Genomic DNA, 57,671 nt, shown 5'->3' on the forward strand with positions numbered 1-57,671 from the left:
TACCGCTCTACAGACTTAGAATGGCCATCTCGATTTGCCTCACTTTAATGTGGGCTCAAAATTCGGGATGACTCATGTTTGTCGGTTCTGGGGGAGCTTTGGGTGACTGTCGTCGAAGTGTTGCAGAGGTGACTGGTGGTGGTTTAGCTCATGGAGCATAGTACTAAACCTCGATAACCAGCCGCCCTTCCCGTCCGTCCTCAATTGCCATCCCAACGAATTCCGCAACCTGCCGGGGTAATAATATTTCCAAAGGAGGTTCTTCGTTGTCCCAGCTGGAGGTGAGGGTCGCGCCGGGTGCTACCAGTGTTGTTCGAATACCACTACCTTTTAGCTCAGCCTCCCAGCCGAGGAAGAGGCCCCGCAGCGCATATTTGGTTGCCACGTAGGCAGTAAGGTGGGGCGGCCAGTAATCAGTGCCAAGTGATCCAATCACCACCAGGTGCCCTCGTCCCTTTTTGCGTAATTCAGGGAGTATTCTACGCATTAAACGATGATTGGACCGGACGTTAAGTTTCCAAAGCTGCTCGAACTTGTCTTCTCCGCGCAGCAATTCTCCGGGAGCGAAGGTGGCCGCATTCAGTATGATGGCGTCAAAATACTTTTGTGGTACAGCTGCAATCCCTGCCTTTGTCGTCAGGTCCGCTTGTATGATTTGCACTGCCCCTCCAAGCTCCTCTCGTAGTTGCGCGAGTGCAGTAGCTGAGCGTGCTACTCCAGTTACCTCCCAACCCGATCGTACGAAGTATTCAACGCAAGCACGACCAATGCCCCGGGTAGCCCCGGTTATCAGTACGTTCTGCCGGCTCATGCCTTCTCATTGAGGAAGATGGCGCCTTCTTCTACGACAACCTCTCCACGGTAACCACTCTCCGTAACCCCAATCTTGATACCTCCCCATTCGCCCCCACAGTCACTGTGGATGATGGCATCTGGCCCCAGGAGCAATCGTGCACCGGGATCAACGTGGATAACGGCCCGTTCCGGCAAGTGAATACGGTTATTGATGCGCAGGGTATGCCCCCGACGGATAAAAATATCGGTATTGAAATCCCGGGCACCTTCCCAGTTCAGGTCTTTCGTTACCCGTACGGGCTCGTTCGGATTGTACTTGCACCAGTAGGGCAGTACCCATTTTCGCTGCCTGCCGTTGATGTCGCTCATCGCAGCGTGCATTCGCCCGATCTGGCAGGGCGTAAGTGCCTCCTGCCGATTGCTGTAGTCCATTAGGTTATTGCTGGTTTTACCGGGGCCGGTATTCTTTCCCCGCCGACTCCAGTAATCGTTTCGGTGGGTTGGTGTGTCATCACAGCCATCCTGCGTCCAGGCGTGGCCAAGGGTGAGGGCGTGCCCGATTTCGTGCGCGACAATACCTCGAAGTTCCCACGGCGGACGGTTGTTCTCCAGCCATCCGGTCACCTTGATAGCATCGCCCAGGTATATGCCATCAGTGCCCGGCGAACGAAAGGTGCTGCTCGTCAGGCTATCCCGGGGTGGCCCCATGATGAAGATGTTTAATACAGAGTCCTTGTTGACCGCATATTTGTTGATTACACCACGGTCGGCCCGGTTTCGGTGTTTCCCGTTGTGGAGGTAGCCATACAGCTCATCATCGTAATGCTCGTAAATGGCGGGTTCCTCGGTTCCTGGTTTTGTTGCCAGGTTAAACAGCACCCGTTTTGGTAAAGCCGGCACCTCCATATTGTCAGGCTTGAGCCACAGCTCTGGCTGAGCATTCATCAATCCATTGGTGGAATTCAGAACCTCCTTGATGTTCTTAACCGCCGACTCCCCGTACAATGGGTACAAGGTATCGGAACTGTTCATGATGTGGAAGTTCACCAGGAGGTATCGGATGGGGAGGTAACGCTCATTGGTCGTGTCGGGCAGATAATGTGACGGATCCTTCTGACTGTTTTTTGGAAAATTAAACTCCTCTAGCCTTAGTACGCCTTCCGGACGTAATCGCTCGTAGGTAAATGGCTCATCCGGGTCTAAGGAGACCAATTTACTGGCCGGTACTGGCTTTGGCTTGCAGGCCAAAGCCAGCAGGGGGAGAAGAAGTAAGAGAAGGAAACGAAGCATAGGAGAGAGGCATAAGTGGTCAGGAATCAGTAAGTAGGATTTAGTATTCAGGAACCAGGGTTCAGATTTTAGGATTCAGCATTCAGTCGTCAGGTTTCAAAGCTCCGCAGACAACATTCAGGGACAAGACCCAAGGCTAAAGCCTGCCCCATCCGGATGCTGGTTCCTGACCCCAGAATGCTGGTTCCTGAATCCTGCTGCCTGAAAACTGATTACTGGCCCCTGAATACTAAACCCTGATGCCTGAAAACTAAAGATCCAGCACCATCGTCATCGTCTTGCCGTCGAACGCAACGGTTCGGAAGCCCATTCGCTGATACCATTGTGCGGCATGGTTATCTCCATGCACACTCAGGGAAACCTGTTTGTCCCCTCTTTCGCGAAGTGCCTTTAGTAAATGATCGATCAGCTGTTGGCCGATGCCAGCACCACGCAGCCCTTTTTTAATGGCGATGCCCAGTTCCGGGACGTCCTCGGCAACGAAGCCATAACCGGGTTCCGCTTTGGTGAAAAGGCGAGACCAGATGGCGCCGATTTCCTCACCATCTCTTTTAACGATGAAACCAAGGTCGCCCTCCTTTCCCCAGTACTCGTAGTACCGGCGCATCTCGGGGTGCCGGATCGTATCGAACGGTATTGGTGGCGCACCGGGGGGATTGTAAAAAGAGGAGTGGAAAATATCGTGGAAAAAGGCGGTTGTGGTGTTTTCCAACGGATGAAAGCTCAGGTCCATAGTTTGGTTAATTAGCTCAGTAAGGCGGCAGTAAAGTACGGTTATCCACCAGTGCCTGCAAAATGAAGTTCAGTGCTATGATGGTATAAGGTTCAGTAAACTTCGTTTTGTAAGCACTAAAAGTCAAAGTCATTTGGATCGGGGCCAAAGTGTTCTCCCTTCTCTAACTCGTCAATGGCAATCATGTGATCTTCGGAAAGTTCGAAATCGAAGATTTCGCTGTTCTCTTTGATCCGCCCCTGGTTGGTTGACTTTGGAATAATAATGATGTCATTTTGCAGGCACCAACGAAGCACCACCTGGGCCGGTGTTTTACCGTAGGCCGCGCCAATTTCGGCAAAGAGTGGCTCTTTCAAAAAGTTGCCCTGCATCAGCGGACTCCAGGCAGTGATGGCAATATTGTGCATATCGCAATAGCTGATGGCATCTGCCTGTACCAGGTAAGGATGGAATTCGATTTGGTTGACGGCGGGCAGGATCTCCCCCTGTTCGATGATGTCCGTCAGGTGCTCTTCCATGAAATTGCTCAGTCCAATGGCCCGGACTTTACCGGCCGCAAGTGCCTGCTCCAGGGCCATCCAGGCGGCCATATAACCGTCCACCGGCCAGTGGAGCAATAGTAAGTCAACATAATCCGTACCCAGTCGGGCCAGCGCTTCCTCCAGTGCTTCGGTGGTACGCCCGGCACGGATGTCGTCGTTCCATATTTTAGTGGTCAGCCAGATGTCCTCCCGGGGAACGTCGGCAGTACGAATGGCTTCGCCTACAGCCTCTTCATTTTTATAAATACTGGCGGTGTCAATGTGCCGGTAGCCGGCTGCAAGCGCCCAATGGATGGCGTCAATTGCTTCTTGTCCGTTACCGGATTGCCAAACGCCCAGACCTAACTGGGGAATTTTGAGGCCGTTGTTAAGTTTAATGGTTTTCATGCAAGAAGTAACGTCGTTATGGCTCGTGGGGTTTTTCATGGGGGGGAGATTGTCTTTTGGGCGCGGCCGCAGGTGCAGTGGAGGGGCTAAAGAAGCGGGGGCCAGAAGGCAGAAAGACCCTTCCTTCCTGCTTTGCGTATGGCGGAATTACATCAGCCGCCCCAAACCCTGCTTCCTTAATCCCAAAATCGGCACCCGCGCCCGCGCCCCAAAATACTTTAAGGCACTATTTTTTAGCTAAGTACCGCCCAAACCGATCCATTACGACCGCATGCGCCCGGGCCTGGGTAAGCACATACAAGTACCATGGGAGTGCGGGTACGAACTCGTGGATAGCCGAGATGACGTACGCTCCGTCAAGCACCCGCCGGAACTCCAACCAGCCATAGTCTTTGCGGCGAACGAGTCGTCCGCCATTGATGTAGAATAGCTGGCGATTGTCGTCGCTCCGATCAGGGATGAACTGTAATTGTAATAGCGGGACCGACAAAAAGCTAAAGGTGGAAACGTCGCCATCGCTAGTGACATTAATCAGTGTTCGAAAAAAAATCGGCAGCCAGCGTTGATAAATCCTGGCTACATAGGTGGCGGAGTGGGCCCTTGGGTTGGGCAGGCGCTGCACACTTCGTACCGTATTTTTCTCTTTGTCAGCTATTTTTTTCCGCTTTGGTAAGGCAGGTAGTTTTTCCTTGCCAAATAAAGCCCGGCGGGCAGCGGTTCTGAAGTCTTTTCGATCCGGGAAAGCAGCCAATAATTCATTTGGCGTCGCAATCAGGTCGTGCCGCAGGCTTTCCACGAGAGGGGAAACCAGCGCCTGGCTATTGTCGGTAAACAAGCTGACCCAAAAGGTAGAAAAACCAGGGCTGAAAAACCTCACCGGCCGGATGATGCGCTTTTTATCCAGGAGCTCCGCCACGGTGCGAATCATCTCCATATAGGTCGTGGCGTGAGCCCCACCAATGTCGAAGGCCCGGTTGTACATCTCTTCTTTTCCCAAAACCAATTGCATCATGCGCAGGGCGTCATCCAGCTCGATCGGATGCGTGGCAGACTGGCACCAGGCGGGGCAAATAAGAATGGGGAGACGCTCGACCAATTTGCGGATCATAGTGAAGGAAGACCCTTCTGCCCCGACGATGATGCCAGCCCGCAAGGCAGTTACCGGAACCCCGGCCGCCCCAAGTGTTTGTTCCACTTCCCACCTGCTGCGCAGGTGCCTGCTAAGCTGGTCTGTGGTCTCATGCTCGGGGAGTAAACCACCCATGAAAAGAATTTGCTTCAGCCCGTTGGCTTTGGCTGCCCGGCCGAAGTTATCGGCCAACAAGAGGTCTGTATCTTCAAAGCCCCCCTGGTGCAATCGCGTGGTCGGAACCATTGAGTGTACCAGGTAAACGGCGTAATCAGCTCCGGATAGCGCTGCTTCCGTACTACTGAGGGAATACAGCTCTACCTGTCGCCATTCTGCCTTGTCGTAGCCAGGGTCAGGTTGCATTTCCCCTCTGCTGAGGGCAATGATCCGATATTCCTGGTGGAACCGCTCGATGAACCAGCGGCCAATAAATCCGGTGGCACCGGCAATAACTACAGTAGGTCTTGGCATACCGTATAAAGAAGGAAGAGGCGCACAATGTTGTCGGGTTGTCAAGTTATCAAGGTGTCAGTAGAACGACAACCCAATAACTGGACAACCCGACAACTTGATAATCCGACCTAATACCTGAGGTCTTCCACGTGGTAACCGGGGAATTCGTCTTTATTAAAGGTGAAAGTGGCTGCGGCCAGGGCAACGTTGCCTTTAGTTCCCTTCAGTTGAAAGGTGAAATTGGCACCATCGGGGGTGAAGGCTTTGATGGAGACCAGTTCCTTTTTTGCCTTGTCGACCATGAGACGGAGCTTGGTGAATTCGCTGTTATTGCGGTTCGTGGGCTTAAGCTCGATCGCCTGCAGCATACGGCCGTTAACTACCTCCTGGCCCTGAAGCGCGAGGATATAGTTATCGCCTTTGTAAAAGTTGAACAAGGTCTGAGGAGTGAGCATGCCATTTGTTTCCTCCGGATCCGGGAGGTTGTTGATCATGACTTCCTTATTGCCGTGCTGAATGATGTAGGCAGCTTTAGCATTAATGATTCCCTCCTGGTCTCCCAGCTTAAAGCGAACGAGGTCGCCCTGGCGTTTGATTTTGCCTGTTTGGGACTCTATCCGCTGGCCGGGAAAGGCGATGTCAAGCATAAAGTCCGCCTCCATCGTCTTATACGCATCGTACTTGCTGCGTATGCTGTTAATTAGGGCAATCGCTTCAGGATCACTATCCTGGGCGTTCGTGTATTGTTTTTCCTGAGCCAATAAGGAGGTTCCGCAAAGGACAAAGAGGGCTAGAAAAAGTGCGTAAATTTTCATGGGGGTGACTATTTGATACGACTATAACGCAGTAAAGAGAGCAAGGATGTGAACAGAGGCGTTAATGTCCCGTTAAACATATAGGACGTGCACAGGAGGTATATTTGAGCGTATTTTAGGCTTTGTAGCTTAATTTTTGCTTGATGTGAAACATATCTCTTCCCTATGACCTTGAGTAAACAGTAGCGGATTTTTGTCTCGTTACTTTATCTGCCTTGTTTAAAACACCATATAGTATCAATTAGTAAAATTTTTTAATAAAAATTTGATGACTAATAATAATCAATTCGGTAATAATGACCGTGTAAAAAGTGAGATTCAGGAGCTTCGTTATAACCTATTGCAATCTTGTAGTTGGCTAAACAATGGTACCCGTCAATTGCTACAACCTTTTGGTATAACTCCGAAGCAACACAACATCCTGAAAAATCTTGCTCATAGTAGCCCTGAATCAGCTTCGATTCAGGAGGTTCGGGATAGTCTGGCAGATAAAATGTCTGACGCAAGTAGATTGATTGACCGGTTGGTCAAGAAAGGCTATTTGGATAAATTTCCTTCCGACTACGATCGTCGTAGCAACCGGGTCAGGATTTCTGATGCGGGGCTGAGGTTACTGAAAAAAATTGATATGGGTAAAGAACAGTTCGATCAGTTGATCAACGACCGGCTAAGCCCCAATGAGATACTCCAACTCAATTTGCTGTTATCTCAGCTTAAGTAGTAATATTTCATAATTTTTGTCGCTTATGTTGGTGTAGCCAGGGTATCCTGGTCACAGGTTACCTTCCATGCCTTTATGCATTATACCTTTAAGCCATGAATTTACCCGCCAAAATGGCCTGGCGTTACTTGTTTGCCAGCAAGTCAACGAATGCGATTAATATTATCACGTTGATCGCCGCTTTCGGGGTGGCAATCGGCGCAGCGGCGTTATTGCTTCTACTCAGTGTATTCAATGGCTTCGAAGACCTCTTTCTGGGGATGTTCAATAACCTGAACCCAGATGTTCGCATCGTTGCAACGGAAGGAAAAAGCTTTGAGCTGGACGAGGAAACGCTTCAAGGGCTCTACCAGTTGGAGGGCGTTGAAGTGGTTGCTCAAACCCTGGAAGAAACAGCCATTTTTAGCTATGACGACAAGCAAAGTGCCGCGCACATCAAGGGGGTTGACAGCTTTTATCCGAAAATAAATGGAATAGATACCATGGTCCGGGAAGGGAAATATGACCTGGACCTTTCCGATGGCAAAGAATCTGGCGCCATTGTTGGCAACCAACTCTCTATTGTTCTGGGCATTGATCCACTAAATCAGTTTGAGCGCCTAACGGTCTTTATGCTTCGGCCAAAGCCGAAAGGAAGCAGCTTCCTTACTACTGGAAGAAGTAACTATCTGCGACGGGATTTTCAGCCTACCGGGATCATCCGTAGCCAGGAGGCATTTGAGAATCAGGCGGTACTGGTCAGTATTGCCAAGGCAAGAGAATTGCTGAGTGCCAGTGACTCTACGGTGTCTTCATTGGAACTAAGGTTAGCTCCAGGCTTTCAAACCAAAGACACCTATCGACGAATCCAGGCCTACATGGGCCCTGGCTTTCAGGTTAAGAATCGATACGAACAGGAAAACAGTATCCTTAAGTTGATGAAGGTCGAGAAATGGGTTGGTTTTGCCATTGTCAGCCTGATGATGGTTTTGATCAGCTTTAACCTGGTGGGAGCTCTTTGGATGATCGTGCTGGAAAAAAAACGTGACATCTCTATCTTAAGGAGCCTGGGGATGACCAGCGGAAATGTTTCAGGTGTGTTCATCCGGGTTGGCCTTCTGCTTTGTGGCCTCGGCTTAGTTACGGGCTTTGCCCTCGCTTCGGGCTTGTTCCTGTTACAGAAAACGTTTGGCCTCATCAGTCTTCCAGGTATGATGCAGGAAGCCTATCCTATCTCCTTTCGTTGGTATGATTTCCCCGTAGTCGCCGGCACGGTATTGATAATTGGCCTGATCGCTTCCCTGTTGCCCGCGCAGCGCGCGGGGAAGATTGATGCGGTGATCATGGAGGAGTGAGCCAGTGGTGGTGTTATTGAATAACTGAGGATAGATAGGATTCAGGGGCCCCCAGGAGCTGAAAAGCAGCGTCCGGAATGCCTGGGCTAAGCGGAATATCCTAAGTCCAAATGAAACAAAACAACAAAGCCCCCAACACAAATGAATGTGTAGGGGGCTTTACTGTTTTAACGGAATACGGTAGATCAGGCCATGCGCAACTTAGCCTCTGCCCGGTAGAATTCCCGGAAAGTAATCATCCGCTGTTTCTCTTCGTCCCACAGCTTATTGAACATCATTGGCAGGCTTTGAATAAAGCCGACCTTAGTCACATAGCGCTGAAGTACCGGATTTTCCTTCGCACAACGGCGAAGGTTATAATTTGGGATCCGGCTGGAAAGGTGGTGGATGTGGTGGTAGCCGATGTTACCGGTCAGGAAGTGCAGGAAACGGGGCAATTTGTAAAAAGAGGCACCTTTGATGGCAGCGGTAAGGTAGTCCCAGTTCTTGGTCCACTGCATGTAAGTATGCTCGTGCTGGTGTTGTACGTAGAAGAACCAAAAAGCAATAATGCCGAAAAAGAAGATGATAGAACCCTGTACGATCAGGAAAGCTTTCCAGCCAAGCAGGAAGCCAAGGCCAACGTAGACGGCAGCAATCAGGAAATTATTGAGGTGTTGCTTACGGTGAATCGGGCTCCAGCCTTCAAAAGTGATGGAGGGAATACGCAACATCACCCCGAGGTATATAACCGGTACAATGATGAACAGGACGACCGGAGAGCGGAACATCCGGTACTTAAAACGACCCCATTTGTCTAGCTCACGGTATTCTTCTACCGTAAGGAAATCGATGTCACCAATGTCACGATGTTCTAACTGACCGGTGTGTCCGTGGTGAAAACTGTGCACACGGGCCCAGTAAGTATAAGGTATGGAACTGAAGAAAGAACAAACAAAGCCAATGGCGTCGTTTACGCTGCGCTTCTTGAGGAAAGAGTAGTGACCACAATCATGCTGAATGATGAAAATGCGAACCAAAAAGAATGCATTGATTGCACCGAGCCCGATGGTCAGCCAAATGGAATAGTCCACACTGAAATACATTGCAATCCAAAGTGCAACGAAGGGGCCGAAACTGCTGAAGATTTGACCAATTGCTCGTCCGGTATCAGCTTTTTGATACTTGGCAACGATGGCTTTCCAATGCTGCAGTCCCTGATTGATGTCCTCAGGGCTTTTATCGATAGAACTTTGCACGCGCTATGAGTTTTTAATGATGAAATGTCCGGGCTTCTGGTAACCAAGCCACAAGGTAAGAAATCCTTTCGAGCCGTAGAATACTGAAAAGATCTTTTACAAAACACTGACCCCGGCCAAAGGCATATGCTTCAGGCCGGGGACAATTATATAACGTATGTAAGCAAAGAAGTGTTTTAACCTTCCATCAGCAGGAACGCTGCCGCTTTCGGCCACCCGCCTTTACCCCCTGCTATTCCTGACCTTTTCGCGCTATCTTTCCCGTCCGCCTTCCCGGGCTTGTGTCCACGATGCTTCTGCGCGGTGCCTTGTCCTGGCTTTCCGGACCGATTAGATTCAGCCTTTTGAGGAGCATCTTCTGGTAGGTAAGAGCGCATAATCTCTTTTTTCTCTTTTTGCCAGGCTTCCATTTGTGGCTGCAAACGCGCCTGGATGCGCTTCAGATCGGCCTCATACTTAGTCGTAAGAGCTTTAAGCTCGGTGATTTCTGTGCTGTGGGCTTCCCGCCACGCCAGGCGTTCCGCTTTCACGTTTTCCATCTGCTCTGGCGTCGGGCGCTGGGCCCGGCTTCCGGCTTCCTTCTGACCCCGAAGATTTGTCTGGCGCTGAGTTTTAAACACCTCCCGCAGCCGAACGAGTGCTTCTTGGTCTTCAGCGGAGATGAACTGGTTCAACTGTCCCCGGGCAGCCTTTATGACCGGAATAACTTCATTCTCTTGGTGTGCCTTCATCTCCTGCTTCATGGCCGCTTTGTCTACCGATTCCCATGCAGCCTTTCTTTCAGCCCTTACTTTTGCAAGCTTTTCCTTTTGCACGGGGGTTAAGACTGCTTCAATAGCTTGCCGGTTTTCTTCCCGGAGTTGTTTCATGGCTGTCCGGTCCGGCTTGGTTTCCTGTGCCTGCTCTCTGGAGGCTTTGGCCTTGGTCCGGGCCTCCATCTTGATGGTTTTGATTTGCTCTTGCTGCTCGGCCGTGAGATCTAGCTGTGAGTAAAGGTCGGGCTTTTTGGTGCCTTTTTTACCTTGTCCTGGCTGGGCGGCAACGATGGAGACCGCTATTAGCAAAAACAGAGCGGTCATCATTAATTTACGCATGGAATCAATTTTTTATGGTTCGCAAATTAGATGATGAGAAAAAGCCAAGGTTTAATTGAAGCCAAATAATTCTTTCATTTTGTCGAAAATGGCGGTATTCTCGTAAATCCCGGCAAAGGCTTCCGCGCCAGGACCGTAGGCAAAAACAGGGATGAGGTCAGCCGTATGGTAATCTGAAGTAAAGGCACCATCTATTGCTCCCATTTTGGAACCGTTTTGAATGGCGTATCCACCCGTTTCGTGATCCGCAGTTACAATTACTAAAGTCTCCCCGTCGCGTTCCGCAAAATCCAGCACCGCTCCGATGGCATTGTCGAATTCAATCATTTCGGAGATGATGTAATCGCTTTTGTTGGCGTGGCCACCCCAATCGATCTGAGACCCCTCGATCATCAGGAAAAATCCTTTGTTTTTGGTGTCTCTCTTGTTGAGGAAGTTCGTCGCTATCCGCGCTGCGGGTACCAGGTAATCCCGGCCCTGAGAGAAGGGAAGAGGTTCGGCGTCAGCGGTGAAGTAGACGTAGTTCTTAATTGCTGAAGGGCTGATGTCCTGAATATCTTTTTTGACGAAGTTCTCGACCACGTAATTGCGATTTTGAAGCTCAGTACCAAGCTGGCGATCATCCATCGTCCGCCGGTTAAAGAATTTCGCGCCGCCGCCGATGAGGAGGTCGATTTCCGTATTCATGAAATCCTTGGCGATCTCCTCATAATTTTTTCGCAGGCGGTTGTGAGCAATGAAACTTGCCGGAGTAGCGTGTACTACCGAACTGGTGGATACCATGCCAGTAGGTAGGCCTGCAGCCTCGGCAAGCTCCAGGATGGTGACGACAGGAAGAGTGTCTATATCCACACCAATGGCACCGTTATAGCTTTTAACGCCGGCACTGAAGGCGGTGGCACCAGCCGCAGAATCGGTAACCAGGTTATCTCCACTGTAGGACTTGTGGAGGCCGATGAATGGAAACCGCTCCAGGTTCAATTTATTTTCGTTGCTGTACAACCCAGCTGAAATCTGGGTGATGCCCATACCGTCTCCAATCATCAGAATAATGTTTTTCGGACGGCGCACCTTAGCCATTGTTCCGTCAGGCGACTCGATCGCTATCGGGGTAGGTGCCGTGGCGGGAGTGGCAGGCGCATTGACTGTTGTGGTGGTGCCTCCTACCGTATCGGTAGGAACCGGCGGACAACTCATCATCAGGAAGCTAAGACTAAAGCAGGAGAGGGCGACTTTTAAGTTCATCCAGCAAAGATAATATTGCAGCCAGTGGATGTGGTCAATTTTAAGTCAATACAATGAAAGTTAGGCACTTGCCGCTCAGCGTGTCCCGTCAACAATTCAACAGAAAAGTCAAATTTTGACAAATGATAAAATTTATTTGCCAAGACAACATTTGCCGCACTATCTTTATTATACTAATCAAAGCTTAGTCATGACTGCAACTTTCTCCAACTACCAGGATTACGATGCTTACGCTCCTGCGGACTACGCAGTGTGGAAGCAACTTGCCGAACGCCAACTCACCGCGCTGCGCGCGGTTGCCTCTGCTGATTACCTACAATGCCTAGATGAACTCCACCCGGTCCTCAGCCCTAACCATCCACCACGTTTTACTGACTTAAATGAGCGCCTTGCTGCCGCTCACGGGTGGTCCATCAAGGTTGTTCCCGGCTTTTTGCCGGTAAACGAATTTTTTGAGCTCCTGTCTAACCGCAGGTTCTGCTCCAGCACCTGGCTGCGAAGCGAGGATCAAATGGATTACCTCGAAGAGCCTGATATGTTCCACGATATCTTTGGCCACATACCACTCTACCTTAATAAAGACTACGCCGAATTTGCCCAACGTCTTGGCGCTCTCGGCGTCAAATACGCCGACGACGAAGAGCGGGTCACCCAGCTGCAACGCCTTTACTGGTTCACCATCGAATTCGGTGTTCTTCGGCAGGAAGACGGTGAACTGAAAGTCTACGGCGCCGGTATCTGCAGCAGCTACGGAGAGACCAAACACGTCTTTCAGAACCCTGAAGTACAAGTGGTCCCCTTCGACCTCGATACAGTACTCGCACAAGACTTCGTCATTACCGAAGTGCAGATGAAGTATTTTGCCATTCGTGATTTTGCCGAACTCTGGAAAGTCGTTGATGAACTGGAAGCCCGCTGGGCTTAACCTCAGGAGAGAATGGGCGGTGCCCCGGAAAGCGCCAGCCTGCATTAGGAAAACCTCGGGGCACAGTCCACTTGCCTTTCTTAGAGGCATTATGCCCGGACTTTAGCTGTGTGTTCATTGCCTCTCAACCGTATTTTGCACCTGCGGCCGCGCAAACTGAGTTGGCACCATGAATGATGTAGTGAATCGCTACCGCTCTTGTCACTACCTGCGCTACGCTTGCTCGTCCAGGAGAGGGCAGTGAGCGGTACCTATTATATCCCCCCTCCCTTCTCTCCTTCACTTTTATAAAAATCCGCCGGACACCAATAAGCAGTCCCCCGCATGCCTTACCTTGCATGGGTGCGCCTGATTATTCCCATTCTCTTCTTTATTCCCGCTTTCGCCTTGGCCCAACCCTACGGATTCCTCTCCTGGACGGTGGGCGATGGCTTACCTGCATCCGAAGTGAGCGTCCTGGCGGAAGATGCCCTTGGTTATCTCTGGGTCGGAACTGATGGGGGAGGTGTGGCAAGGTTTGACGGTGAAACCTTCACCAACATGAGCCGGGAGATGGGCTGGCCGGGAAATTTCATTAAGGCCATTTCTCTCGATTCTTACGGAGCGGTTATTATACACTCCGACCACGGGATTTTCAATTACCCCATAGATTCAGCAAAATTCACCGGCGTTGAAATGCCCGGCCTAATAACACCTGAGTCAGGTCCTGACCTTGCGCGTGCTGAGGATCGACTGCACGCTACTAATCCTTTCCTGCCAGTGTTCACAGCCTTGGGAGCTGTGGGAAAGAACTTCCTCGCAGGTACCATGGAAGGCTTACTCCTGCTTGACCCACAGGGACAAATTCTGGAGCACTACACCGCACCCAATGATCTGCCGGGTAATCGAATAACGGCCATCATCACCGACCGGCAGGGCCGGAACTGGATCGGTACCGATGGCGGCCTGGCCCGGATGATCCCCACCGGTATCCGCCATTTCGCCCAGGGCGAGGCTGGCCTGGCTGGCAGCCGCATCACCGCCATTGCTGCTGGCGAGGCTGGCCTGCTTTGGCTGGGCCTGGATCGTAACGGCCTGCAATACCTCGACAGTGCAGGCTTCGCCCGCCCACCCGTCGATGATCCCACCCTGAGAACGCAGATCACGGCCATTGCCCGTGACACTGCCGGTTGGATCTATACGGCGACTAATGGCCGCGGCATCACGGTGCTCTGCCCTGACAGCTTACGGGTAGAGCAATTAACCAGTCGCTCCGGCCTGCCGGATGACCGGTTGTTGGCGCTTTTGCCAGACCCCGAAGGCGGGATTTGGGCCATTAGCTATGACCAGGGCGTAGGCTATATCCGCTACGAAGACTCCCTGTTTGCCGTGGCCCGCTACGGTCCAGAGGAAGGACTACCCCTTGCTGAATCCACTTCAGCACTTCGCCTGCCCGACGGAGATTTGTTGCTGGCCAATGCCGGAGGCGGTATCCTGCGCTGGCGGCCAGGCAGGCTGATAGTGGAGTATGGTCCAGGCCATGGGCTGCCGACCGGGGAAATTACGACCATGGCCCTCAGGCGCAATACCCAACTTTGGGTCGCTGTGAACGGTAAGGGATTGTTCTATACGGATCTGCGAATGATCAAACCTGCTTTTGTCGCCCTCCCATCCCGCCTGGGGCCCGCCTCCACCAACATCCGACAAATCTTACTGCCGGATGATCGTTCAGAGGTTTGGCTGGGCACCGATCGAGGCCTGGAGCAGATTTTTCTGGATCGCGATGGTCGGCCCGACTGGCGAAGACGTTACGGCAGGGCCGAAGGGTTTCCCGCAGCCGAAACCATAGCGGGAGCCGCTACCTGTGGCACTACCGATGGTTTGCTGTATTTCGGCACCTCCGACGGTCTCGTTCGCTACGTCCCTGATGATGGTGATGGCTACTTGCCACCACCCCCCACGATCCTGCAAGGCATCAGCCTTTTTTACGCACCGTTACAGCCAACCGACTATCGTTTGGAGCGGGAGACGCCCGTCTTCACGGCGACCAATAATCACTTCAATTTTCGCTTCGGAGCCGTTGACCTGACCTACCCGAACCGATTGCGTTATCAGTGGCAACTTGTTGGTGCCGATCCGGATTGGTCGCCGGCGGCCGCCGAAACGGCCGTTCGGTACGCGGGGTTGGCACCAGGACGCTACCACTTTAAAACCAGGGCAACGACCGACGATGGAAAGACCTGGGGGGAGCCAGCCGAATTTAGTTTCGTTATCACCGCTCCCTTATGGCGGCAAGGTTGGTTTCTTGGCTTGATGACCCTGGTGATTGCCGGGCTGGTGGTGGCAGGCTTCTATACTTTTTATCGGCGTATTCAGCGGGAAGAAGCCCGCAAGCGGAAGCGGCTGGAGGAAAAGAATCAATTATTGATGCTGGAGCAGAAGGCCTTACAACTCCAGATGAATCCTCACTTCATCTTCAATGCCCTGAACGGCATCCGGGGGCTGGTGGATGGGCAACACGACGCCGAGGCACGGGCGCAGATCACCCGGTTTGCTACCCTAATGCGGGGCATTCTCAATAACAGCCGGCAAGAGACCGTTGCGCTGGCAGAGGAAATCTCCACCCTCGAGGAATACCTGAAAATGGAGCAATTTTGTCAGCCGTTTGAATTTACGTTTGCCATCATTCCGCCGGTTGGTGTTGAAGCGGAGGAGGTTAGTATGCCTTCGATGTTGCTGCAACCTTTTTTGGAAAATGCGGTGCTGCATGGCTTATCGGCTAAGGAAGGTGCGAAGCATGTTGAGGTGCGTTTTTTGATGCGCGGCCGCAGGATGCAGTGTACGGTAACGGACAATGGGGTCGGCCGCGCAGCGGCCGCCGCGCGCAAAGCCGGCCGGCCTGCGGGCCACCAATCTGTCGCCCTCGACGTTACCAGCCAACGGCTGAAAGCAATGAAGGGGCGGTTGGATATTTCTGATGTCACCCACGAGAATGGTACTGTGGCGGGGACACGGGTGGAATTGTTTTTTCCGGTGGATAGTTGGTGAAACGCAGGTTCTGTTCTACGCTGGCTTAATTCCGATTTGGCCACTTGCCCAAACTTTCAGCTCGTGGTCGAGTTCAAAAGTTTTCGATAAATACTTTTAACCACGGAGTGGTTGAACTGTATTTGCCCCGGCTGAAAAGCTGCGCAGTGGTTTTTAGCCGGGGTGTTTGAGGAGACTTTAGCCGTTGCGGCGCTGCGCGCCGCCAGGTGGCAAAACTTCCCCTAATCCCCGGGTTAGGCGTCCCGCCTCACCCGGGGCAAATACATTTCGATCCCTCCGGGATCTGCTGAAATTACTAACGAAACTTCTGAATCAAGCCATTAGTTTGACTTGCTCAATTGATGACATGGCTTATCGGCTTTGTCCTCAGAGCCCAGATTTTATCGTACCTTAGTAACGGTCTTTTGTGACCAACGTAAACCACCGCGTCTAAACCAACGAACCAACTATATTATGAAGATGAAAGATTTACTTTTCTCCCTTACGTTCATGTTATTACTAGTACTTGCCGGAAGCCAGGTTGTTTCCGCCCAGGTAACCAGCCAGCGCATGACGATGAGCCGTGGTTCCAACGATGCCATGATTCTTGAACTACCCACTGCCGACGAAAAGATGGTGGACAAGCTTTGGTCCGATTGGCTGAAGGACAACTACAGCGTTAAAACCAAGAAGGTAAAGAAGACCAAAAACGAACTGGAACACTTGAATTTCTCCATCCCGGGCGTAAGCACTGGTGGAAAAGTTGACATGTACAGTTCCATCCGCACCTCCGGTGGCGGCAGCGAATTGACGATCTGGATTGCTACTCCAGATGGCTATATCAGCCCCGAACTAGACAGCGGCCGCTACATCGAGGCTGAAAAAATGCTGATGCGCTTTGCGCTGGCCGTTAGCAAGTCCCAGATCGAAATGCAGGTGGAAGAGGAAGAAAAGGCCCTCAAGGACTTGGAAAAAGAGTTGGAACGAATCCGTAAGGACAAGGAAAAGCTTGAGCAAGACATCGTAGACGCTGAGCGCGCCATCGAAAAAGCCCGCGCTGATATCGAGAACAACCTCAGTGAGCAGGAGAGCAAAACGCGTGAAATCGGGGCGCAGATCGAGAAGATCGAAGCTACTAAGCGGAAGCTGAAGGATTTCTAGGCCAACTTGACCAAGCAGATTTTTTTGAAAAACGGAACGCCCGAGTTGCAGCTGCAACCCGGGCGTTTTCTTTTTGGGATAATGAAAACGGGATAGAACTTAAAATCAGTTTTTCTTAATGCGCTGGGTGTGGATAACCTTGTCTTCCTTGTCCTTAAGCTGGACGAGGTACATGCCCTGAGGAAGCTCGGCAATATTATAGGTCTCCTTGTCTGCGTAGTCAAATGCCTTGATTTCGCGCCCCATCATGTTTATCACGTTGATCTTTGCAATGCGGTCACTGTGACCGATCTCAAAAGTGGTGGAGACGGGGTTGGGGAAAATGCGAAGATCTTCGGTAGCGGTCTGGGCCGCGAGGCCCAGGCTGAAGAAGAGGAAAAAGATAGAGAGTGTAAAGTTTTTCATGTTGGGTTTAATTCAAAAGTCCGATGAGAGAGTAAGTGACTAAAGCATGCGGGGATGCACGCTTTGCCCATTCAACTAAGGACTCAGGGGTAGGTGCGAGGATTTTTTGAAAAAAAATAAAAAAAGTCGAATTTTATCTAAAATTGGCGATATTCAGTCAAAAGCAGTGTTTTAAGGTTGGAGAACTGCTCCTTTAACTTTCTTTGCACCTGCGGCCTCGCTAAAAATGACTAAATATCATACTTTGAAAAAAGTGCGCCAAAAACGGACCTTGTTTTACTATTTGCGTGTTAATATCGCAGGGGCGATGGTGGACGAACCTGCTAAATTACTCGTTCCCTAATCCATTGGTTCCCCATTATTTAATTCTCTCCTTCTTTAATTCTCCCACTCTCTAACTCACTCATGGCGGAAGTACTCGAAACGACGATTGAAGAGCAAACCGGCATCCGGGAGGCTTACGAGGCGATGATCGCCTGCCTGCAGAACAAACCCAATAAGGCGGATCTGGAGCAAATGGAACGTGCCTTCAAGCTGGCTAATTACAGCCACCGGTACCAGCGGCGGAAATCGGGAGAACCCTACATCTACCATCCTATAGCGGTGGCCAGGATCTGCTCCGAGGAAATCGGGCTGGGTCCCACGGCTATTTGTGCTGCCCTGCTCCACGACGTGGTGGAGGACACCCCCGTTTCACTCGACGATATCCGCCAGGAATTCGGAGAACGGATCGCCCAAATGGTGGGGGGGCTTACCAAGCTCGACAGCGCCTACACCAACGAGAGCCAGCAAGCCGCCAACTTTAAAAAAGTACTGAGCACGCTGATTATCGACATGCGGATCGTACTCATCAAAATGGCCGACCGCCTGCACAATATGCGGACGATCAAAAGCATGCCTGAGCACAAGCAGTTCAAGATCGCGGCGGAGACGAGTTATATCTATGCGCCGCTGGCGCACCGGCTCGGCCTCTATAATTTCCGCTCGGAGTTTTTAGATCTTTGCATGAAGGTGCTGGAACGCGATGAGTACCAGGCCGTTGCCCGCAAACTGCGGGAGACAAAGACTTCCCGCGAAGCCTACATTGAACGGTTCATTGCGCCGTTGCGCAAGAAACTTGACGAACTGGACTATCCCTACCGCATCTATGGCCGTCCGAAATCTATCTACAGTATTTCCAATAAGCTTAAGAAAAAGCAGGTGCCTTTCGAACAGATCTATGACCTGTTTGCCGTTCGTATAGTAGTGGATGTGCCGGTGAATAAAGAAAAGCTGGCCTGTTGGGCTTGCTACAGCGTGGTGACGGATGTGTACCAGGGGGTGCCAGAACGACTGAAGGATTGGGTGACCATCCCGAAATCGAACGGCTATGAAAGTCTGCACACTACGGTTGCCGGCCCGGAGGCCCGCTTCGTTGAGGTGCAGATCCGGAGTGAACGGATGAACGAGATTGCCGAGCGTGGCTTTGCCGCGCACTGGAAGTACAAAGGTGTGAGTAACCAGCCCGACGTCTACGAACAATGGTTCGACTCGGTGCGGGACATCCTCGATGATCCAAACAGCGATACCGTCCAATTTCTGGGAGATTTCCGGGATAACGCCTTCTTTAATGAGGAGGTCTACGTCTGGACACCCGACGGCGACATGAAGTCCCTGCCCAAGGGGGCCACGGCGCTTGACTTTGCCTTCAGCGTGCACACTGAAGTAGGGTACCATTGCCAAAGTGTATTGGTGGATGAAAGAATCGTACCCCTTAGCTATAATCTACGCAACGGTGATCGCCTCCAGGTGGTGACCAACAAGCAGCAGAAACCCAACGAAGGCTGGCTCAAACTGGTGACAACCGGAAAGGCAAAAGCCAAGATCCGCCAGGCGATGAAGGCGGAAAAGAAAGAAAAAGGGGAGTTGGGCAAAGAGGCGCTGCTGCGTCGCCTCAAAAAACTCCGGATCGATGATAGCGGGTTGGCCGTCGAGCAACTGTCTAAATACCATACAGAAGGTAGCCACATTGACCTGTTTTACAACATCGCCCAGGAGCACATTACCGTCGCTCAGGTAATGGCACCGTTCATCGTCGAGAACGGTAAGCTGGTGGCTAAAGCAGTAGAGTTGCCGGACGAATCTGCCGGTCAGCTGCCAGGCGGCCGAAAGCGGAACCCCGCCAACAAAGAAAAGGGGCATTCCAGGTTGTTGATTAACGGGGAGCCTGGTGACCAGTTTGAATACACCATGGCTACTTGCTGCCATCCGGTGCAGGGCGATCAGGTCTTTGCCTACCTGACGGCCAACGCGGGCCTAAAAATCCACCGTAGTCGCTGCCCAAACGCACAGAACCTGATGGCCAACTACGGCTACCGGATCATGCGGGCAGAATGGGTAAGCACCACGGAAAGCAGCTTTGTGGTAAACCTGAAACTGACGGGCCTGGATAGTGGCACGGGAGTCATCGAGCGCATCAGCCATGAGATCACGGAGATGGCCCTGAATATCCGTAGTTTCAGCATAAGCGGCAACGACGGTTATTTTGAGGCCAATGTCAGCCTGTTGGTTAAAAACAAGGACCAATTGTACCTGGCGATGCAGGGGTTGAAAAACTTAGACCACGTTTCAACCGTTTCCCGGGAAGAGGATTAAGTGCAGCAGGTTGCAAGTTGCATGTTGCAGGTTACAACCTTGTCGTATGTGCAACCTGCAACCTGCAACCTGAAACCTGCAACCTGCAACCTGCAACCTGAAACCTGCAACCTGACAATTATGCAAAGTAACCCAACCACCGACATTGAAACGGTTAAGGACCTCTTCAGCGCTCACTTAAAAGAGCGAAAGGCCCGCCGTACGCCTGAACGCTACGCTATTTTGGAAGAAATCTATAACCGGGAGGACCATTTCGATGCGGAGTCGCTTTACATCCACATGAAGACCAATAATTACCGGGTATCCCGGGCAACGGTCTACAATACCCTGGAGCTGCTAGTGAGTTGTGACCTGGTGAAGAAGCACCAATTTGGTAAAAATCTGGCCCAGTACGAAAAGAGCTACGGCTACAAGCAGCATGATCACCTGATCTGCAATAACTGTGGTAAGGTACTGGAGTTTTGTGACCCACGGGTACAGCAAATTAAGAACATGATGGGGGAGATACTCAACTTTGAAGTGACTTCGCATTCACTCAATCTTTATGGCAATTGTGCCGGAGGCTGCGAGAAGACGCGGAAAAGCTAACGCTGCTGCATAAACAAAACCAAGTAAGTGTTGGCCCATTTACAACAAATTACGTATTTTTGCCGGCCTTGCCGGAGGAATAGTTGATGCTGAGCACACTTTCTTCTGTCCGGGAGTTAAGGGCTAACCGCCGGGGCGCAAGTGCAACCGGTTGTCCGTAATCAAGAATCAACAATTACCAATCAACAATTAATAAAACAGCATGTCTTACGAAATCACCGGTACCCTAGTTAAAAAATTTGAGACCGAGACCAAGGGCGAATCTTTCCGGGTACGTGACTTTGTCATCAAAGCCAACGACGGTGGACAGTACGATAACTTCGTTAAGTTTCAGACTACTCAGGATCGTACCGCAATCATTGACGACTACAACGAAGGGGACGAAATCAAAGTACACTTCGACCTCCGGGGTCGCCAGTGGCAGGAGAAGTACTTCACTAACCTCAACGCCTGGCGCGTAGAGAAGGTGAGCGGTGCTGCCGCCTCCGCACCGGCTGCCGCCGCTGAGAGCTTCAACGACTTTCCTACGGCCAGCACTACCGATGAGCCTACTGCAGAAGCGTCGGATGACCTGCCGTTTTAATAGTAAGTAAGTGGGTAGTAGATGTGGGTAGTGCTGCCGCAAGTACCTGCTCGCTTCGCTCGTACGGCTTCATTTGTGTAATGGGGATTTGAAAAAATGCCTCACGAGCGAAGCGAGCAGCAATCTGCGGCAGCACTACTTACTACCCACTATAAACTATAAACTATGAAGAGGAACTGCCCAGAATGTGGAGACGAGTACACTGGCCGCATCGATAAGAAGTACTGTTCGGCCGCCTGTCGGGCTACGTTCCACAACCGTCAGAATGCTCAGAACCTCGCCTTCCAACGCAACGTTAACAACATCCTGCGGCACAACCGCAATGTGTTGGCAGAGTTGAACCCGGACGGCAAGGCCAATGTCCGAAAGGACCGGATGATCGACCGCGGGTTCAAATTTCGGTACTTCACTAATGAGTATCGGACCAAAAATGATACCCTCTACCACTTTTGCTACGACTACGGCTACCGGGTCGAAGATGATAAGGATAAGGAATGGGTATTCCTGATCAAGCGGCAGGAGTATGTGGAGTAAAGACCGATAACTTATGTATTCACAGGCTCTTAACGGGGAACCAAAACTTGAAGGTGGTTCGTTGTAGGCTTATACATACATTCATATGGTCTTAACTCGTTCGCCGACGAGCCAGGTTGTTCCTCTCCCGCAGCTCTGCGGGACGGACAAGTGACTTTTTGACTAAATATTCAACAACAATTCCATGGTCCCACGCAACGACAATATTCTGATCGGCCTTGCCGTCTCCCTGATCGTACCTTTCATTGCGTATTTTCTGCTGTTGCAGGCACAGGACTTTATCGCTGCCAGTGCTGGCCGGCCCATCATTTTCGAGCAACGTACCCTGGCGCTTATCGCCATCTGCCTCAACGTGATGCCGCTGAATTACTTCCGGAAAGTATACCGTAACCGTAGTCTGCGTGGCCTCGCTACCGGGACGATGATCCTGGCGCTTTGCTGGTTTTTCTGGTTTGGACGAGAGTTGCTTTAGTCGCTGGAAACTAATAGCTAAGGAACTAAGAACTAGATGGTCAAGCGGTGTGCGGGTACAGTTGATTTTAAATATGACTACACCTGGAACCTCCCTCCTGGTTTCTAGTTTCTATTCCCTATCTTCGCGGCGATATAAAATGACCATAGATTGAAGCCGCAAACGTGTGGCTGCCGCCGGTTCTACAAGCGGACCACCGGCGGGAAGAAGATACCCCTCTGCGTTTCGGCGCATTTCGGCAATCCAGCTGATTCTCCCTCCCCCATTCCAAGGCTGTTTTGTGTTGCTGCCATTGCGCAGCTGCTCTACTGTATGATATGCAGGGCGCGGCCGCAGGTGCAGTGTAAGGATTAAAAAGCAGGGTTTCCCAACCCTTCCCTTTTTCTCCCCTTCCTCCTTTACTTTGAATATTTAACCAAGTCATATACAACCATGGGTAATAAGACCCCAATGACGGTAAACTTCGAATTGCCAAACGGGCGCGAAGTCACCATCGAAACCGGAAAACTGGCCACGCAGGCCGACGGTTCAGTCGTAGTAAAGTGTGGTAATACCATGCTTTTCTGTTCAGTAGTTTCCTCACACAGCGTACGCGAAGGCCAGGCCTTCTTTCCGCTGAGCGTTGATTACCAGGAGAAGTTCGCAGCTGCGGGCCGCATCCCTGGTAACTTCTTCCGCCGGGAAACGCGCCTTAACGATTACGAAATCCTCATCAGTCGCATCGTTGACCGTGCCATTCGTCCACTTTTCCCTAAGGGTTACATGTTCGATACGCAGGTTATCATCAACCTGATCTCTCTCGATCCGGAAGTGATGCCCGACGCGCTGGCCGGCCTAGCCGCCTCCGCCGCTCTGATGGTTTCCGACATTCCTTTCGCCGGGCCGATTTCTGAATGCCGCGTAGCGCGCATTGATGGCGAATACGTCGTTAACGCAGAACGCTCCGCCCTCAAGGACGCTGACCTCGACCTCATCGTTGCGGCCGACGCCGACAACATCATGATGGTAGAAGGTGAAGGCAAAGAAGTGGACGAAAAGTCCATCATCGAAGCCCTCAAAGTTGGCCACGATGCCATTAAGACCATGTGTAAGGCCCAGCTCGAGCTTCGCGCTATGGTGAACCCCACTCCTCGCGAAGTCGAGATTGCTACCGTTGACGAGGAAATCCTCAGCTACGTTGAAGGTAAGGTGAAAGCCGCCGTCGAAACCGTTGCGCGTGGTGCCCTTAACAAGCAACAGCGTAAGGACGCCTTCAAGAAAGTGAAGGAAGATTACAAAGCCGCCGTTCTCGAAGAGAAAGGCGAAGAATGGCAGCAGGAAAACAAGGAGGAGCTCAGCGCTGCTTACGACAAAATTCAGAAGAAGACCATTCGTGGTCTGATGCTCAACGAAAGTGTCCGTCTCGACGGCCGTAAATTCGATCAGGTACGTGATATCTGGACGGAAGTTGAATACCTCCCTTCTGCACACGGTTCGGCGATCTTCAACCGTGGTGAGACCCAGGCACTGACCAGCCTTACCCTCGGTACCAAGACCGACAAACAGATGGTTGATGTTGCGTACGAGAACAGTTTTGCTGATTTTATCCTGCACTACAATTTCCCCGCTTACTCCGTAGGCGAGACTAAGCCGATGCGCGGCCCCGGCCGTCGTGAAGTTGGCCACGCCAATCTCGCCCACCGCTCTATCCGTCAGGTACTGCCCGACGAGATGACCCACACCATCCGCATCGTTTCTGACATCATGGAATCCAACGGTTCCAGCTCTATGGCTACCGTCTGTGCCGGTTCTATGGCTTTGATGGATGGCGGCGTTCAACTCAAGCGTGCCGTAGCCGGTATCGCCATGGGTATGGTGGCTGAAGGTGGCAAGATTGCTATCCTCTCCGATATCCTCGGTGACGAGGATGCCCTCGGTGATATGGACTTCAAACTGACGGGTACCGAGAATGGTATTACCGCCTGCCAGATGGACATTAAGATCGACGGTCTCCCTTACGAGCAACTCGAACAAGCACTGGAGCAGGCCCGCGTTGGTCGTCTCCACATTCTCGGTGAAATGGCTAAGACCATCAGTAAGCCGAACGATGACCTGAAGCCACACGCTCCGCGGATCGTGAAGCTGATCATCGAGAAGTCTTACATCGGTGCCGTTATCGGACCTGGAGGTAAGATCATCCAGGAGCTGCAGGAAATGACTGGTACTAACATCAACATCGACGAAGTCGATGGTAAGGGCCACATCTCCATTGCTTCTAATGACAAAGCTGCGATTGATGACGCCGTTGCGCGGATCAAAAAGATCACCTTTACCCCTGAGGTAGGTGGTGTTTACACCGGCCACGTGAAGACCATCATGCCTTACGGTGTGTTCGTTGGTTTCGAAGGTGGTAAGGATGGCCTGCTGCACGTCTCTGAGATGAGCCACAGCCGCATCGACAACGTTGAGGACGCCTTCAGCGAAGGCGACGAGGTTACCTTCAAAATCGTCGATATCGACGAGCGTACCGGTAAACTTCGCCTCAGCCGCAAAGCCATCATGCCACGTGCCGACGGCACCATCCCGACCGACGAAGAGCTCGAAGCCGAGCGCAAAGCGGCCAAGGATCGTCCACGCCGTGATCGCGGTGACCGTGGAGACCGCGGTGACCGCCGCGGTGGTCGTGATCGTGATCGTCGTGATCGCCGGGACTAAATTTTGTGAGCAGCTTGCCTGCTTATGATTGACTACGGGAAACGCCCGGTGGCCTTGGTGCTGCCGGGCGTTTCCCTTTTTGGGGACTTTGCTCGTCGGGGAAAGCATCAATTACCTAAAGAAAGCCTTTGGTGTACCTCTCCCGCGAAATTGTGCCCTGTGCAGCACTCAACTTCATTGCGTCAAGTGCAGCATTTAGGTGTTTCTAGGATTAAGCATTGAAAGTGGCCACGCCAAGCCCTTTCCGTGATGTCTAGCTCGTCAGGTTATTGATTTCAAAGTTGGATTTTACGAATGCCTCATTTTAGCGTACTCGAAAGAAAAGCTAAGAAATTCGCTGGGGCCAAATTTCAGAATAATCACTTTGCACCAACCTGGAAAGTCACGTTCTGAGGTCAGGGGCTCTGCCTCTGACACTTTGCTCAGTAGCAGGCACCTGAAAAAATCGCAAACCTTACGGTTGTGTATATTTGTCAGGTAACGTTTAGGCAAAAGGGAGTTCGACAGCCATTTAGCTAATCCCCTTTAGTAGTTACTTCCAACACTTAAAGGAAAAGAAATGACGGATATAGAAATTGCACAGAAAGTCATCGCTGAACATATTCGGGAAGTAGCGAATAAGTTAAACATCAAGGAAGAACATTTAGAATACTACGGTAGAGAAAAGGCAAAGCTGCCTTTGGATTTGATAGAAGAGGAGAAGGTAAGTAAAGGCAACCTTGTCTTAGTTACAGCCATTACACCAACCCCTGCGGGCGAAGGGAAGACCACTACCTGTATTGGCTTGAGTGATGGCCTGAATCACATCGGTAAAAAATCAGTTGTTGTCTTAAGAGAACCTAGTTTAGGTCCTGTTTTCGGTATGAAAGGCGGTGCTGCTGGTGGTGGATGGAGTCAAGTGATTCCTATGGTTGATATTAACCTACACTTTACGGGTGATTTCCATGCCATTAGTATGGCGAATAACTTGTTGGCTGCTTTAATTGATAACAACATACAGAGTAAGAGCAGAAGTTTAGACATTGATCCGCGTACGGTAATCTGGAAACGCTGTATGGACATGAACGATCGTGCGCTTCGAAACATCGTTGCTGCCTTAGGAGGGAAAGCCGGGGGCGTTCCTCGTGAGACAGGTTTCAATATTACGGCTGCGTCCGAAATAATGGCCATTCTATGTTTGTGTAAGAATTTAGAAGACTTACAAGAGATGTGCGGGAACATCTACATAGGGGATACTTTTGAAGGAAAGGCCGTTTATGCTAAAGACCTTAATTCCGCTGGTGCCATGGCCGTGTTATTGAAAGATGCCATCAAACCAAACCTGGTACAAACTCTTGAGGGGAACCCGGCCATTATTCATGGTGGCCCATTCGCTAATATTGCTCAGGGAACCAATTCTATTATCGCTACAAAAATGGGATTGAGCTTAAGTGAGTATGCAGTGACTGAAGCAGGTTTTGCAGCAGATTTAGGTGCTGAAAAATTCTTGAACATAAAGTGTAGAAGAGCTGGTTTGTCCCCAAAGGCGGTGGTGGTCGTGGCGACCATTCGCGCACTTAAGTATCATGGAGGGAAGCCACTTAATAGCTTAACTGAAGAAGATGTAGATGCACTAGAGAAAGGAATGCCAAACCTGGAAAAGCATATTGAAAGTATTCAAAGCTTTGGATTGCCAGTGGTCGTTTCCGTAAACGCCTTTAGCAGCGACACAGCTGCTGAAAAGGAACTGATTTATGCGCACTGCGAAAAACTAGGAGTGCCAGTAGCCTTGAGTTATGGTTGGGCTGATGGAGGTAAGGGATGTACTGAATTGGCGGAGAAGGTAGTCGCTGCTGTAAAGACCTGTGACAAGGAATTTATTCCTACTTACGACCTGGAAGACGCCCCCTTGACTAAAATAGAAAAGATTTGTCGGAAGATATATGGAGCATCCAATGTAGAACTTACCGCTGTAGCTAAAAGACAGTTAAAGCGATTTGAAGACTTAGGTTACGGTAACCTACCGATCTGCATGGCCAAAACGCAAAAAAGCTTAAGCGATAACGCTAAGCTGATCGGGCGTCCTGAAAACTTTGACATACACATTCGTGAGTTTGAAATAGCTACGGGAGCAGGGTTCATTATTCCGATTGCCGGCAATATGCTGAGGATGCCTGGCCTACCGTTGACTCCCTCTGCTGAAAATATTGAAATGGATAGTGAAGGGACAATCGTGGGGTTGTTTTGATAAATAGCGCCTAAGTTGAAATCATAATGAATGCTGAACCAATCGGTAGTAGTTATTCAGGGAATGATATGAAAATCCATTTGGAAGAAGAATACAAGAAATGGAAAGGAAGAAGCCAAGCGGGATCAAATGGTTCTTCAAAGCAGTGGTGGGAAATCTGGAAATAGAAGCTGCGTAGGGCAATGCGAGCCTTGTTTGCACCCCTTAAGAAGCAACTGCTCAGAGGGGAAGGCCTGTAGGATTACGCTTAGCCCAAGCTTCACGTTTCAAACGCCCCAGCTTGTTCATAGCAGCTCAAGACCAGTTTGTATAGAAGAACATTGGTTTGATCTTAAAAGTAATTCTCCGTCAATGATCGTTGCTATCTTCAAGATGATAATCATCAGTCTTCTTAGGTAGACAAGGATATTCATTTTGTATATAGTTCCAATATCACATGGAGTACCCTTTCGTCCGGCCTAAATATTACTATTCACTATTCAAAGACATCGTTGGGTTTGTAAAAAAGCCTGAGAATAGGGAAGCAACAGAAAAGTCGACAAAATTCAAGGTATACGATACCATTGGCTTGTTTGTCGTGAAAATTCTTTGTCTGATCCCGATATCGATTCTGGTAGGCTTGATCCATGATCCGGAGAACTTAACAAAATCAAGTATGGCGGAACGGTTCTCACCTTTGATGCTACTACTCGTTACGGTGCTGATTTTACCCATGGTGGAGGAGGTCGCTTTTAGGCTTTCCTTAAAGTTTAAGCCGATTTATCTGGCCTTAACCTCTGGCGTCTTTTTATACTATGTGTTGACCAAGGCCGTGTTCGGTACAAAAATCAGCGCTGTAGACGAGACGTTCCTTACCAGGATAGTACTGTCTATTGGGTTGGTGCTGTTGTTGTATCCATTACTGAATATGAAGTCGATCAGCAAGAAATTAGCTGAGGTGTGGACCAATCATTTCCGCAGCATCTATTATGTCTCCTGTATCACCTTTGCCTGGATCCACGTCTTTAACTACGAGTTCAACTTGATGAATTTATTATTCCTTCCGTTAATCACCTTACCTCAGTTGATGACCGGGATCATTTCGGGTTATACAAGAGTCGCTTTTGGGTTTCGGTACCCGCTCTTTTTTCATATGGCAACTAATTTGATTGCTTTGGGTCTTTCGCTTTTACCTTTTGCTGACTAGAACGACCATCATGAATATGTTTTCTGAATTGCAGATTACAACGGATGACGAAGATCTTCACAGATGGAGAACCGCAAAATATGCCCAAACCCCTACCTTCGCCCCATGGCAGAAGACATCTCCATCTCCATCAATAAATTCATCGCCGCAACCGGCCTCTGCTCCCGCCGGGAAGCGGATAAACTGCTGGACGCCGGCAGGGTAACGCTGAACGGCGTAGTTGCCCGAAAGGGCAACCGGGTAGAAAAGGGCGACGAAGTAACCGTGGACGGTAAATCCCTTACCGAAAAACCCACCGCCGTTTACCTGGCCCTACACAAGCCGCCAGGCATTACTTGTACGACCGACCAGCGAGACAAGACGAACATCATCGATTTCGTCAACTACCCGGAACGCATCTTTCCCATCGGCCGGCTCGACAAACCCTCAACTGGCCTCATCCTTTTGACCAACGACGGTGATATCGTCAACAAGATCCTACGGGTAGAAAATGCCCACGATAAGGAGTACATCGTTACGGTGAACAAGCCCATCAACCGCGAATTCGTAAAGCGAATGTCCGGGGGCCTACCCATCCTGGACACTGTTACCAAGCGATGTGAAGTAGAAAAACTCGGAAAGCACCGTTTCCGCATCATCCTTACCCAGGGCCTTAATCGGCAGATCCGCCGGATGTGTGAGTACCTCGGCTTTGAGGTGCTGACTCTGAAGCGTATCCGCATTATGAATGTCCGCCTGGATGACCTCCCGGTGGGGGAGTGGCGGGAGTTAAGGGAGGATGAATTGGAAGTGCTTATGGCTAATAGTAAATAGTCTCGTGGTCTTGTGGGGCTGCCTAATACGGTAGCCCCACAAGACCAATAGACTACAAGACCACAAGACTACCCCCCCGCCCTTTCCCGACGTATCCCCGGCTTCAACCGTTCCGCCTCCTGAAACGCAGTTTCAGCAAGCTCCGTTTGCCCGGCGTTATACAGCGCAATGGCGTAGTTCCAGTGTGCTTCCGCGTCATCGGGACGGGCCTGAGAGGCCCGGCGGAAGTAATCCAGCGCCTGCGCCGTTTGGCCAGAGACGCCGGAGGCGACGCCCAGCAGGCGGAGCGTTTCATAATCGTTGGGGGCCAGCTGCTCCGCACGGAGGAGGTAACGGAAAGCCGTTTGCAGGTCTCCGCGTTCTTCCCCGGCGGCTTTGCCGGCGGAGGTTAGAGCAATGACCAGGTTGTCCGTAGCAGCCTGGTAGGTGTCAGATAGGTCAATAGCCTTATCGTAATCGGTGATGGCAGCGTCGTATTCGTTTAGCAACAACTGAGCATTGCCGCGCAGCAGGTAAGCATTGCGGTAAGTCGGATGGATTTCAATGGCTCGTGTCAGATCCGCCTTAGCGTCAAGAAGTAATTGCTGTTGGTTGGGTTGTGCTGTGGAAGGGAGGGATTGGTAGCGTTCGACCCGGGCACCACCCGCAGCATTCAGTAGTTTGGCACTGTTGGGTTGCTTGACAACGTCGGTGGTGAAAAGGGTGAAATTGTCGGCCCAAGCCGGGTTGCGGGCGACCGTAAGACCAGAAAATAACAACACAATTATGGGGATGGCCCAGGAAATGGTCCCGCCGAATTTCCGCGTCAGCCAGACCAGTAAAGAAGTTACGGCAATAGCCCAACCAAGGGAAGGCATAAACAGGAAGCGTTCGGACATATTGGTGCCGACGCTGAAAAATACGTTGCTGACGATCGACAAAGACGCCAGGTAGATCATTATGCCCAGCGTGACGAAGCGATGGGTGCGCCACTTCAGCAGCGCGAAAACGGCCAGGCCAGCGTGCAGTAATAAACCAAGCCACGGGGTTGTCGAAGCCCAGCTCATGATGGGAATGGCTCGGGGGTAGTAGTCGTGCACCAGGTTAGTCGGTACAAACAGAAGCCGGAGGTACTCCCATAAGGTATGCATCACGGTGGCCAGCCGATCACCGGCGGAGATGTCTACCCAAACACCGTTTTGTAACTCCAGAAACGGGTTGTTCATCAGCTCACGTACGGGGTCACCCAGCGAAAGACCGATGACGGCAGACCGCAGGGCCAGAAACGCTGCCACACCAATAACGGCGGGCAGGAAATATTTTAGTCGGCCGCCTGCTCCTTCTTTGCTACGGAATAAAAGCAGTACCAGAGGTATGACGGCCAGGAAAGTGATGGCGTTTTCCTTAGCCAGGCTCCCCAGGAAAACTAACCCTGCACCTGCGACCGCGCCCAAGAAATGTTCCCGCTCGGCTGCCCGGAAGATCAGCCAGGTTCCTCCGACAGCTCCAAGTAAGGCGATGATCTCGTCACGACCTTTAATATTGGCTACGGCCTCTGTGTGCAAAGGATGGGCGGCAAATAATGCCGCAATACCAAGCGCAAACCACCACGGCAGGTTCTTCTGCGTTTTGGCCAGATCGCGCACGAAACCGAAGATCACCAGCACCAGAGCACCGTACCAAAGCACGTTGAGTAAATGGGAGAGAAACGGGCCGTTACTAATCTGCTGTTCCAGCGCAAACATGGCCGGAGTTAGCGGGCGATAACGCCCTCCAGCGACCAGGTTGGCTTTTCCGTCATCCATGAAAAAGCCGTAGAAAGTATCGTGACTAAACAGCTCGCCCCAGCCAGCGATGCCTTTTTGGACGATCTCGTTGTCGGTAATGACGATGGCGTCATCCAGTGCAAAATCATGGCCAAGTGTATTTGCATAGATCAGGAAAGACAGCGCGAACAGCACAATCGCCTGTAAGCGAGGTTTACGATACCAGGAGAGGGTAGCGATTGGCACTTGTTTAGGTTGAGGTTGCTTGTGCTTACTTTTTGCCATGTGGTGAAAGTACGCAACCCGGGGAATTGTGTTAGTTTTCCGGGGCTATTTCCAGGAAAATTGAAAACCTTGACTGCCTGGGGGTGTTGGCAAAGAATCACAACAGGTCAATAGACCAACAGCAACAAAATACCAACCCATGCCCCTAATCCTAATTACTAACGACGATGGCATCACCGCTGGTGGCATTAAAGAACTTGTAAGCATCGCCCGTGAATTTGGCGACGTGCTGGTAGTAGCACCAGATAGCCCACAATCTGCGCAGGGGCACGCCATCACGATTGAGCGACCGGTATTTGTTCGGGAAAGTAACGTATTCGGAGAGGAAATCGAGGCCTACGAATGTAGCGGCACGCCGGTGGATTGCGTCAAAATTGCGAAGAGTGTTTTGCTCGACGGTCGGTCGCCCGACCTCTGTGTTTCCGGCATCAATCACGGCAGCAACGCAGCCATTAACATCATTTACTCCGGTACCCTGTCGGCCGCGATGGAGGCCAGTTTGGAAGATACTCCCAGTATCGGGTTTAGCTTTTTGAACTATCAGTCCGATGCGGATTTCACCGTTTGCCGTCCCTACGTTCGTAAACTGATTAGCCACGTTCTGAAGCACGGTATGGAAGAAGGGAGTTTGTTCAACGTAAACATCCCTAACCTCCCGGCGGAAGAAATCAAAGGCTTGAAAATTTGCCGGCAGGCGGAAGCCCGTTGGGTGGAAGAATACGTAAAAGGGGAAGACCCCCGGGGCCGTCCTTATTACTGGCTGACGGGGAAATTCGTCAATGAAGACCCGCGGGAAGACGCTGATGCCAACGCGCTGCGGGCGGGCTACGTTACGCTGGTGCCCAGCCATCATGACCTGACGAACCATGCCGCGCTGGAGCGTTTGACAACCATCGAGGCCTCCCTTCAGCCAGACGGAGCCAGTGGCGGAGACCAGGGGATTAGCCGGGAACAACACCTCGAGCAATTCTAAATTGCATTGTCCTGACCGTTTACGACTTAAAAAGCCCCGCTCCGTAAGCAGTTGCCATTTGATGCAATACGTGTCATTAAACCGACTACCTTTGCTTCCGATCTCATAGGAAATTACCTCAGACCGCGCCCGTTAGGCACTTTAGTTTTGACTGCCTCGAGAAGAGGATCATTATCTCATGAGAGTATTGCGATATTTTACTTTCTCCCGGATCGTTCACGAAAGATGAGAACACCCACCATCTGCCATCCGGTACACTTTAAGAGCGCGCTTCGTCTTGACGAGGCGCGCTCTTTTTTTGCGCGGCAAAAAAGAGGTAGGCACTTCGCTCGGTAGACGGGCTTCGCCCCCGGTAGCGGGTAGAAGGCAGGCTGTCGCACTCAGGTGCTTTGGCTCCTCCTGCCATCGCGGCACCTCTGTGCTTCTTCAGCGCCTCTCTCGGTGCTGCCCTCTGCGAGAACCCCTTGCTGCGAAGCAGCCCTGAATGTCCTTAATGATTTTCCCTTCCCTTAGTGTAGCCCTTATTGACCTTAATGCCTTAGTGGTTATTCTCCTCCTCCTCCTCCTTCCACGCCGGCATCTCTGTGCTTCCTCAGTGCCTCCCTCCGTGTGACCTCTGTGAGCACCAAATAGCTGCGTAGCAGTCCTGCTAAATACGCTCAGATAGTTACTCCAATATCTCACCTTTAGTGTACTGCTTAATGGCCTTAATGCCAAAGTGGTTATTTTTCGAGGCCAATACATTTATCTTCGCACCATGCAGGAAACCATCGTCGCCATAGCCACCCCCACCGGAGAAGGGGCCATCGGAATCGTTCGGCTCTCGGGAACAGGGTGCATCGTTTTGGTGGATGACTTTTTTCCGGCGCGAACGCTGGTGCAAAGTGAAGCCAGAAAAGCATGGTTCGGTATCCTGGCCGGAGAGGACGGTGCACCCATCGATGAAGTCGTAATAACCCTATACCGGGCTCCCGCGAGTTATACGGGAGAAGATTCGGTAGAGATCAGTTGTCACGGAAGTCCCTACATACTCAGCAGGGTAGTACAGCTTTGCATTGACGCTGGCGCCCGGATGGCCCAGCCGGGGGAATTCTCCCAACGCGCTTTCCTGAACGGAAAGCTCGACCTCAGCCAGGCGGAGGCAGTCGCTGACCTGATTGCAAGTCAATCGGCAGCTGCCCACCGGATCGCTTTGCGGCAACTTCGGGGTGGGGTGAGTGACGAGATCAAAGAACTGCGCGTGGCGCTCATCAACTTTGCCAGCCTAATAGAATTGGAACTTGATTTCGGGGAGGAAGACGTCGAATTTGCCGACCGGACGGAGCTCCGCGAACTGGTAGACAAGATCAGGGGACGCATTGAGGCGTTGACGACCTCTTTCCGCTTAGGGAACGCCATCAAGTTAGGCATTACCACCGTGATCGCCGGCCGGCCCAATGCCGGTAAATCCACCCTGCTCAACGCATTGCTCAATGAGGAACGTGCCATCGTCTCCGAAATCCCCGGTACTACCCGGGATACCATCGAGGAAACCCTAAATATCGGTGGCGTGACTTTCCGATTGGTGGATACCGCCGGTATCCGGGAAGCCTCGGATACCATCGAGGCCATCGGCGTCGAACGGGCCCTGGAACGCGTGCGCACCAGCCAACTATTGGTCTACGTTTTCGACGTCATAGAAACTGATCCGGAAACCCTCGCTGCTGACCTGGACGCGCTCTACCGCGAAGACCTTCAGCTGGTAGTCGTCGCTAATAAAATGGACCTCAACCCCTATACGAAGTACGAGCACTATTTCGGCGAAGACTACACCGGCAAGTGGATGGTACCGAACGACAATTTCATCCCGATGATCGCCAAATCCCGGAGTAATCTCGGTTATTTACAGGATCGATTGCTCGCCGTAGCCACCGGCGGGACGGCTGGGTTGGACCAGCAACAAGTCGTCCTCAGCAACGCCCGCCACTACGACGCGCTGCGTCGGGCAGACCAGGCCCTGGTCCGCGTTCTGCAAGGTCTGAAGACCGGACTCAGCCAGGATTTTATCGCCATGGACATCCGGCAAAGCCTTCGTGAACTCGGAGAAATCACTGGAGAAATTACCACAGATGATTTGCTGGGGAATATATTTTCTAATTTTTGTATTGGAAAATAGCTCGCCGTTTTCTCATGAGGAGGCACCGCTCCCTAAAAAGATTGTTTTTCTGCAACTTCACTGCGAATATTTTTTCGTCCGTTTTTACATCACTTTTTTGGTGACAAATTGAGCAATGAAGCCATTGAGGCCTTTTTGAGCTTTTAATGTCACCAAATGATTGTTGGAATAGTGGGTGGGCATAACTCTCTGATAACTAGTTGGTTTAATCGAAGGATTGTGACGGATACTTAAAGCTACCGTCGTAAGAACAAGTGGTGGTACTTTTATGTCTAGAGAAAGAAGACTTTGTACCAAACTACATTTTACATAATCTCTCATTCGATTTTCCAAAAGGTTGCATAACGTGAATTCATACAATAACGGCGGTCACTATATTACTGACCACACTCCTGTCAGCTACGGCTCTCCAGCCCCAGCCACGCGCGAAGAATTTGCATCACAACCCAGATTCTCTAATAAGCCTACTGGTATGAGCGATAAAGAATATCTAGGTTATCTAGCAACTTGCGAGGAATCTTACGACATTACCGAGAGAACCTTCGCGTTATATACGCTCCACCCAAATGCACTCTACGCCATTTAGCCCTTTCCACGTTTACGAGATTGACCCTAAGCACCCAGCAGCCCGAATTCTCCCCTTCCATTACGTTCTGTGTTTTACCCAGCCTGAGTTCTTTGAACCTGGGGTAAACTTCAACGTCGTGGGCTTTCCTATTTTAGACCGCCAGTCTCGCATTGGAGACAAACGTCTCCGACTACCTTTGAGCACGCTTCCTGAGGGCGAGATAAGGATTGCGAACGGACCGTTACTTGCAATAGATCTCTTGCAGCCTTTCAACCACAATATGTTTGTACCTCATAGCATGGGACAAATAAAGGAGTCTGAAAAAACAGAATTGAAGGAAATGGTACGTCGTTTCCTTTCTCTATAATCTTCCGGGTACGTTAATAAAAGGCCCACCCCCATGGCAAGAGGATGGGCCGATACACTCAAAACGTCAAACCTAACGGGGATGAAAGGATAGTGGCCTGGGCCAACCACCTGGGCAAGCTTTCGTCTCGCAATCAAGGGATTACTACCTCGCCGGCAGTGGCGCGGACGGCCCGTTGGCCGCTATTACCTTCCATCAAATCTTGGTTGGGGCTTTGCCCCACAGCTCACTTCGTTCGCGTTGCAGGNNAGTCGCTTCGCTTCTTGTTGCAGAGCGCCTTCGGCGCGTTGCAGAGGTCGCTTCGCTCCCGTTGCAGGTTGCAGCTACCGCATGAGGCTGCTCACTTCGTTCGTGTTGCAGGGCAGTCGCTTCGCTTCTTGTTGCAGAGCGCCTTCGGCGCGTTGCAGAGGTCGCTTCGCTCCCGTTGCAGGTTGCAAGCTACCGCATGAGGCTGCTCACTTCGTTCGCGTTGCAGGGCAGTCGCTTCGCTCCTTGTTACAATGGTTGCGCAGAGTCGGGGGCTGCAACAACTGTAACAGGAGCGTAAGCTACCCTGCAACACCTGCAACCCTTGCAACGGGAGCGTAGCGACCATCTGTAACCAGTCGCGCAGCGACCCTGGAACCTGGGATCGTAACGCGATCCTACAGCTCATCATACCGCCACAACTCCAGGTCTTTGATCATACGGATGAGCTTGTCGCCGTAGCGGGGGTCAGTAGCATAACCGGCTTTACGAAGGCCATGCGACCAACCTGTATAGTCGGTAATGGGTAGCTGGAAGAGTTTTTTGTAGCGGTCTTTCATCAGCACCTGAGAATGGGCGCGGTAGCTTTCTTCGGGGGTTTCGAATATGCGGAAGAAGTCTTTATGGTGATCATCGGAATGATTGGAGCAATGGCCTTTGCGGCATTTTTTACTGAAGCATTTAATCCCGAAGTGATTATGGTTCTTACGGGCGAGTGAACTACGTCCGGTACCACTTTCCAGTAAGCCCTGCGCCAGGGTAATGCTGGCGGGGATGCCATGCGTTTGCATTTCGGCCAGCGCGACCAATTTGAACTGATCGACGTAGACGAGTTGCTTTTTCTGCTTCTCCGTCCATTCCTTTACCGGAGCGACGTAGCTGGCCAACTTGGCTTCTCCAACTCCCTTTGCACCAGCGACCGCGTCTCCGGATACTTCTGGCCCCGATTCCGAATGCGTAAAGACTGATGATTCATTAACGGCAAAAAGCCCGCCGCCATCAATAGTAAGGCTGAAACTCAGCTCCCGCTGGGTTACCAGAATGGTTAGGGAAACCAGCACGACCAACTTAGTCCAGGGGCTAGTCAACTGACGATGCACCCGTCGATAAATATCTTCGAAAAGCAACCGCCAGCCAGCGGGAATTGGTAAGTGAATCTGTTTCATTTTGTTTGAATTATGACCGCAAGGTACACGAATTGTTTTAAAATAAAACCACTTCGTCATAAAAAGTTTTAAAAACCTTTTAACGCTTCCTTAAGGACCGTCGAAAAATGGGTGCGTTACCTTTGTCGGAACAGTTATAAATCATTCCCCATGAAGCGTTATTTTTTTATTTTATTACTCACCGTAGCCACCGTCACCACTTCTTTTGCACAGAAATACGGACACGTCAATTTTGGCAATCTTCTCAGTGAAATGCCCGAGGTGGAAAGTGCCGAAGCACAGTTGCAAGCTTACGAGAAAGAGCAGTTGGCCATTGGAGAGGGGATGGTCGAAAAACTGAAAGCTGATTTTGCCGCTGCGCAGGCTAAAAAGGACGATACTACTCCAAAAGAGTTGGCCACAATTGAAGCCAAACTGCAAAAAGACCAGGCTGCCATTCAGCAATTCGAACAGCAGATGGGGGTTAATATTGAAAAAAAGCGTCAGGAATTACTGGGCCCAATCATTCAGAAGGCTAAAGACGCAGTGAACAAAGTTGCCAAAGATCAAGGCTATCAAATGGTCTTTGATTCCTCTGTTTTTGGAAGTATAATGTTTGCCCAGGACGCCACGGATCTGACGCCAGCTGTTCGGACAGCATTGGGAATTAAGTAGTGCTCAAGACTCAGTGGGCAGCTTTTAACCTCAGCGGATTCAGTACTCAGTATTCAGGGTTCACAGGCGCATTCTTGAGCTATGGGTTACTTCCAACTACGACACCTCAGTGCGACCTCTGTGCCTCCTTTCGTGTTCAAATCTGTGAGAACAATCAACTGCGTAGCAGCCTCTTATGAGGCTTAGTGATTATTCCCAACGCCGCATCATCCGCCGGAACGGCGTATCCAGCAGCGTCATCACATCTTCAGTGAAGACATAGCCGATTAGCTGACCCCGGCCCCCGGTTATGGTCGCACCATATACATTAGCGTCGACGATTCTTTCGATAACCGCCAGCAGGTTTTCGTCTGGTCCGGCCGAGACGAATTCAACTTCGCAGAAAGGGCGGACTGCCGCTTGTAGGTCCACTGCCTCTTCCTGCAGTACGGCTGCCTCCACAAAGCCGATTTGTTCGTTCCATTGATTGAAAACGGGGAGTACCGGCCAGCCGGTTTCCTCGAATTTCCGGATTGTTTCCGCCACCGTATTATTGGTGTAAACTCCTGGTTGCAGCTTTTGGGGCATTCTGAGGACGTCTTGCAGGGTCTTGCCAGCCAATCGTCGGCGTTGCCAACCGTTTTGGTATTCCATAACCGACATCATGACGATAAAACCAGCACCCACTACCAACAACGGATCCCCCAAATGCCAGCCCGCCCAGGCGAGGCCAAGCCCGATGATGATGCCCAAAACGGTAACAATTACCGTAGACACACGGACACCAAAGGGATGCCTGAGCAGCGCCCGAAGAATGCGCCCGCCGTCAAGTGGGTAAGCGGGGAGTAGGTTGCCGAAGGCCAGCAAAAGATTAACGGCCAGCGTAAGACCAAGTAACTGGTCTAAAATACCCGGAAACACGACAAGGTTCCCGGACAATTTCAGGTAGAAGGCCACCAGTAATTTGCCATCAGGCCGCAGGAGCAGAATGCCCCAGGCAATGACGGCCAGTAAAATATTGGCCAATGGGCCGGCAGCATAGACGAATACTTCCGACCATAACTGCTTGGGCTGTTCGGGCATGTAAGCCCCGCCTCCCAAAGGGAATAGAACTATTTTCTCAGCTTGCACCCCTCTGTTTCTGGCAGCTAATGCATGCCCAAGTTCGTGGATAAGCACGAAACTGAATAATAATAAGGCAATGGAAGACCACCAGCTTACTGAAGCCCAATTCATTCCGTAATCGGGTATCCAGGCAAAATATAGAATGGCCACGGGGACCAGCAGGAAAGTCCAGTGAAGGTCTACCGGTACGCCGAAAATCTTGCCGATGCGAAGGGAGGAGGAGAGGATGGGGAGAATGAGTAAGTTAGAGAATGGGTGAATAGTCGCTACGCTCCTGTTGCAGGGATTGCAGGGTCGCTACGCTCCTGTTGCAGGGGTTGCAGGTTCGCTACGCTCCTGTTGCAGGTGCAGGGTCGCTACGCTCCTGTTGCAGGGGTTGCAGTAGTTCTGCTCTGCAACCCTTGCAACCCCTGCAACGTGAGCGGAGCGAACTCCTGCAACACGAGCGGAGCGAGTCCCTGTTTATTCTTCTTCGCACAAATAGTTTATTTCGCTGAGCAGTTCGGGTCGAAGATAGGTACGCGCAACGCGGTTGACGTCTTCGACCGTAACTGCAAGGTAGTGGTCCAGTTCAGTATTGATCAATTCAGGTTTGCCGAGTGAGGCAAAGAAAGCCAGTTCCGACGCGCGGCTACTGACATTGATAGATTTGTAATGGTTGTGCTGTTCCAACCGGTTCATTACCTTGGCAAGCTGCGTTGGGTTTACGCCCTCCGTTACCAGTTCGTTGACGACCGCGAAGAGTGCTTCGCGGGCTTGTTCGTAGTCGGCGTCTTCGTCGGGCCGCGCATCGATCAGAATGGCGCCGGAGTCGAGGCCATCGTTGTGGCTGGCGGAGACTTCGGCGAAGATGTCTCCGTCTCGTACCAACCGGCGGTAGAGCAGGGAAGAGCGGCCACTACCCAACAAAAAGCAGAGGATGTCGATGGCCGGGAAGTCTGGGTGGATTCTTCCTGGCGTGCGATAGTTCAGGTAAATGACGGGGCTGGGCACATCGGACACAACCTCCTTACGACGGGTATCCGTTTGTTCCGGTTCATCGGGTAGCGCAGGCCGGGGGTGGTCGGGGCTGGAAGGTGGAATATTGCCGAACCATTTTTCGACCTGGTCGCGAATTGCACCATTGTCGAAGCCGCCGGCGATGCTGAGGATGGCGTTGTCGGGCCGGTAGTACCGGTAGTAGAAATCCCGGACGTCCTCCAGGTTAGCGTCTTCTATGTGTTCGAAGCGCTCCCCGATGACGGGCCAGCGGTAGGGGTGAATTTTGTAGACCAACTCGTTGAGGTGGTGGTACAGATCACCGTAGGGTTCTTCGAGGCAGGTTTCCTTGAATTCTTCCACGACGACCTTTTTCTGGGTGTCGAGGGCCTGTTGGTCAAGCTTGAGCGCGCGCATACGATCTGCTTCTAACCAGAGCGCGGTTTCCACGTTATCGGCTGGTAAAATATCGTAGTAGAGGGTATGGTCGGCTCCGGTAACGGCGTTGTTCTCGCCACCAGCCAGCTGGAGCGCGTCGTCGAAGTTGGGGGCATTCTCTGAACCACCAAACATCAGGTGCTCGAACAGGTGAGCAAAGCCGGTACGGCCGGGCGGGTCGTTGCGGCTGCCGACCTTGTATAAAACGTTGACGGCAGCGACCGTCCGATTGGGGTCGTGGTGAAGTACTACAGTCAGGCCGTTGGAGAGTTGGTAGGTATCGTAGGTTATCAAGGAATAATTTTCATTTGTTAAACCGGCAACCCCCTCTACAATCCGTGCGCTTCGCGGCGGTCCCACGCGGGTAGGGGCGATCTGAAACGCTGTGCGTTTTTGAAGAAGAGATTAGCAGCATGCGAGCAGAAATCATTATTTCCGATTTCGCGAACCGCCAAAATAGAACCCCTTTGCATCAGTATGGTTGTCTGCAATCCACGCCCGATGACTACCCGAACAATTGCCGCACTGATTTTCCCCTTTTTATTGTCCTGTTGCGGCGGGCCAGCCACGGCGATCCCATTGGCCGAACTTGACTACGCCGAGGTGGAGAATCAAACTGGTTGGACGCTTCGCCTCCACGGAGACGGCAGCGGTAGCCTCAGCCACGAACAGTTGCCAGCCTACCATCTGCACTACCCGCCTACCACCTTTGATGCGAGCCCGGCCCGGCAACTCACCAGCCGCTGCAAGGGAAAAAATGAAAACCTGGTTTGTGTGACCATCCGGTTTTATTCTTCCAGAAAAAATGAGGTAACGGACTGTCAGTGTGCCCCCGGTAGCTGGCCAACGCGGATTATGGAACAAGCCATAGACGAAATGCAGGAAGCAGTGGATGCGGGCGGGAGCGAACGGAGTTGCCGGATGCTGCGGCGGAGGTGGTTGGCGGCGAGGTGATAGTCATGTATTCTGCTAAGCCCGTTCTTCGAACGGGAGGACAATTCCTTTTTCGACGTAATCTTTTAACCCCTTCAGGAGCATTGCCCAGCAGAACGAGGACCGGCGGAAGTGGGCATTGCAAGCGGGCCAATCGAGATGTGAGAATTCAAGCTGGGTACCTCCGTCAGCTGGCATGAGGTTAAAACCGAAGGTGGTAGGCGTCCAGTCTTCGTCGGCGCGCGTCATTTTGATGTGGAAAGATTTTTTCGGAATCAATTGGCTAACCTCGCCGAACCAATCGTATTCGGAGGTGAAGTGGAAATTGTATTCGTTGCCTAGCATTGGCTGGCCGGTGCAGCGGAGTGGCCACCAGTTGACCAGGTGTGCTGGTTCAGAGATAGCCGCAAATACTGCAGCAGGATCAGCTTTGATGACGAGGTCGTGGTAGATGTGATGACCGGTTGATTGATCGTTCATACGCTGGAGATTGCTTTACTCAGATTAAGATACTACCGGTACACCTTACCCTGCTGTTAAACTTCTTTTCCTTGCACCTGCGGCCGCGCCCCAAAAATCATAAACCCAAAAATGAATAACGCAAGTACTGTGGTAATAACTCCGAAATAATGGACTGGCCCCGGCGTAACCCCCGGGAATTCTCCCTTAATTCTGGCCATATAAGTGCCGATGATGACGATGCCGAGGTAAAGAAAGTAGATGAAGTGGAGCTTTTTGTTTTTGATCCGGTCCATCAGAATAGGGTAGAGGAGGATCATCAGGTAGCCCAGGAAACCACCCGCCACCTTAAAGGGGACGAGCTCAATGTCGTTCAGCAGCACGTTGGTGGCAAGGAAGCCAAAATGGATGAAATGGAGTACGCAGAAGATGGTTACAACCTGCTTCACCGCAGCCATACCTCCTGGCCGCTCATCGTGAAAGATGAGGGCGAATATGCTGAAGGCAAAGAGGTAAACGTAAAGTGACAGCCGACCGGAATAACGCGCCGCATGACGGAATATCTCGTTTGGTTCTCCCATGAACGTAAAGTAGGAATACCCGAAAATGATTACTTCGAGCGCAATGCCGATGAATAGCCATTTTTTGAAGTCAAAATCTAAGTTGGTGACGTTAGGGAAGAACTTGGAAAGCATGGCAGTGAAGTTGAAGGGAGATAGTTTGTCAGTAGAAGGGTGAACCTGAATTATGCTTTTACGAACGGCCTCCCTGTCCGTTAATCCTCCGCCGATCCACAAAATAAATGCCTAACCCCATCAGCCCGAAGAGTAGCACCGAAGAGAGTTCAAAGCCAGCTCTAAATCCAGACCCATGTGCTCCAACGATGCTATCATAGTTTATCGACTTGATCAATCCTACGATGATCAGCATAATGGACCAGCCGAGAAAAAAGTGTTGCCATTTCATTATTTCCGTTCTTTAGTTTTCTCCCCCGTAGCTTTAATCACTTCTTCCACCTTATCATTAGGTACCGTCATCGAAAGCGTGTAGTGCGCAATTTTCCAACCGTTCACCCCGTCGCGTTTTACCACGGCGGTGCCCCGGCAGGGCCCCATCCAGGTGTCCAGCACCTCATCCCAGTAGGCTACTTGCTGATCTGGGTTGTAGAAAATATGGCGTTCGGTGGCGTTAAAGTCCCAGGCTTTACCACGGGCAAAGTAAGGCGCGGCGAAGCCGAGGAACTGTTCCTTGGTCCAGTGCTCTGTTTTGTCGGTTCCGATGTAGATGGCGTCGTCGGCCATGCTGTCGAAGAATACGGTGGAATCGGCGTTGGCTGCGGCCAGGTGCCAGTTGGTGGCGAGCGCTTCGATGGCATCGCGGGGAGATTGATCCGAGACGGGGATGCAGTCGCCCTTAGCGTCGCGGCGGGTATCGGTTATGTGCAGCACGCGCCACTGGCCTTCCTCCCCGTCTTTGACGAGCTGGAAGGTGTTGACACCGCAGTGGTGAAGCTCGCCTTTATAGTTGAACACGTAGGGCGTCCAGGCGCTGGCGAGGTGCCCGTCGATGTTGACCTCGGTGTAGTGCAGGGTCTCTTCCCAGTCGCCGGCCTCGGCTTTTTGCATGCCCCGGAACCAGCCGTTGATGCTACCGGCGCTAACGACGGTTTTGCCGTCGGGCTTAGTTACTACGGAGTGAAGGGTGGCGTCCGGGTGGAAATAGGTGCGCAATCCGGTCGTGTCACCGGCCTTCATGTGGTCGAACATGGTGGTGATGGTGGCTTGCGGGGTGTGTTGGGCGCGGACGCCGGTGCAAACAAAAAGCAGAAGAGCAAGGAAAGGTAGACTGCGCATAAACTATTGGTTGAATGGAAAGCTAAGGTAAGCACTACTTTATCGTAAATTTGCGGTGCCTTACAGATCCCGGAGGGATCAAATCGTTTTAACCCCGGTCGAAGCAAGCTGCGCAGCAGCGAGCGTAGCCCGGGGAGACCAAGCCACCTAACCCCGGTCGAAGCAAGCTGCGCAGCAGCGAGCGNCCGGGGAGACCAAGCCACCTAACCCCGGTCGAAGCAAGCTGCGCAGCAGCGAGCGTAGTCCGGGGAGACCAAGCCACCTAACCCCAGACGAAGCAAGCTGCGCAGCAGCAAGCGTAGTCTGGAGACTTCTCCAAGAGATGTCCTACTGATCCTGTAGGGATCGAACCATAGTTATCCCGGACGAAGCAAGCCGCGCAGTGGCGAGCGTAGTCCGGGGAGATTAAATCCACTTAATCCCGGTCGAAGCAAGCCGCGCAGCGGCAAGCATAGTCCGGGGAGTCAAGCCCCACCACTCCAACCATGCCCGCCACCACCACACTCCCCTCGCTTACCTACACCAAGTACCAAACGAAACCAGCTACCCAGCTGGCCCTCTTCAAACAACTCCTGCGTCCGCGCCTGATCGAAGAGAAAATGCTCAAGCAACTACGCCAGGGCATCATCAGCAAGTGGTTTGCCGGCATCGGCCAGGAAGCCATTAGCGTGGGCTGCACCGCGGCCCTCAACGATGATGAGTACCTCTTCACGATGCACCGAAACCTGGGCGTATTTACCACCCGTAATGTGCCGCTGCCGCAGCTCTTCGCCCAGTGGCAGGGCAAACCCGGCGGGTTCACCGAAGGGCGCGACCGAAGTTTTCACTTCGGCAGCCAGGAGCACAAGATCGTAGGCATGATCTCCCATCTCGGTCCGCAACTCTCGCTGGCAGCAGGCGTTGCCCTGCGGCACAAGCTGATGGGAGAGCGAAAGGTTAGCCTTGCCTTTACCGGCGATGGTGGCACCAGCCAGGGTGAATTTCACGAAGCACTTAACACGGCGGCGGTATGGAAACTCCCCGTCATCTTCGTGGTGGAAAACAACGGTTGGGGCCTGAGCACACCCGTCAGCGAACAATATGCCTGTAACACCCTGGCCGACCGGGGTGTCGGCTACGGCATGCGCTCCCTGACCATCGACGGGAACAATATCCTTGAGGTCTACGAAACCGTCAGTAAGCTAGCCGCTGAACTGCGGGAAAACCCCGAGCCAATCCTGCTGGAATGTTTAACCTACAGAGTGCGCGGTCACGAGGAAGCCAGCGGCGTGAAGTACGTACCGCAAGACGAAATCGAAGCCTGGACGGCCCGCGACCCCCTCAATAATTTTGCGGATCACCTTATTGAAAAAGGATTCCTGACGGCAACAGACCGCAAAGCCCTCGAAAAAAACATTAAGAAAGAGATCGAGGATGGCCTGAAGGCCGCCGGAGCGATGCCCGAAACGGTGGGGGATGTAGACCGGGAGTTGGCGGCCATGTATGCTCCTTTAACTTCCACGGCACCTGCGGCCGCGCCCGGAAATGCTTCTACTGAGATGCGCGTCATCGACGCCATCTCCGACGGTCTTCGTGAAGGCATGCGCGCCCACGATGACCTGGTGCTGATGGGGCAGGACATTGCCGATTACGGCGGCGTCTTCAAAATTACCGACGGTTTCATGGCGGAGTTTGGCGCCGAGCGTGTCCGCAACACCCCGCTGTGTGAAAGTGCGATCATCGGCATCGGCCTGGGGCTGAGCATCGCTGGCGGCAAGGCGATGGTGGAAATGCAGTTTGGTGACTTCGTCACCTGCGGCTTCAACCAGATTGTGAACAACCTGGCCAAACTGAACTACCGCTGGGGGCAGAACGCCGACGTTACCGTCCGCCTGCCCGTTGGCGGTGGCGTAGGAGCCGGCCCCTACCACAGCCAGACGATGGAAGCCTGGTTTACCTCGGTACCCGGTCTGAAAATAGTTTATCCCAGTAACCCGGCCGACGCTAAAGGCTTACTCACCGCAGCACTGGCCGACCCTAACCCCGTACTCTACTTCGAACACAAAGCCCTGTACCGCTCCCTGAGCGGCCAGGTGCCTGCCGGCTACTATACCACGGAAATCGGCAAAGCGGCCATTGCTCGTTCCGGTAACGACCTAAGCATCATCACCTACGGCATGGGCGTACACTGGGCCCTTAAAGCCGTCGAAGAACTTGGTGTCGATGCTGAGATTATCGACCTGAGGACCCTTGCTCCACTGGACTACGCAGCGATTGCAGCCACGGTTAAGAAAACAAGCCGCGCGCTTATCCTCCACGAGGCCAGCCTCACCGGTGGCTTCGGCGGTGAGCTCGCCGCCTGGATTGGCGAACACTGCTTTGAAGACCTTGATGCCCCCGTCCGCCGCCTGGCGGCACTGGATACGCCGGTACCCTTCGCCGCAGCGCTGGAAACGGATTATATGCCGGAGGCACGGTTGCAGGGGGCTTTGGAAGATTTGCTGGCGTATTGATCTTTATTGGGTTGAGCGCCTGTGGCGCGATCTTATTTTTAAATCGCGCCACAGGTGCTCAACCCAACTTGAATACTCAGAACCGCTGGGTAAGCTTTTTCTCCGACTTCCTGAAGTACTAAACGACGTGCTTCGCAGTACTTCGTATTCGGCAGCTAACCAGTGTAATCTTTCTTTACCTTCGCACAAAATTTGACAACTATGAAATTAAGCGAAATCCTGGCCGTAAGCGGTCTCCCCGGTCTGTACAAAGTAGTGACCGAACGTAAGGGCGGCCTGATCATTGAAAGCCTGGCCGACGGTAAGCGTCGTTTTGCTCCGCAACGCAAGCACCAGTTTGCCCCGTTGGAAAGCATGGCTATGTTTACTGACGACGGAGAAGCAGAACCACTGAGTAAGCTCTTCGCCCGGATGAACGAACAGGCGGAAGATAACCCAGCACCGGAGACCAAGGCAAGTAAAGACGTCATGTTCGAGTACCTCGCCGATGTACTTCCGAACTTCGATAAAGAACAAGTTCACGTTTCCGATATCAAGCGCCTGCTGAAGTGGTACCACTTCATTAAGGACAATGATCTGTTTGGGGGCATGGAGGAAGAAGAGTAGTCGAATAGTTCATAGTTCAATAGCCTGTAGCGTCCGACTATTGAACTATGAACTACTACACTATGAACGCTCAGCTACCGCTGATTACTAGGGTGAAAGCTCATGATTGTTTCCCGCAGAAAGTCCGTATCCAGGTGGGTATAGATTTCGGTGGTTAGGATGGATTCATGGCCGAGCATCTCCTGCACTGCGCGCAGGTCTGCTCCACCCTCGATCAGGTGCGTAGCAAAAGAATGGCGGAAGGTGTGTGGACTCACGTTCTTCTCTATACCGGCTTCTGCGGCATATTTTTTGACAGCGGTGAATACGCTGATCCGGCTAAGGCTACCGCCTCTGCGATTCAGGAAAACAAAGTTTTCAGCTTCCGGCTTGATGACGGGCAGCACCTTGCGAACATACTCGAGGTAAATTTCCACGTGGTGGATGGCTTCGCCGCCGATGGGGACGATGCGTTCTTTGTTGCCCTTACCGGTTACGCGAATGAAGCCCTGATCGAAATAAAGATTAGTCAGCTTAAGGTCGGTCGCTTCGGAGACGCGGAGGCCACAGGCGTAAAGGGTTTCCAGCAGCGCCCGGTCACGCAGTCCGTGGTCATAACTAAGGTCGATGACGCCGAGCAGATCGCGGACCTCCTGATAGGTAAGTACCTCCGGGATTTTACGCCCCAGCTTAGGGGCTTTTAGCAGCTCAGTGGGGTCGGAGGGGATGATCTTTTCGTCGAGCAGATAACCAAAAAAGGTCTTCAGGGCGGAGATGAGCCGGGCCTGCGAACGCGGGCCGAGGCCGAGTTCTGCCAGGTATTGGATGAAATCATCGAGGTGGAAGCGTTCGATCCGGTCGGGGTTCATTTCCCAGCCACGCAGGTCCAGGTACGCCGGTAATTTCTCCAGGTCAGAGCGATAGGCCGACAGCGTATGGTCGGAGTAGCCCCGGTTTAGTTTTAGGTAGGCGGCGAAGGTGGTGAAGTTTGTCTTCCAGGCGGAGTTCATTGTGGGCAAGATACGGGTTTTGGGGAGCTGGAGAGAGTTTTCGAGTTGGTGAGTCACTGAGTTGCTACCGCAAGTACCGCTCACTTTGCTGCGCACGTTCGCCCGGGAAACGTGTACCTCCCGCTTTAGCCGGATAGGTCTAAAGCAACAAGGAAAAGCCGCTCGCAGAGCGTTCAAGTGTCAATCCCCGAAAATTGCCCCGAAAATCAGCCACCTCCAACTCCGAAAATTCCGGCTCAGTATGCGTAGTAGTTAGTATGACCACCGGGCAACCTGCATTATTGGCTGCCTTAGCACCCGTCACCGAATCCTCGAAGATGATGCAATCTTTCAGATCGACGCCAAGGGCGTCGGCACCCTGTTGGAAAACCTCCGGATGAGGCTTTCCCTGAGTGACCATGCCAGAATGTACAATGTGTCCCATCAACTCCCGGATGCCGAGTTTGTCGATGACAAAAAAAGCATTCTCCTCCGGCCCGGCGGTGCCAATGGCCATGGGGATACCCAGCGCATGGGCCTGCCGGATAAAATCGAGGGTACCGGGTACGATGTTGGCAGCGAAGTCAGCGGCGAAGATCTCGCGGTAGGCTGCTTCCTTGTCCCACGCAATCTGCGTCCGTTCTTCGTGGGTGAACCGGTCTCCGAAGAGCCGTTCCAGTATCTCCAGGTTCACGCCGTGGATTTCTTCTTTGACACGTTCGAGGCTGTACTCCAACCCCAATTCCGCCAGCTTCCGCTGCCAGGCACGGTGATGTACCATCATGTTGTCGACCAGGGTGCCGTCGAGGTCGAAGAGGAGGGCTTGGCAGTTTATGGTCATAATTGGTCTGTTGGTCTGTTGGGGCGAATTTAGACTTTTTGGCGGGGAGTGAGTTGGTGAATTGGCGAGTCACTGAGTGGCTGCCGCTGTTACCACTCACTTCACTGCGCTTGTTCGCCCGGGTGAGCAAGCGCAGCGCGGCGAACGGCACTTGCGGTAGCTACTCAGTGGCTCACTCCTTCGTCAACTCACTATGCACCTGCGTCCCCGCCAAAAGTCACTCAACCGCCATCCGAACATAAATTTATCTTATCCGTTAGCGCCAATGCAACATTCTTGCCACAACAAGCGTCCTTTAAGCTGACCTTACCACTACTCAACAACTCTATGCGTAATCTTTTGCCCCTGTTCAGCCTGCTCGTAACCTTGCTTACCTTCGGTTGTAACACCCCCAAACCAACGATGGCCGAAGCGCCCATCGTGATGGAAGTCCGCGACCTGGACACGATGACCGTTACCCCTGAAGTGAACGGGGTGATCGAAACGGAAAACATCGTAGTTGAACCGGAAACCCCCAACGAACGCCCGGTCTACCACCCGGCCTACACCCGTACCCATGACCTTATCCATACGCGCCTCGACCTTCGGTTCGACTGGGAAAAAGAAATGGTGATCGGTAAGGCTACGCTGACCCTGGCCCCCATTTTCGAACCCAGCCGCCTGCTTGTCCTCGACGCCAAGAACTTCGAGTTCAAAAGCATTAAGATGGCTAACAGTACTGGCCGGGGCCTTGTCTACGACTATTCTGAGGATAAGCAACAGATAACCATTGCGCTGGACAAGAAGTACCAGCGTGGTGAGGAATACACCATTGAGCTCGACTACACGGCCATTCCTGCCCAGAGCGGTGGCAGTGCAGCGATCACCTCTGACAAAGGCCTGTTCTTCATTAACCCACGCGGCGAAGAAGGTGATAAGCCTATGCAGATATGGACGCAGGGTGAGACGGAGAACAACAGCCGCTGGTTCCCCACCATTGATAAGCCCAACGAGCGGACCACGCAGGAGATGTACGTGACGGTGCAGGACAAATTTGTCACGCTGTCTAACGGCGCGCTGACGAAGCAGACCAAAAACAGCGACGGTACCCGCACCGATTACTGGAAGATGGACCAGCCGCACGCTCCCTACCTCTTCGCCCTTATTGTCGGCGATTTCGATGTAGTGGAAGACGAGAAATGGAACGGCAAACCCGTCAATTACTACATGGAAAAAGGCTGGAAAGACCACGCCAAGTCGATCTACCCCCACACCCGGGAAATGCTGAGCTTCTTTAGCGAGGTGACCGGCGTAACCTACCCCTGGCCGAAGTATAGCCAGGTGGCCGTGCGCGATTATGTGTCTGGTGCCATGGAAAACACCACCGCTGTCATCTTTGGCGAATTCATGCACGGCACTGACCGCAGCCTGATCGACGTAGAGCAGAACGAGAAGATCGTCGCCCACGAAATGTTCCACCACTGGTTTGGCGATTACGTCACTTGTGAAAGCTGGAGTAACCTGACCCTGAACGAAGGCTTCGCCAACTACAGCGAATACCTGTGGATGGAGAAAAAGCACGGCCGCGACGCTGCCGACGCGCACATGCTGGATGAACGCAGCGGCTATTTTGGTTCCGTTCGCCGGGGTGCTCCTCACGAGTTGATCTGGTACGACTACGACGACAAAGAAGAAATGTTCGACGCCCACAGCTACAACAAAGGTGGAGCAGTACTGCACATGCTGCGCGGTTACCTGGGGGATGATGCCTTCTTCGCCAGCCTCAAGAAATACCTGACGGACAACCAGTACTCCGCAGTAGAAGTCGACGAACTCCGCATGGCCTTCGAAGACACTACGGGCGAAGACCTCAAGTGGTTTTTCAACCAGTGGTACCTCAGCGCCGGCCACCCAGCCTTGTCGCTTACCACCGACTACGCTGACGGCAATATTATGTTGACCGTAGAGCAAACACAAAGCACGGACGATAATGTCCCAGCCATTTTCCGCCTCCCAACGCAAGTGGCCATCTTCTCTAATGGCAGCACTACGCCGAAGATGATGGACATTGTCGTTGACGAGCGCAAGCAGACCTTTACCTTCCCTTCCACCGTGAAGCCAGACGTAGTGGTCTTTGACCCCCAGCACTACCTGTTAGCTACCTACGATTACACCAAAACGGCGGAAGAACTCGCTGCCCAGTTCAAAGGTGCGCCGACGGTTGTTGACCGTATTCTGGTGCTGCAGCGCCTGGCTGGTAAAGACGCCAGCGAAGTTAAAACGATGACCGTTACGGCCGCACTTTCCGATCCTTACCACCAAGTAAGAGGACGTGCCCTCCAGCTCGCAGGCGAAGACCCAACGGCGGAACAGTTCTCCAAGGTCCGGGGACTGGCCAAGAATGACCCGCACTCTGAAGTACGGGCCCTGGCCATCCAGTTCCTTGCGGAGATGGAGGAAGCTGAAATCGCCGATATCGCTACAATGGCCCTCGATGCGCGTCCGTTCCCGGTAGTAGCTGCAGGACTGCAGGCATTGGTAATGGCAGATAAGGAAGCAGCTTTGAAGGCAGCCACTAAGCTGGAGGATATCGATAATGGTGACATCTCCGCTGCCCTGGCGGCCATTTATTCAGAATCTGGCGACGTTAGTAAGCTTCCTTACCTGGAAAAGCAATTGGCTAAGGCGGATGGCTTTCCTGCCATCGAACTTTTCGACGGTTACCGCAAACTGGTGGCGGTAGGCAGCCCGGAAGTGATGAAAGCCGGCATCGATAAGCTCAAGAATATTGGCATGACGCAAACGGGTAGCCCCTGGCGCCGCCTGGCAGCTACCAAGGCCATCCACGAAATGCGCGAAGAACTGAAAGCTTCGGGTGCGGATGCTGCCAAGGTGACCATGCTGAAGACCATCATTGATGGGATCAAGGCGGCGGAGACGGTGCCTGATCTGGTACAGATCTATGAGCAGTACGGGAATTAGAGCATTAGCGATTGATGGAATGAGAGAATGGCTACCGCAGTTGTCGTTCGCAACGCTGCGCTTGCTCACCTTTGACGAACAAGCGCAACGCAGTGAGTGGCGGCAGCGGTAGCCATTCCAGCATTATTTTATTCTCCTATTCACTTCTCAGGCGCGGCCGCAGGTGCAATAATAGTTAGTCAAGTAGTCGATGGCTCCGCGACAATTGATTTAATACCGGGTTAACAGACTATTCCCCGGTGACCAACGTTACAATTACCAGTCTTAACCAGCGCGACGATTCCTATTAATCGTCGCGCTACCTTTTTTCATATGTCATTACTCCGTGTCTTTCCAGTATTTCTGCTCGCTCTTTTCCTAACGCCCAACGCTGCACAGGCGCAGTTGGACATGAAGGGCCTCGAGATAGGCCCTTGGGTCGGAGCCTCCTTCTACCTGGGGGACTTGAATACCGAGTTTAAGCTTAATCGTCCGAACCTTGCCGGTGGCTTTGCCGCCCGCTATAACTTTAACCACCGCCTGGCGGCCAGGGTAAGTTTCAACTACGGCCAAATTGAAGCTTACGACTCCGACTCTCAGAACCCTTTTGAGCGAAACAGGAACCTAAATTTTCAGTCTGATATCTTCGATGGTACAGCGCAATTTGAATTTAACTTCCTTCCCTACTTTCACGGTCATAAAGAGTACTTTTTTACGCCCTACGCCTTTGCCGGTATATCCGTCTTTACCCATAACCCGAAGACGAGAACTGATAACGGCCAATTGGTAGAATTGCGTGACCTCGGTACCGAGGGGCAACTTCGCGGGGAGGAGTACTTGGTTATCAGCAGTGCGCTTACTTACGGCCTGGGCATCAAATGGGACCTGAGTTACGAAATCAGTATGGACGTCAATGTTGGCGTCCGTAACGCCAATACCGATTACCTCGACGACGTTAGTACCACTTACCCGGACATCTCGGACCTACGTCGCAGCCGTGGCCCCGTGGCCGTCGAACTCTCCGACCGTGGTATTGCCCTTGATGACGAAGGCGATCGCATTGATCGCGAAGGCCAGCAACGGGGAGACGATACGGTCAACGATCGCTATATTTTCGTCGGTGTCGGTATCAACTATTACTTTGGTGACGTACGCTGTCCGGATTACGGACATAAGAAGAGCCGCCGCAGGCGGAGATAGTCAGATAGTCAAGTAGTTCATAGTCAAATAGTACTTTGTCCGATGCTCGCTTCGCTCGTGCGGCTGCGCCATTTTGAAGGCCTCCTTCTTCCTGCCACGGTCCTCTGTGAGGACTAATAGCTGCGTAGCAGCCTCCCGATTTATCGTGAACATTCAGCACCGCCGAAGTAAATTTGTGCTACCCTACTACGAAATGTGCGAAATAGCCGGGTCGTGGTAGTAACGCAAGCCCAACAGACCAATACGACCAAAATGACCGCCCAAACCACCTTCACTCTCCAGCCCCGCTCCCGCGGCTACCACATCGTCACCCAGGAGGTGATGAACCAATTGCCCTCATTGCCGGAGGTAGGGTTACTACACCTCTTCATCCAGCACACCTCCGCAGCGATTACCATCAACGAAGCGGCGGATCCGGACGTACTGGTCGATTTCGAATCCGTCTTCAATCAAATTGTTCCTGAAAACCTGCCCTTCCTCGTTCACACGATAGAAGGTCCGGATGATATGCCGGCCCACATCAAGGCGGCGATGATTGGGCATTCCGTCACTGTCCCGATCACTAACGGGATGCTGAACCTGGGTACTTGGCAAGGAATCTATTTGTGCGAGTTCCGCAACCGGGCCTCCGGGCGGAATATAGTGGCGACTATCTATGGTTAGAGAACCCTTCTAACGCAAATCAAGAGTTAAAATAAGTACTTATCTGTTGAAACAGTCGCGTCAGTAATCAAATGATGAATAATTGAATGGCTACCGCAAGTACCGTTCACTGCGCTACGCTTGCTCACCATGGCGAACAAAGCGTAGCGAAATGAGTGGTTAGTGCGGTAGCGTATTCTCTCGTTAGCTGCGCTGCTGCCTGCGGCGGTCAATTATTCTCTCACTCAATTATTAGCTGAATCTCAAGCTAGTTGTAAAGTAAAAAGACTCACTTTAGCTCTTGATTCACGTTTCTAGTCTACCTGAAAAACAGCATTCCCAAACAGCAATTTTCCTTGCTCCCAGAAACCCCGGTACAGTGGGTTATCGATCAGGTAAACCACCTGCCCCCGGCCCATGCTTTGGACGCCGAAGACCAGGGTCTCCTCTATTTCTTTTTTTGCCTTGCTGCCGATGAAGCCGGCGACAAACGGCTCGGTACGAATGCGACCGGCATTGACGCCTGACTCCAGATAGTCATAGGTATCACTACCCGTTTTCAGGCTGTGGTAGTGTTCACCTATACCGAAGCTGAGAGGGTAGGTCGCGTCCATCTCCACGCCGACAATGGCGCCAGGGTTAAAACCGGAGATGAAGCGGCGCTCCGAGCCGCCGTGCGGCAGCAAACGGGGATCCGGAGCATCATCGTCATCGTCTTCCGCATCGTCAGTATCCTTCTGCTTCAGGTCGAAGCCATCAAGACGGCTGAGGCTGCGGTTGGCACTGCCAATGGCGATGATCTTTCCGCCAGCACGGACCCAATCGGTAAGTGTTTCAGCTGCGCTGCTGAGATCGTACCGGCCGCTCGGAAAAATCAGTACATCGTAGTCGCCGGCGGCAACGTCGCCGAGGTCTTCGGCATTGAAGATGCTAATCGGGTATTTTAGGTCCTGCTCGAAGTAATACCATACTTGGCCAAACTGGTTGGGGTTGACATCATCTCCGCTCACGATGGCAACTCTTGGTGCTTTCTTCAGGCTGTAGGCGCCGCTGCCCAGGTCGCCGCCCGACACACTAAAGCCCGTTTCCAAAATGGACAGTGGCACTTCGTGTTTGTTCACCAGCTTGCGTACGGTAGCGGTAAAGTTCTCCGTCTTTCGGTTGTCTCCTTTATTGATGACAATGGCACCGGCCTGGAAGGTTTGGTCGCCGAACTGGAAATCACCGGTAGCCGTCCGGGCGTTTACGCCGGCGCTGAACAGATCGCCGAGGAAGGCGGCGCTGGAAAGGTCGGTCCATGGGACTACGTAGGCGTAAGCTTTGGCGAGGTCTTTACCTGCAAATGGATCGTTGTAAGCTGGCAGGGTAAAAGGTTCGGTCTTTACGTCGAATCGTTGTTGGCTGGCCTGGGCATCAAGGCCGTAGGCGAGTGGGACGGACCAGGCGGTGATGTCGTAAGTAACGGAGTCTTCGACAACGGCATCTGGGTCAAACAGGGTTTGGGCCAGCACGGAACGTGGCTGAAAGGCACTGATGATCAGGTCTCCAGGCTCGGCACCGCCGGCGATGGAACGGGCTTCCTGGTAATCGTAGGTGGTGCTGCCAGTCGTGCCTGCGGCCCGGCTGTAGGCAATACCGTTGCGGTCAAGCAATGTCAGCAGGTTTCGCATTTTTCCGCGCGGGGTGTTGCCACTTACTACGTAGGTGAGGTATTTACCCTGTGGCTTGGTGGTCGCCTGTTTGAAATAGGCGCGGAAGTTTTCCAACAGGCGATCGCTCTCTTTGCTGGCGATTTCGACGGTGCTCAGGGAGGTGGTCCGGTGGTGCGCGACGCGGTCGGCGAGGGTCAGCGTATCGCCATTGGGCAGATCGATAGCGCGGCCGGCGCGGCTGTGGCCACCCTGCTCGTAGGTCATCCCGATGGCTCCGTTAAAGGTGGGCCAGGTATCGCCGTAGCTGGGGTAGAGGAGGTCAAAGCGCTCGCGGGTGAAGTATAGCCAGCCTTCCCGGTCGAAGTAGCGGGCGTGGTTTTTACCTATCTCGGTCTGGAACTCTCCTTGCCAGTCAGTGATGTATTCGTGGAAGGGCGCGGCCGCAGGTGCAAAGTAATACGGACTGGTATAACCCTGCTCATGGAGGTCAGCATGGATGTGGGGCATCCACTGCTTGTATTTTACCATTCGTTGCTGGCTTTCGACCTGAGTTTGCCAGGCCCAGTCGCGGTTGAGGTCGAAGAGGTAGTGGTTGACCCGACCACCGGGCCATGGCTCCTGGTGTTCCCGCGTGCTGGGGTTAGGGTCGAGGCCGAGGGTCGCCGTTTGGCGATACCAATTGGTGTAGCGGTTGTAGCCATCCGGGTTGATGCTGGGATCAAGAATGACGATGGTGTTTTTTAGCCAGTCGCCCGTTTGTGGGTGCCTGGTGTTGACAAGATCGTAGAGTACGCCCATGCTGGCCTCGGAGCCAGCGGCTTCATTGCCGTGGACGCTGTACGACATCCAGACGATGGCAATGTCTCCAAGTGCCGGGTCAGGGTCTCCTGGCAGCAGACCGGTAAGGCGCAGGTTGTTTTCCCGAATAGCCTCTAGTCGGGCAATGTTCTCGGGGGTGCTGACGTAGGCCAGCAGCAGCGGCCGCGCTTCATTGGTCCGGCCGTATTCCTCGAGTTTTACCCGTGGACTGGCCTCCGCGATCTGCTGGTAATAGCCAACCAGCAAGTGGTGCGGGGTGAAGGTTTCACCGAGGTCGTGTGGCAGGAATTCGCTGGGTGGGACGACCTGGCCGATTACGTTGAAGCTTAGAAAGAGGGTAAGGGAGAATAATAGTCCGCGCATGCCAGTATAGTGTTGCTGAATTTGAAAGGGATAAAGCTACGGAAAAGAGGTGTTGTAGAGGGAGAGCACCTTAGCACTTTGCTCCTTCCCCCTCATACTGCACCTGCGACCGCGCCCAAACTATGCCAGCCAGACACGCAGCCCCAGGGCTACACCAAACACCGCTAAGGCGATGGCCCCCAGTCTTTGTACCCGCCGGATGACCTTAGGTTGCAGGAAGTCCCGGACCTTTCTGGCTGCGAGTACTTTGATGGTGTCGGTAAGAATAATGGTGCCAAGAATACCGGCATAAATAGCCCAGGCAGCGGAAGTGTCCAAGTGACGATCATGCACCTGGGAGACGGTGAACAACGTCCAGAAACCTATCGTGAACGGATTAAAAGTGTTGATGGCGAAGCCCTGCAGGAAGGCCGCAAACAGTCCTCGTTTACGCGGTAATTCCCGCTCCATGTCCAAATCAGGCGGATCACGAAACCAAGTAAAAACCGCGGTGGCCAACAGAATGAAACTACCGATGCCTCCGATGATCATACGAAATGAAGGATCGCTGATCAGTTCATCCAGCGAACCAATACCATAGTGCGTTGCCAAGACGAACAGCAGATCACTCAGCCATATTCCTCCGGCCGCAAAAAAGGCCGCGAGGGTACCCCGCCGCAGACTGAGCTGCAGGAGGAGTACCATCAGTGGGCCGACCAGGAATGCAAGGAGCAGACCGGCGCGAATGCCTTCGAATAAATAGATTGACAGGTTGATAGCTGGTAGATTGATCGGCTGCTGCACGGCTTGCTCGCTGCGCTTGTTCCTTAAGTTTATAGATTGGTAGTAGGATTGATTTATCGGGCCACTGCGAGAGGAAGCTATATGAGCATTAGCTAATCCGGACGAGCGAAGCGAGCAGCCACGTACTTAGCTTTACTAACCTACCGAGCACACAGTGCTTCTATCAATCTACTTAAGACCGTTGTTTATCTATTCGTCGTCGAGAATTTGTTCTGCGTGCACCTTCGTCTTTACTTTGGTGTACAAACGGTCAATTTTTCCGTTCTCATCGATGACAAAGGTCGTGCGCAGCACACCATCATACTCCCTGCCCATGAATTTTTTTGGCCCCCAGGTGCCGTAGGCGTCCATCATTTTATGTTCTTCATCGGCGAGCAGTGGCATTGGGAGGTCGTGCTTGTCGATAAATTTCTGGTGCTTTGCCGGCTTATCGGGGCTGACGCCGAGGAGTTCGTAGCCTTTGGCCTGGAGCTCGCCGAAGCTGTCCCGGAGCGAACAGGCGGCTGCGGTGCAGCCGGGTGTGTCGTCTTTGGGGTAGAAGAAGATGATCAGTTTTTTACCGGCGTAGTCGGCCAGGGATACGGTGCTGCCGTCGTGGAGCGTGCCGGTAAAGTCGGGGGCGTTGTCGCCTGCTTTTAGTTGTGTCATATGGTTGAAACGCGGAAGGGGGGATGTGGTTTGCGACAGGGGGACTTTAGGGTGGGACTTTCCCCGGATTACGTTCCCAGCTTCGCTGGTTTCTCCATCCGGGGTTAAAGCGGTTTGATCCCTCCGGGATCGGGTGGGACTTTCCCCGGATTACGTTCTCAGTTGCGCTGGTTTCTCCATCCGGGGTTAAAGCGGTTTGATCCCTCCGGGATCGGGTGGGACTTTCCCCGGATTACGTTCCCAGCTTCGCTGGTTTCTCCATCCGGGGTTAAATCGGTTTGATCCCTCCGGGATCGGCCTATACCCGTTATCTTTGCGGGGTCATCTCTTTATAAGATCTACCATGCAGCAGAAATTCGTGTTTTTCCTGATCCTGGCCGTTGCGGTTGCCATTTACTGGCCCATTCTGCGCATCGCCCGGAAAACCATTACTGCTCGTGCGCAAGCGGGGTTGAGTAACAGTATCTTATTTGCGGTGTTGCTGATTCCGCTCTTTGGCCCAATTATTTACCTGGTTTTTCGGCACCGTTTTGCCGTTAAGTAGGCCAGCCTTCAATGTTTGATTTCAACCAATATTCCAGCCTTTTGCTGATCGGGGTCATCCCCGCGCTGCTACATACTGCCTTGTTGTTTGTGCGGGCGTGGCGGGAGGAAAGGTGGAGTGACTTCCTGGCTGGATGCATTCTCGTCGTCGGGGTGCTTTACGTCACGCAATGGATGCTGGGTTTTGCCGGGTGGTACAATCAAAGGGATTGGCGAACGACCATTATGTTCTACGTTCAGTGGGAC

General features: G+C 52.3%; 48 protein-coding genes (1 of these 48 running past the window's edge). 25 read left to right on the top strand and 23 right to left on the bottom strand.

Going from position 1 to position 57,671, the window contains the following annotated elements; genetic code table 11:
* Positions 1-163 precede the first annotated feature (163 nt).
* The 6 genes from B036_RS0114620 to B036_RS0114650 all read right to left on the bottom strand — a co-directional run bounded on the left by B036_RS0114620 (position 164) and on the right by B036_RS0114650 (position 6,144).
* The gene (locus B036_RS0114620) at positions 164-811 is read right to left on the bottom strand and encodes an SDR family NAD(P)-dependent oxidoreductase (RefSeq protein WP_020569473.1); all 648 of its coding nucleotides are present in this window, start codon (positions 809-811) and stop codon (positions 164-166) included.
* Entirely contained in the window at positions 808-2,085 is a 1,278-nt protein-coding gene (locus tag B036_RS0114625) for a zinc metalloprotease (RefSeq protein ID WP_020569474.1), read from the bottom strand. Before B036_RS0114625 ends, B036_RS0114620 begins: the two co-directional genes overlap by 4 nt.
* 250 nt (positions 2,086-2,335) lie before the next feature.
* Positions 2,336-2,818 (bottom strand): GNAT family N-acetyltransferase, encoded by a 483-nt coding sequence (locus tag B036_RS0114630; RefSeq protein ID WP_020569475.1) that lies wholly within the window; start codon positions 2,816-2,818, stop codon positions 2,336-2,338.
* Positions 2,819-2,934: 116 nt separating this feature from the next.
* On the bottom strand, positions 2,935-3,786 hold the full coding sequence (locus tag B036_RS0114640; RefSeq protein ID WP_020569477.1) for an aldo/keto reductase: 852 nt from the start codon (positions 3,784-3,786) through the stop codon (positions 2,935-2,937).
* 187 nt (positions 3,787-3,973) lie between these two features.
* Positions 3,974-5,347, bottom strand: a complete 1,374-nt coding sequence (locus B036_RS0114645) for an NAD-dependent epimerase/dehydratase family protein (RefSeq protein WP_020569478.1) — start codon at positions 5,345-5,347, stop codon at positions 3,974-3,976.
* Between the two features lie 110 nt (positions 5,348-5,457).
* The gene (locus B036_RS0114650; RefSeq protein WP_020569479.1) at positions 5,458-6,144 is read right to left on the bottom strand and encodes a LolA family protein; all 687 of its coding nucleotides are present in this window, start codon (positions 6,142-6,144) and stop codon (positions 5,458-5,460) included.
* A 268-nt stretch (positions 6,145-6,412) separates the two neighbouring features.
* Here B036_RS0114650 and B036_RS0114655 point away from each other — a divergent pair, with 268 nt between their 5' ends.
* Positions 6,413-6,865 carry a MarR family winged helix-turn-helix transcriptional regulator gene (locus tag B036_RS0114655; RefSeq protein WP_020569480.1) on the top strand — a complete coding sequence of 151 codons (453 nt, stop codon included), beginning with the start codon at positions 6,413-6,415 and terminating at the stop codon, positions 6,863-6,865.
* 95 nt (positions 6,866-6,960) lie between these two features.
* On the top strand, positions 6,961-8,199 hold the full coding sequence (locus tag B036_RS0114660; protein WP_020569481.1) for an FtsX-like permease family protein: 1,239 nt from the start codon (positions 6,961-6,963) through the stop codon (positions 8,197-8,199).
* Between the two features lie 185 nt (positions 8,200-8,384).
* Here the strand turns inward: B036_RS0114660 and B036_RS0114665 are convergent, their stop codons facing one another.
* From B036_RS0114665 to B036_RS0114675, 3 genes are all read right to left on the bottom strand, one after another.
* Positions 8,385-9,437, bottom strand: a complete 1,053-nt coding sequence (locus B036_RS0114665; protein ID WP_020569482.1) for a fatty acid desaturase — start codon at positions 9,435-9,437, stop codon at positions 8,385-8,387.
* A gap of 176 nt (positions 9,438-9,613) precedes the next feature.
* On the bottom strand, positions 9,614-10,531 hold the full coding sequence (locus tag B036_RS0114670) for a Spy/CpxP family protein refolding chaperone (protein WP_020569483.1): 918 nt from the start codon (positions 10,529-10,531) through the stop codon (positions 9,614-9,616).
* A gap of 51 nt (positions 10,532-10,582) precedes the next feature.
* A complete protein-coding gene (locus B036_RS0114675; protein WP_245557474.1) occupies positions 10,583-11,776 on the bottom strand; it encodes an alkaline phosphatase in 1,194 nt (397 codons plus the stop codon).
* 190 nt (positions 11,777-11,966) lie between these two features.
* Here B036_RS0114675 and B036_RS0114685 point away from each other — a divergent pair, with 190 nt between their 5' ends.
* The 3 genes from B036_RS0114685 to B036_RS0114695 all read left to right on the top strand — a co-directional run bounded on the left by B036_RS0114685 (position 11,967) and on the right by B036_RS0114695 (position 16,868).
* Entirely contained in the window at positions 11,967-12,701 is a 735-nt protein-coding gene (locus B036_RS0114685; RefSeq protein ID WP_020569486.1) for a phenylalanine 4-monooxygenase, read from the top strand.
* Between the two features lie 324 nt (positions 12,702-13,025).
* On the top strand, positions 13,026-15,728 hold the full coding sequence (locus tag B036_RS0114690) for a histidine kinase (RefSeq protein WP_020569487.1): 2,703 nt from the start codon (positions 13,026-13,028) through the stop codon (positions 15,726-15,728).
* Positions 15,729-16,187: 459 nt separating this feature from the next.
* Complete coding sequence (locus tag B036_RS0114695) at positions 16,188-16,868, top strand: hypothetical protein (protein ID WP_020569488.1); 681 nt, start codon at positions 16,188-16,190, stop codon at positions 16,866-16,868.
* 105 nt (positions 16,869-16,973) lie between these two features.
* Here B036_RS0114695 and B036_RS0114700 read toward each other — a convergent pair whose 3' ends face one another.
* On the bottom strand, positions 16,974-17,273 hold the full coding sequence (locus B036_RS0114700) for a T9SS type A sorting domain-containing protein (protein WP_020569489.1): 300 nt from the start codon (positions 17,271-17,273) through the stop codon (positions 16,974-16,976).
* Between the two features lie 405 nt (positions 17,274-17,678).
* On the opposite strand from B036_RS0114700, the gene B036_RS0114705 reads away from it, so the two are divergent.
* The 9 genes from B036_RS0114705 to rluF all read left to right on the top strand — a co-directional run bounded on the left by B036_RS0114705 (position 17,679) and on the right by rluF (position 29,004).
* Positions 17,679-19,907, top strand: a complete 2,229-nt coding sequence (locus B036_RS0114705; protein WP_020569490.1) for a RelA/SpoT family protein — start codon at positions 17,679-17,681, stop codon at positions 19,905-19,907.
* Positions 19,908-20,027: 120 nt separating this feature from the next.
* Positions 20,028-20,495, top strand: a complete 468-nt coding sequence (locus B036_RS0114710) for a Fur family transcriptional regulator (protein WP_026232004.1) — start codon at positions 20,028-20,030, stop codon at positions 20,493-20,495.
* A 202-nt stretch (positions 20,496-20,697) separates the two neighbouring features.
* Positions 20,698-21,078 (top strand): DUF3127 domain-containing protein, encoded by a 381-nt coding sequence (locus B036_RS0114715; protein ID WP_020569493.1) that lies wholly within the window; start codon positions 20,698-20,700, stop codon positions 21,076-21,078.
* A 165-nt stretch (positions 21,079-21,243) separates the two neighbouring features.
* Positions 21,244-21,612 carry a hypothetical protein gene (locus tag B036_RS0114720; protein ID WP_020569494.1) on the top strand — a complete coding sequence of 123 codons (369 nt, stop codon included), beginning with the start codon at positions 21,244-21,246 and terminating at the stop codon, positions 21,610-21,612.
* A 184-nt stretch (positions 21,613-21,796) separates the two neighbouring features.
* Positions 21,797-22,084, top strand: coding sequence for a hypothetical protein (locus B036_RS0114725; protein ID WP_020569495.1), 288 nt, complete (start codon positions 21,797-21,799; stop codon positions 22,082-22,084).
* Between the two features lie 432 nt (positions 22,085-22,516).
* Positions 22,517-24,778, top strand: coding sequence for a polyribonucleotide nucleotidyltransferase (pnp, locus tag B036_RS0114730; RefSeq protein ID WP_020569496.1), 2,262 nt, complete (start codon positions 22,517-22,519; stop codon positions 24,776-24,778).
* A gap of 559 nt (positions 24,779-25,337) precedes the next feature.
* Positions 25,338-27,005 (top strand): formate--tetrahydrofolate ligase, encoded by a 1,668-nt coding sequence (locus B036_RS0114735; RefSeq protein ID WP_020569497.1) that lies wholly within the window; start codon positions 25,338-25,340, stop codon positions 27,003-27,005.
* Positions 27,006-27,441: 436 nt separating this feature from the next.
* A complete protein-coding gene (locus B036_RS0114740) occupies positions 27,442-28,191 on the top strand; it encodes a CPBP family glutamic-type intramembrane protease (protein ID WP_020569498.1) in 750 nt (249 codons plus the stop codon).
* 105 nt (positions 28,192-28,296) lie between these two features.
* Positions 28,297-29,004, top strand: a complete 708-nt coding sequence (gene rluF, locus B036_RS0114745; RefSeq protein ID WP_026232005.1) for a 23S rRNA pseudouridine(2604) synthase RluF — start codon at positions 28,297-28,299, stop codon at positions 29,002-29,004.
* Positions 29,005-29,072: 68 nt separating this feature from the next.
* Here the strand turns inward: rluF and B036_RS0114750 are convergent, their stop codons facing one another.
* Positions 29,073-30,995 (bottom strand): tetratricopeptide repeat protein, encoded by a 1,923-nt coding sequence (locus tag B036_RS0114750; protein WP_169435066.1) that lies wholly within the window; start codon positions 30,993-30,995, stop codon positions 29,073-29,075.
* 178 nt (positions 30,996-31,173) lie between these two features.
* Here B036_RS0114750 and surE point away from each other — a divergent pair, with 178 nt between their 5' ends.
* Positions 31,174-32,007, top strand: coding sequence for a 5'/3'-nucleotidase SurE (surE, locus tag B036_RS29480; RefSeq protein ID WP_020569501.1), 834 nt, complete (start codon positions 31,174-31,176; stop codon positions 32,005-32,007).
* A 757-nt stretch (positions 32,008-32,764) separates the two neighbouring features.
* Positions 32,765-34,162, top strand: a complete 1,398-nt coding sequence (mnmE, locus tag B036_RS0114760; RefSeq protein WP_020569502.1) for a tRNA uridine-5-carboxymethylaminomethyl(34) synthesis GTPase MnmE — start codon at positions 32,765-32,767, stop codon at positions 34,160-34,162.
* 1,579 nt (positions 34,163-35,741) lie between these two features.
* On the opposite strand, the gene B036_RS32155 is transcribed toward mnmE, so the two are convergent.
* A complete protein-coding gene (locus tag B036_RS32155) occupies positions 35,742-36,509 on the bottom strand; it encodes a glucosaminidase domain-containing protein (RefSeq protein ID WP_020569504.1) in 768 nt (255 codons plus the stop codon).
* A gap of 150 nt (positions 36,510-36,659) precedes the next feature.
* Here B036_RS32155 and B036_RS0114780 point away from each other — a divergent pair, with 150 nt between their 5' ends.
* Complete coding sequence (locus B036_RS0114780; protein WP_020569505.1) at positions 36,660-37,163, top strand: OmpH family outer membrane protein; 504 nt, start codon at positions 36,660-36,662, stop codon at positions 37,161-37,163.
* Positions 37,164-37,352: 189 nt separating this feature from the next.
* On the opposite strand, the gene B036_RS0114785 is transcribed toward B036_RS0114780, so the two are convergent.
* Positions 37,353-38,417: a M50 family metallopeptidase gene (locus tag B036_RS0114785; RefSeq protein WP_157472167.1), complete on the bottom strand. Its 1,065-nt coding sequence runs from the start codon at positions 38,415-38,417 to the stop codon at positions 37,353-37,355.
* A gap of 312 nt (positions 38,418-38,729) precedes the next feature.
* Positions 38,730-39,977, bottom strand: a complete 1,248-nt coding sequence (locus B036_RS0114790) for a M16 family metallopeptidase (protein WP_020569507.1) — start codon at positions 39,975-39,977, stop codon at positions 38,730-38,732.
* 207 nt (positions 39,978-40,184) lie between these two features.
* Between B036_RS0114790 and B036_RS0114795 the strand changes: the two genes are divergently transcribed.
* Complete coding sequence (locus tag B036_RS0114795) at positions 40,185-40,637, top strand: hypothetical protein (RefSeq protein WP_020569508.1); 453 nt, start codon at positions 40,185-40,187, stop codon at positions 40,635-40,637.
* Positions 40,638-40,652: 15 nt separating this feature from the next.
* Here the strand turns inward: B036_RS0114795 and B036_RS0114800 are convergent, their stop codons facing one another.
* From B036_RS0114800 to B036_RS32950, 4 genes are read right to left on the bottom strand one after another with little or no spacing between them, the layout of a single operon-like run.
* Positions 40,653-41,096, bottom strand: a complete 444-nt coding sequence (locus B036_RS0114800; RefSeq protein ID WP_020569509.1) for an SRPBCC family protein — start codon at positions 41,094-41,096, stop codon at positions 40,653-40,655.
* A 56-nt stretch (positions 41,097-41,152) separates the two neighbouring features.
* Positions 41,153-41,770, bottom strand: coding sequence for a hypothetical protein (locus tag B036_RS0114805; RefSeq protein ID WP_020569510.1), 618 nt, complete (start codon positions 41,768-41,770; stop codon positions 41,153-41,155).
* 58 nt (positions 41,771-41,828) lie between these two features.
* Complete coding sequence (locus B036_RS0114810; protein ID WP_020569511.1) at positions 41,829-42,041, bottom strand: hypothetical protein; 213 nt, start codon at positions 42,039-42,041, stop codon at positions 41,829-41,831.
* Positions 42,041-42,928, bottom strand: coding sequence for a nuclear transport factor 2 family protein (locus tag B036_RS32950; protein WP_020569512.1), 888 nt, complete (start codon positions 42,926-42,928; stop codon positions 42,041-42,043). The genes B036_RS0114810 and B036_RS32950 overlap by 1 nt, the downstream gene beginning before the upstream one ends.
* A 485-nt stretch (positions 42,929-43,413) precedes the next feature.
* On the opposite strand from B036_RS32950, the gene B036_RS0114820 reads away from it, so the two are divergent.
* Positions 43,414-45,420, top strand: coding sequence for an alpha-ketoacid dehydrogenase subunit alpha/beta (locus B036_RS0114820; protein ID WP_020569513.1), 2,007 nt, complete (start codon positions 43,414-43,416; stop codon positions 45,418-45,420).
* A 201-nt stretch (positions 45,421-45,621) separates the two neighbouring features.
* The gene (locus B036_RS0114825) at positions 45,622-46,026 is read left to right on the top strand and encodes a DUF5606 family protein (RefSeq protein ID WP_020569514.1); all 405 of its coding nucleotides are present in this window, start codon (positions 45,622-45,624) and stop codon (positions 46,024-46,026) included.
* 74 nt (positions 46,027-46,100) lie between these two features.
* Here B036_RS0114825 and xerD read toward each other — a convergent pair whose 3' ends face one another.
* Both xerD and B036_RS0114835 read right to left on the bottom strand, forming a co-directional pair.
* Positions 46,101-47,015, bottom strand: coding sequence for a site-specific tyrosine recombinase XerD (gene xerD, locus B036_RS0114830; RefSeq protein ID WP_020569515.1), 915 nt, complete (start codon positions 47,013-47,015; stop codon positions 46,101-46,103).
* A 139-nt stretch (positions 47,016-47,154) separates the two neighbouring features.
* On the bottom strand, positions 47,155-47,835 hold the full coding sequence (locus B036_RS0114835) for an HAD family hydrolase (RefSeq protein ID WP_020569516.1): 681 nt from the start codon (positions 47,833-47,835) through the stop codon (positions 47,155-47,157).
* 327 nt (positions 47,836-48,162) lie between these two features.
* Between B036_RS0114835 and B036_RS0114840 the strand changes: the two genes are divergently transcribed.
* The 3 genes from B036_RS0114840 to B036_RS0114855 all read left to right on the top strand — a co-directional run bounded on the left by B036_RS0114840 (position 48,163) and on the right by B036_RS0114855 (position 52,638).
* A complete protein-coding gene (locus tag B036_RS0114840; RefSeq protein ID WP_020569517.1) occupies positions 48,163-50,796 on the top strand; it encodes a M1 family aminopeptidase in 2,634 nt (877 codons plus the stop codon).
* A gap of 312 nt (positions 50,797-51,108) precedes the next feature.
* Positions 51,109-51,975 (top strand): type IX secretion system protein PorG, encoded by an 867-nt coding sequence (gene porG, locus B036_RS0114845; protein ID WP_083926215.1) that lies wholly within the window; start codon positions 51,109-51,111, stop codon positions 51,973-51,975.
* 252 nt (positions 51,976-52,227) lie between these two features.
* Positions 52,228-52,638, top strand: a complete 411-nt coding sequence (locus tag B036_RS0114855) for a secondary thiamine-phosphate synthase enzyme YjbQ (protein WP_026232008.1) — start codon at positions 52,228-52,230, stop codon at positions 52,636-52,638.
* Between the two features lie 293 nt (positions 52,639-52,931).
* Here B036_RS0114855 and B036_RS0114860 read toward each other — a convergent pair whose 3' ends face one another.
* The 3 genes from B036_RS0114860 to bcp form a co-directional block, all read right to left on the bottom strand.
* The gene (locus B036_RS0114860) at positions 52,932-55,451 is read right to left on the bottom strand and encodes a M14 metallopeptidase family protein (RefSeq protein WP_020569521.1); all 2,520 of its coding nucleotides are present in this window, start codon (positions 55,449-55,451) and stop codon (positions 52,932-52,934) included.
* 120 nt (positions 55,452-55,571) lie between these two features.
* Entirely contained in the window at positions 55,572-56,234 is a 663-nt protein-coding gene (locus B036_RS0114865; RefSeq protein ID WP_020569522.1) for a LysE family translocator, read from the bottom strand.
* A gap of 189 nt (positions 56,235-56,423) precedes the next feature.
* The gene (gene bcp / locus B036_RS0114870; protein WP_020569523.1) at positions 56,424-56,882 is read right to left on the bottom strand and encodes a thioredoxin-dependent thiol peroxidase; all 459 of its coding nucleotides are present in this window, start codon (positions 56,880-56,882) and stop codon (positions 56,424-56,426) included.
* 343 nt (positions 56,883-57,225) lie between these two features.
* Between bcp and B036_RS0114875 the strand changes: the two genes are divergently transcribed.
* On the top strand, positions 57,226-57,426 hold the full coding sequence (locus tag B036_RS0114875; protein ID WP_020569524.1) for a hypothetical protein: 201 nt from the start codon (positions 57,226-57,228) through the stop codon (positions 57,424-57,426).
* 11 nt (positions 57,427-57,437) lie between these two features.
* Positions 57,438-57,671 carry the 5' end (the start) of a helix-turn-helix domain-containing protein gene (locus B036_RS0114880; protein ID WP_020569525.1) on the top strand. 1,026 nt of this gene lie beyond the right edge of the window, so only the first 234 of its 1,260 coding nucleotides appear in the window; it begins with the start codon at positions 57,438-57,440; the stop codon falls past the right edge of the window.

It is taken from the genome of Neolewinella persica DSM 23188 (genome assembly GCF_000373105.1).
Lineage (GTDB): Bacteria > Bacteroidota > Bacteroidia > Chitinophagales > Saprospiraceae > Neolewinella > Neolewinella persica.

Excerpts from the sequence above, each read along its gene's own strand:
- B036_RS0114620 (WP_020569473.1), bottom strand. The coding sequence starts at position 811 with ATGAGCCGGCAGAACGTACTGATAACCGGGGCTACCCGGGGCATTGGT.
- B036_RS0114625 (WP_020569474.1), bottom strand. The coding sequence starts at position 2,085 with ATGCTTCGTTTCCTTCTCTTACTTCTTCTCCCCCTGCTGGCTTTGGCC.
- B036_RS0114630 (WP_020569475.1), bottom strand. The coding sequence starts at position 2,818 with ATGGACCTGAGCTTTCATCCGTTGGAAAACACCACAACCGCCTTTTTC.
- B036_RS0114640 (WP_020569477.1), bottom strand. The coding sequence starts at position 3,786 with ATGAAAAACCCCACGAGCCATAACGACGTTACTTCTTGCATGAAAACC.
- B036_RS0114645 (WP_020569478.1), bottom strand. The coding sequence starts at position 5,347 with ATGCCAAGACCTACTGTAGTTATTGCCGGTGCCACCGGATTTATTGGC.
- B036_RS0114650 (WP_020569479.1), bottom strand. The coding sequence starts at position 6,144 with ATGAAAATTTACGCACTTTTTCTAGCCCTCTTTGTCCTTTGCGGAACC.
- B036_RS0114655 (WP_020569480.1), top strand. The coding sequence starts at position 6,413 with ATGACTAATAATAATCAATTCGGTAATAATGACCGTGTAAAAAGTGAG.
- B036_RS0114660 (WP_020569481.1), top strand. The coding sequence starts at position 6,961 with ATGAATTTACCCGCCAAAATGGCCTGGCGTTACTTGTTTGCCAGCAAG.
- B036_RS0114670 (WP_020569483.1), bottom strand. The coding sequence starts at position 10,531 with ATGCGTAAATTAATGATGACCGCTCTGTTTTTGCTAATAGCGGTCTCC.
- B036_RS0114675 (WP_245557474.1), bottom strand. The coding sequence starts at position 11,776 with ATGAACTTAAAAGTCGCCCTCTCCTGCTTTAGTCTTAGCTTCCTGATG.
- B036_RS0114685 (WP_020569486.1), top strand. The coding sequence starts at position 11,967 with ATGACTGCAACTTTCTCCAACTACCAGGATTACGATGCTTACGCTCCT.
- B036_RS0114690 (WP_020569487.1), top strand. The coding sequence starts at position 13,026 with ATGCCTTACCTTGCATGGGTGCGCCTGATTATTCCCATTCTCTTCTTT.
- B036_RS0114695 (WP_020569488.1), top strand. The coding sequence starts at position 16,188 with ATGAAAGATTTACTTTTCTCCCTTACGTTCATGTTATTACTAGTACTT.
- B036_RS0114700 (WP_020569489.1), bottom strand. The coding sequence starts at position 17,273 with ATGAAAAACTTTACACTCTCTATCTTTTTCCTCTTCTTCAGCCTGGGC.
- B036_RS0114705 (WP_020569490.1), top strand. The coding sequence starts at position 17,679 with ATGGCGGAAGTACTCGAAACGACGATTGAAGAGCAAACCGGCATCCGG.
- B036_RS0114710 (WP_026232004.1), top strand. The coding sequence starts at position 20,028 with ATGCAAAGTAACCCAACCACCGACATTGAAACGGTTAAGGACCTCTTC.
- B036_RS0114715 (WP_020569493.1), top strand. The coding sequence starts at position 20,698 with ATGTCTTACGAAATCACCGGTACCCTAGTTAAAAAATTTGAGACCGAG.
- B036_RS0114720 (WP_020569494.1), top strand. The coding sequence starts at position 21,244 with ATGAAGAGGAACTGCCCAGAATGTGGAGACGAGTACACTGGCCGCATC.
- B036_RS0114725 (WP_020569495.1), top strand. The coding sequence starts at position 21,797 with ATGGTCCCACGCAACGACAATATTCTGATCGGCCTTGCCGTCTCCCTG.
- pnp (WP_020569496.1), top strand. The coding sequence starts at position 22,517 with ATGGGTAATAAGACCCCAATGACGGTAAACTTCGAATTGCCAAACGGG.
- B036_RS0114735 (WP_020569497.1), top strand. The coding sequence starts at position 25,338 with ATGACGGATATAGAAATTGCACAGAAAGTCATCGCTGAACATATTCGG.
- B036_RS0114740 (WP_020569498.1), top strand. The coding sequence starts at position 27,442 with ATGGAGTACCCTTTCGTCCGGCCTAAATATTACTATTCACTATTCAAA.
- rluF (WP_026232005.1), top strand. The coding sequence starts at position 28,297 with ATGGCAGAAGACATCTCCATCTCCATCAATAAATTCATCGCCGCAACC.
- surE (WP_020569501.1), top strand. The coding sequence starts at position 31,174 with ATGCCCCTAATCCTAATTACTAACGACGATGGCATCACCGCTGGTGGC.
- mnmE (WP_020569502.1), top strand. The coding sequence starts at position 32,765 with ATGCAGGAAACCATCGTCGCCATAGCCACCCCCACCGGAGAAGGGGCC.
- B036_RS32155 (WP_020569504.1), bottom strand. The coding sequence starts at position 36,509 with ATGAAACAGATTCACTTACCAATTCCCGCTGGCTGGCGGTTGCTTTTC.
- B036_RS0114780 (WP_020569505.1), top strand. The coding sequence starts at position 36,660 with ATGAAGCGTTATTTTTTTATTTTATTACTCACCGTAGCCACCGTCACC.
- B036_RS0114795 (WP_020569508.1), top strand. The coding sequence starts at position 40,185 with ATGACTACCCGAACAATTGCCGCACTGATTTTCCCCTTTTTATTGTCC.
- B036_RS0114800 (WP_020569509.1), bottom strand. The coding sequence starts at position 41,096 with ATGAACGATCAATCAACCGGTCATCACATCTACCACGACCTCGTCATC.
- B036_RS0114805 (WP_020569510.1), bottom strand. The coding sequence starts at position 41,770 with ATGCTTTCCAAGTTCTTCCCTAACGTCACCAACTTAGATTTTGACTTC.
- B036_RS0114810 (WP_020569511.1), bottom strand. The coding sequence starts at position 42,041 with ATGAAATGGCAACACTTTTTTCTCGGCTGGTCCATTATGCTGATCATC.
- B036_RS32950 (WP_020569512.1), bottom strand. The coding sequence starts at position 42,928 with ATGCGCAGTCTACCTTTCCTTGCTCTTCTGCTTTTTGTTTGCACCGGC.
- B036_RS0114820 (WP_020569513.1), top strand. The coding sequence starts at position 43,414 with ATGCCCGCCACCACCACACTCCCCTCGCTTACCTACACCAAGTACCAA.
- B036_RS0114825 (WP_020569514.1), top strand. The coding sequence starts at position 45,622 with ATGAAATTAAGCGAAATCCTGGCCGTAAGCGGTCTCCCCGGTCTGTAC.
- xerD (WP_020569515.1), bottom strand. The coding sequence starts at position 47,015 with ATGAACTCCGCCTGGAAGACAAACTTCACCACCTTCGCCGCCTACCTA.
- B036_RS0114835 (WP_020569516.1), bottom strand. The coding sequence starts at position 47,835 with ATGACCATAAACTGCCAAGCCCTCCTCTTCGACCTCGACGGCACCCTG.
- B036_RS0114840 (WP_020569517.1), top strand. The coding sequence starts at position 48,163 with ATGCGTAATCTTTTGCCCCTGTTCAGCCTGCTCGTAACCTTGCTTACC.
- porG (WP_083926215.1), top strand. The coding sequence starts at position 51,109 with ATGTCATTACTCCGTGTCTTTCCAGTATTTCTGCTCGCTCTTTTCCTA.
- B036_RS0114855 (WP_026232008.1), top strand. The coding sequence starts at position 52,228 with ATGACCGCCCAAACCACCTTCACTCTCCAGCCCCGCTCCCGCGGCTAC.
- B036_RS0114860 (WP_020569521.1), bottom strand. The coding sequence starts at position 55,451 with ATGCGCGGACTATTATTCTCCCTTACCCTCTTTCTAAGCTTCAACGTA.
- bcp (WP_020569523.1), bottom strand. The coding sequence starts at position 56,882 with ATGACACAACTAAAAGCAGGCGACAACGCCCCCGACTTTACCGGCACG.
- B036_RS0114875 (WP_020569524.1), top strand. The coding sequence starts at position 57,226 with ATGCAGCAGAAATTCGTGTTTTTCCTGATCCTGGCCGTTGCGGTTGCC.